The 56,475-nt window shown below is 70.1% G+C and carries 59 protein-coding genes and 2 pseudogenes (1 of these 61 only partly in view); 17 read left to right on the plus strand and 44 right to left on the minus strand.

The window, feature by feature from the left end; translation table 11 throughout:
• Positions 1-382 precede the first annotated feature (382 nt).
• The gene (locus AB0L33_RS28810) at positions 383-1,234 is read left to right on the plus strand and encodes a DUF5655 domain-containing protein (RefSeq protein WP_365686091.1); all 852 of its coding nucleotides are present in this window, start codon (positions 383-385) and stop codon (positions 1,232-1,234) included.
• Positions 1,235-1,403: 169 nt separating this feature from the next.
• Here the strand turns inward: AB0L33_RS28810 and AB0L33_RS28815 are convergent, their stop codons facing one another.
• The 8 genes from AB0L33_RS28815 to AB0L33_RS28850 all read right to left on the minus strand — a co-directional run bounded on the left by AB0L33_RS28815 (position 1,404) and on the right by AB0L33_RS28850 (position 11,220).
• The gene (locus AB0L33_RS28815; protein ID WP_365686093.1) at positions 1,404-2,459 is read right to left on the minus strand and encodes a hypothetical protein; all 1,056 of its coding nucleotides are present in this window, start codon (positions 2,457-2,459) and stop codon (positions 1,404-1,406) included.
• 275 nt (positions 2,460-2,734) lie between these two features.
• Positions 2,735-3,250, minus strand: a complete 516-nt coding sequence (locus tag AB0L33_RS28820) for an NUDIX domain-containing protein (RefSeq protein WP_365686094.1) — start codon at positions 3,248-3,250, stop codon at positions 2,735-2,737.
• The gene (locus tag AB0L33_RS28825) at positions 3,247-4,092 is read right to left on the minus strand and encodes a sugar phosphate nucleotidyltransferase (protein WP_365686095.1); all 846 of its coding nucleotides are present in this window, start codon (positions 4,090-4,092) and stop codon (positions 3,247-3,249) included. Before AB0L33_RS28825 ends, AB0L33_RS28820 begins: the two co-directional genes overlap by 4 nt.
• A gap of 190 nt (positions 4,093-4,282) precedes the next feature.
• Positions 4,283-6,412 carry a hypothetical protein gene (locus AB0L33_RS28830; protein ID WP_365686097.1) on the minus strand — a complete coding sequence of 710 codons (2,130 nt, stop codon included), beginning with the start codon at positions 6,410-6,412 and terminating at the stop codon, positions 4,283-4,285.
• Complete coding sequence (locus tag AB0L33_RS28835) at positions 6,409-8,007, minus strand: hypothetical protein (RefSeq protein WP_365686099.1); 1,599 nt, start codon at positions 8,005-8,007, stop codon at positions 6,409-6,411. Before AB0L33_RS28835 ends, AB0L33_RS28830 begins: the two co-directional genes overlap by 4 nt.
• Positions 8,004-9,053 (minus strand): Ldh family oxidoreductase, encoded by a 1,050-nt coding sequence (locus AB0L33_RS28840; protein ID WP_365686101.1) that lies wholly within the window; start codon positions 9,051-9,053, stop codon positions 8,004-8,006. The genes AB0L33_RS28835 and AB0L33_RS28840 overlap by 4 nt, the downstream gene beginning before the upstream one ends.
• Entirely contained in the window at positions 9,044-10,609 is a 1,566-nt protein-coding gene (locus AB0L33_RS28845; RefSeq protein WP_365686102.1) for a glycoside hydrolase family 3 N-terminal domain-containing protein, read from the minus strand. Before AB0L33_RS28845 ends, AB0L33_RS28840 begins: the two co-directional genes overlap by 10 nt.
• 41 nt (positions 10,610-10,650) lie before the next feature.
• The gene (locus AB0L33_RS28850; RefSeq protein ID WP_365686104.1) at positions 10,651-11,220 is read right to left on the minus strand and encodes a hypothetical protein; all 570 of its coding nucleotides are present in this window, start codon (positions 11,218-11,220) and stop codon (positions 10,651-10,653) included.
• A 476-nt stretch (positions 11,221-11,696) separates the two neighbouring features.
• Between AB0L33_RS28850 and AB0L33_RS28855 the strand changes: the two genes are divergently transcribed.
• Positions 11,697-13,019 (plus strand): helix-turn-helix transcriptional regulator, encoded by a 1,323-nt coding sequence (locus AB0L33_RS28855; protein WP_365686106.1) that lies wholly within the window; start codon positions 11,697-11,699, stop codon positions 13,017-13,019.
• Here AB0L33_RS28855 and AB0L33_RS28860 read toward each other — a convergent pair.
• The 36 genes from AB0L33_RS28860 to AB0L33_RS29035 all read right to left on the minus strand — a co-directional run bounded on the left by AB0L33_RS28860 (position 13,016) and on the right by AB0L33_RS29035 (position 44,242).
• On the minus strand, positions 13,016-14,380 hold the full coding sequence (locus AB0L33_RS28860; RefSeq protein WP_365686108.1) for a DUF317 domain-containing protein: 1,365 nt from the start codon (positions 14,378-14,380) through the stop codon (positions 13,016-13,018). The genes AB0L33_RS28855 and AB0L33_RS28860 overlap by 4 nt on opposite strands.
• Positions 14,381-14,442: 62 nt before the next feature.
• Positions 14,443-15,546: a DnaB-like helicase N-terminal domain-containing protein gene (locus AB0L33_RS28865; protein WP_365686110.1), complete on the minus strand. Its 1,104-nt coding sequence runs from the start codon at positions 15,544-15,546 to the stop codon at positions 14,443-14,445.
• On the minus strand, positions 15,546-16,754 hold the full coding sequence (locus AB0L33_RS28870) for a DNA cytosine methyltransferase (RefSeq protein WP_365686112.1): 1,209 nt from the start codon (positions 16,752-16,754) through the stop codon (positions 15,546-15,548). The genes AB0L33_RS28865 and AB0L33_RS28870 overlap by 1 nt, the downstream gene beginning before the upstream one ends.
• A 16-nt stretch (positions 16,755-16,770) precedes the next feature.
• Positions 16,771-17,331, minus strand: a complete 561-nt coding sequence (locus AB0L33_RS28875) for a hypothetical protein (RefSeq protein ID WP_365686113.1) — start codon at positions 17,329-17,331, stop codon at positions 16,771-16,773.
• 71 nt (positions 17,332-17,402) lie between these two features.
• Positions 17,403-18,416 (minus strand): hypothetical protein, encoded by a 1,014-nt coding sequence (locus tag AB0L33_RS28880; RefSeq protein ID WP_365686115.1) that lies wholly within the window; start codon positions 18,414-18,416, stop codon positions 17,403-17,405.
• A 13-nt stretch (positions 18,417-18,429) separates the two neighbouring features.
• Positions 18,430-19,185 (minus strand): hypothetical protein, encoded by a 756-nt coding sequence (locus AB0L33_RS28885; protein WP_365686116.1) that lies wholly within the window; start codon positions 19,183-19,185, stop codon positions 18,430-18,432.
• Positions 19,182-19,619, minus strand: coding sequence for a hypothetical protein (locus tag AB0L33_RS28890; protein ID WP_365686118.1), 438 nt, complete (start codon positions 19,617-19,619; stop codon positions 19,182-19,184). Before AB0L33_RS28890 ends, AB0L33_RS28885 begins: the two co-directional genes overlap by 4 nt.
• A gap of 4 nt (positions 19,620-19,623) precedes the next feature.
• Positions 19,624-20,157 carry an XF1762 family protein gene (locus AB0L33_RS28895; protein ID WP_365686285.1) on the minus strand — a complete coding sequence of 178 codons (534 nt, stop codon included), beginning with the start codon at positions 20,155-20,157 and terminating at the stop codon, positions 19,624-19,626.
• Positions 20,154-21,941, minus strand: coding sequence for a TraM recognition domain-containing protein (locus AB0L33_RS28900; protein ID WP_365686119.1), 1,788 nt, complete (start codon positions 21,939-21,941; stop codon positions 20,154-20,156). The genes AB0L33_RS28895 and AB0L33_RS28900 overlap by 4 nt, the downstream gene beginning before the upstream one ends.
• A 33-nt stretch (positions 21,942-21,974) precedes the next feature.
• On the minus strand, positions 21,975-22,739 hold the full coding sequence (locus tag AB0L33_RS28905; RefSeq protein ID WP_365686120.1) for a DUF317 domain-containing protein: 765 nt from the start codon (positions 22,737-22,739) through the stop codon (positions 21,975-21,977).
• The gene (locus AB0L33_RS28910) at positions 22,736-23,314 is read right to left on the minus strand and encodes a hypothetical protein (protein ID WP_365686121.1); all 579 of its coding nucleotides are present in this window, start codon (positions 23,312-23,314) and stop codon (positions 22,736-22,738) included. The genes AB0L33_RS28905 and AB0L33_RS28910 overlap by 4 nt, the downstream gene beginning before the upstream one ends.
• Positions 23,315-23,497: 183 nt before the next feature.
• On the minus strand, positions 23,498-24,292 hold the full coding sequence (locus tag AB0L33_RS28915; protein WP_365686287.1) for a DUF317 domain-containing protein: 795 nt from the start codon (positions 24,290-24,292) through the stop codon (positions 23,498-23,500).
• Between the two features lie 5 nt (positions 24,293-24,297).
• A complete protein-coding gene (locus AB0L33_RS28920; RefSeq protein ID WP_365686123.1) occupies positions 24,298-24,681 on the minus strand; it encodes a hypothetical protein in 384 nt (127 codons plus the stop codon).
• Between the two features lie 207 nt (positions 24,682-24,888).
• On the minus strand, positions 24,889-25,653 hold the full coding sequence (locus AB0L33_RS28925) for a hypothetical protein (protein ID WP_365686125.1): 765 nt from the start codon (positions 25,651-25,653) through the stop codon (positions 24,889-24,891).
• A 23-nt stretch (positions 25,654-25,676) separates the two neighbouring features.
• Complete coding sequence (locus AB0L33_RS28930) at positions 25,677-26,351, minus strand: hypothetical protein (RefSeq protein WP_365686127.1); 675 nt, start codon at positions 26,349-26,351, stop codon at positions 25,677-25,679.
• Positions 26,352-26,383: 32 nt separating this feature from the next.
• Entirely contained in the window at positions 26,384-27,211 is an 828-nt protein-coding gene (locus AB0L33_RS28935; RefSeq protein ID WP_365686128.1) for a relaxase/mobilization nuclease, read from the minus strand.
• Positions 27,208-27,633 (minus strand): hypothetical protein, encoded by a 426-nt coding sequence (locus tag AB0L33_RS28940; RefSeq protein ID WP_365686129.1) that lies wholly within the window; start codon positions 27,631-27,633, stop codon positions 27,208-27,210. Before AB0L33_RS28940 ends, AB0L33_RS28935 begins: the two co-directional genes overlap by 4 nt.
• Positions 27,634-27,726: 93 nt before the next feature.
• Entirely contained in the window at positions 27,727-28,200 is a 474-nt protein-coding gene (locus tag AB0L33_RS28945) for a hypothetical protein (RefSeq protein ID WP_365686131.1), read from the minus strand.
• 57 nt (positions 28,201-28,257) lie between these two features.
• Positions 28,258-30,057 (minus strand): hypothetical protein, encoded by a 1,800-nt coding sequence (locus AB0L33_RS28950; protein WP_365686132.1) that lies wholly within the window; start codon positions 30,055-30,057, stop codon positions 28,258-28,260.
• Positions 30,054-31,196, minus strand: a complete 1,143-nt coding sequence (locus tag AB0L33_RS28955) for an AAA family ATPase (RefSeq protein WP_365686289.1) — start codon at positions 31,194-31,196, stop codon at positions 30,054-30,056. Before AB0L33_RS28955 ends, AB0L33_RS28950 begins: the two co-directional genes overlap by 4 nt.
• A gap of 168 nt (positions 31,197-31,364) precedes the next feature.
• Complete coding sequence (locus AB0L33_RS28960; RefSeq protein ID WP_365686290.1) at positions 31,365-31,577, minus strand: hypothetical protein; 213 nt, start codon at positions 31,575-31,577, stop codon at positions 31,365-31,367.
• 43 nt (positions 31,578-31,620) lie between these two features.
• A complete protein-coding gene (locus tag AB0L33_RS28965) occupies positions 31,621-32,814 on the minus strand; it encodes a hypothetical protein (protein WP_365686134.1) in 1,194 nt (397 codons plus the stop codon).
• Positions 32,811-33,122: a hypothetical protein gene (locus AB0L33_RS28970; RefSeq protein ID WP_365686135.1), complete on the minus strand. Its 312-nt coding sequence runs from the start codon at positions 33,120-33,122 to the stop codon at positions 32,811-32,813. The genes AB0L33_RS28965 and AB0L33_RS28970 overlap by 4 nt, the downstream gene beginning before the upstream one ends.
• Positions 33,123-33,178: 56 nt before the next feature.
• Positions 33,179-33,706, minus strand: coding sequence for a hypothetical protein (locus AB0L33_RS28975; RefSeq protein WP_365686137.1), 528 nt, complete (start codon positions 33,704-33,706; stop codon positions 33,179-33,181).
• A 33-nt stretch (positions 33,707-33,739) separates the two neighbouring features.
• Positions 33,740-34,441, minus strand: coding sequence for a hypothetical protein (locus AB0L33_RS28980; RefSeq protein ID WP_365686139.1), 702 nt, complete (start codon positions 34,439-34,441; stop codon positions 33,740-33,742).
• A gap of 186 nt (positions 34,442-34,627) precedes the next feature.
• Positions 34,628-35,404 (minus strand): hypothetical protein, encoded by a 777-nt coding sequence (locus AB0L33_RS28985; protein ID WP_365686140.1) that lies wholly within the window; start codon positions 35,402-35,404, stop codon positions 34,628-34,630.
• Positions 35,405-35,455: 51 nt separating this feature from the next.
• Positions 35,456-35,647 carry a hypothetical protein gene (locus AB0L33_RS28990; RefSeq protein WP_365686142.1) on the minus strand — a complete coding sequence of 64 codons (192 nt, stop codon included), beginning with the start codon at positions 35,645-35,647 and terminating at the stop codon, positions 35,456-35,458.
• A 32-nt stretch (positions 35,648-35,679) separates the two neighbouring features.
• Positions 35,680-35,958, minus strand: coding sequence for a hypothetical protein (locus AB0L33_RS28995; protein ID WP_365686144.1), 279 nt, complete (start codon positions 35,956-35,958; stop codon positions 35,680-35,682).
• Positions 35,952-37,127 carry a ParB N-terminal domain-containing protein gene (locus AB0L33_RS29000; RefSeq protein ID WP_365686292.1) on the minus strand — a complete coding sequence of 392 codons (1,176 nt, stop codon included), beginning with the start codon at positions 37,125-37,127 and terminating at the stop codon, positions 35,952-35,954. The genes AB0L33_RS28995 and AB0L33_RS29000 overlap by 7 nt, the downstream gene beginning before the upstream one ends.
• Positions 37,087-38,601 (minus strand): ATP-binding protein, encoded by a 1,515-nt coding sequence (locus tag AB0L33_RS29005; protein ID WP_365686145.1) that lies wholly within the window; start codon positions 38,599-38,601, stop codon positions 37,087-37,089. Before AB0L33_RS29005 ends, AB0L33_RS29000 begins: the two co-directional genes overlap by 41 nt.
• A 28-nt stretch (positions 38,602-38,629) precedes the next feature.
• Entirely contained in the window at positions 38,630-39,088 is a 459-nt protein-coding gene (locus AB0L33_RS29010; RefSeq protein ID WP_365686146.1) for a DUF6238 family protein, read from the minus strand.
• Positions 39,089-39,113: 25 nt separating this feature from the next.
• The gene (locus tag AB0L33_RS29015) at positions 39,114-40,607 is read right to left on the minus strand and encodes an SCO6880 family protein (RefSeq protein ID WP_365686148.1); all 1,494 of its coding nucleotides are present in this window, start codon (positions 40,605-40,607) and stop codon (positions 39,114-39,116) included.
• Between the two features lie 77 nt (positions 40,608-40,684).
• A complete protein-coding gene (locus AB0L33_RS29020; RefSeq protein WP_365686150.1) occupies positions 40,685-42,055 on the minus strand; it encodes an ATP-binding protein in 1,371 nt (456 codons plus the stop codon).
• 32 nt (positions 42,056-42,087) lie between these two features.
• A complete protein-coding gene (locus AB0L33_RS29025; RefSeq protein ID WP_365686152.1) occupies positions 42,088-42,768 on the minus strand; it encodes a hypothetical protein in 681 nt (226 codons plus the stop codon).
• Positions 42,768-43,076 carry a DUF6112 family protein gene (locus AB0L33_RS29030; RefSeq protein ID WP_365686153.1) on the minus strand — a complete coding sequence of 103 codons (309 nt, stop codon included), beginning with the start codon at positions 43,074-43,076 and terminating at the stop codon, positions 42,768-42,770. Before AB0L33_RS29030 ends, AB0L33_RS29025 begins: the two co-directional genes overlap by 1 nt.
• A gap of 47 nt (positions 43,077-43,123) precedes the next feature.
• The gene (locus AB0L33_RS29035; RefSeq protein WP_365686154.1) at positions 43,124-44,242 is read right to left on the minus strand and encodes an NlpC/P60 family protein; all 1,119 of its coding nucleotides are present in this window, start codon (positions 44,240-44,242) and stop codon (positions 43,124-43,126) included.
• Between the two features lie 506 nt (positions 44,243-44,748).
• Between AB0L33_RS29035 and AB0L33_RS29040 the strand changes: the two genes are divergently transcribed.
• The 15 genes and pseudogenes from AB0L33_RS29040 to AB0L33_RS29110 all read left to right on the plus strand — a co-directional run.
• Positions 44,749-45,504 carry a site-specific DNA-methyltransferase gene (locus AB0L33_RS29040; RefSeq protein ID WP_365686156.1) on the plus strand — a complete coding sequence of 252 codons (756 nt, stop codon included), beginning with the start codon at positions 44,749-44,751 and terminating at the stop codon, positions 45,502-45,504.
• Positions 45,505-45,743: 239 nt separating this feature from the next.
• Complete coding sequence (locus AB0L33_RS29045; RefSeq protein WP_365686294.1) at positions 45,744-46,289, plus strand: DUF4913 domain-containing protein; 546 nt, start codon at positions 45,744-45,746, stop codon at positions 46,287-46,289.
• The gene (locus AB0L33_RS29050; protein WP_365686157.1) at positions 46,286-46,771 is read left to right on the plus strand and encodes a hypothetical protein; all 486 of its coding nucleotides are present in this window, start codon (positions 46,286-46,288) and stop codon (positions 46,769-46,771) included. Before AB0L33_RS29045 ends, AB0L33_RS29050 begins: the two co-directional genes overlap by 4 nt.
• Before the next feature lie 279 nt (positions 46,772-47,050).
• Positions 47,051-47,710 carry a hypothetical protein gene (locus AB0L33_RS29055; RefSeq protein ID WP_365686158.1) on the plus strand — a complete coding sequence of 220 codons (660 nt, stop codon included), beginning with the start codon at positions 47,051-47,053 and terminating at the stop codon, positions 47,708-47,710.
• 403 nt (positions 47,711-48,113) lie between these two features.
• Positions 48,114-48,596 (plus strand): hypothetical protein, encoded by a 483-nt coding sequence (locus AB0L33_RS29060; protein ID WP_365686159.1) that lies wholly within the window; start codon positions 48,114-48,116, stop codon positions 48,594-48,596.
• Positions 48,593-49,036, plus strand: a complete 444-nt coding sequence (locus tag AB0L33_RS29065; RefSeq protein WP_365686161.1) for a hypothetical protein — start codon at positions 48,593-48,595, stop codon at positions 49,034-49,036. Before AB0L33_RS29060 ends, AB0L33_RS29065 begins: the two co-directional genes overlap by 4 nt.
• Positions 49,037-49,046: 10 nt before the next feature.
• The gene (locus AB0L33_RS29070) at positions 49,047-49,457 is read left to right on the plus strand and encodes a hypothetical protein (protein ID WP_365686162.1); all 411 of its coding nucleotides are present in this window, start codon (positions 49,047-49,049) and stop codon (positions 49,455-49,457) included.
• Between the two features lie 42 nt (positions 49,458-49,499).
• Positions 49,500-50,318: a winged helix-turn-helix transcriptional regulator gene (locus AB0L33_RS29075; protein WP_365686163.1), complete on the plus strand. Its 819-nt coding sequence runs from the start codon at positions 49,500-49,502 to the stop codon at positions 50,316-50,318.
• Positions 50,315-50,833, plus strand: a complete 519-nt coding sequence (locus tag AB0L33_RS29080) for a regulator (protein WP_365686164.1) — start codon at positions 50,315-50,317, stop codon at positions 50,831-50,833. The genes AB0L33_RS29075 and AB0L33_RS29080 overlap by 4 nt, the downstream gene beginning before the upstream one ends.
• Entirely contained in the window at positions 50,830-52,062 is a 1,233-nt protein-coding gene (locus AB0L33_RS29085; RefSeq protein WP_365686165.1) for an MFS transporter, read from the plus strand. The genes AB0L33_RS29080 and AB0L33_RS29085 overlap by 4 nt, the downstream gene beginning before the upstream one ends.
• A gap of 323 nt (positions 52,063-52,385) precedes the next feature.
• Positions 52,386-53,594 carry an ATP-grasp domain-containing protein gene (locus tag AB0L33_RS29090; protein WP_365686167.1) on the plus strand — a complete coding sequence of 403 codons (1,209 nt, stop codon included), beginning with the start codon at positions 52,386-52,388 and terminating at the stop codon, positions 53,592-53,594.
• A pseudogene (locus AB0L33_RS29095) lies at positions 53,591-54,462 on the plus strand (DUF317 domain-containing protein). Before AB0L33_RS29090 ends, AB0L33_RS29095 begins: the two are co-directional and overlap by 4 nt.
• A gap of 29 nt (positions 54,463-54,491) precedes the next feature.
• Entirely contained in the window at positions 54,492-54,977 is a 486-nt protein-coding gene (locus tag AB0L33_RS29100) for a hypothetical protein (RefSeq protein WP_365686169.1), read from the plus strand.
• Positions 54,978-55,156: 179 nt separating this feature from the next.
• Positions 55,157-55,834, plus strand: coding sequence for a DUF317 domain-containing protein (locus tag AB0L33_RS29105; protein ID WP_365686171.1), 678 nt, complete (start codon positions 55,157-55,159; stop codon positions 55,832-55,834).
• Positions 55,835-55,867: 33 nt separating this feature from the next.
• Positions 55,868-56,475 (plus strand): annotated as a pseudogene (locus AB0L33_RS29110) (SpaA isopeptide-forming pilin-related protein) (it continues 417 nt past the right edge of the window).

Below are 56,475 nucleotides of genomic sequence, written 5' to 3' on the forward strand. Positions count from 1 at the left end.
TCGCCGCCAGAACGGCCTCGATCCCCTCCGGTCTCCCCATACCAGACCAACGAGCCCCACAGCCGGAAGCCACGACTTGTTTCCCGGCAAGCCCTTAGAAGGCACCTGCTCTATCCACTGAGCTACGGGGGCTGACCTGCGAAAACGCAGTCTTCCGGGCGCTCGTCCCACGATCCTGTGGGACGTATGTGGGATCTGGCGACCCCTGGGAACCGTGAGACGTGGCTGCCTCTCGGTGACCCGGGCGTAGCTTCTCACATCATCTTCACACCCTCGAAGTCCATCGGGGAAACAATCTGGCATCGGCTCGACGTTATGGATCTCCTGGTTGAGGGGGAGGTCGGGCCTGAAGCTGTTCCGTACGGACACGACAAATAGCGGCATGACCGAGGTCATGCCGCGTCTTGCTGAGATCGAGGCCGATGTGCAGGGTCTCGTCGAGGCGCACATGGAGACATTGCTGGGAGTGCGCTTCCTGGCGCGCGAGTACAGCACCGGACCGCTGCACGGGGGCCGGATCGACTCGCTCGGGCTGGACGAGAACGGCTCGCCGGTCATCGTGGAGTACAAGCGAGGCGTCGACGCCGGCGTAATCCATCAAGGATTGTTCTACCTGGCGTGGCTGATGGACCACCGGGCGGACTTCGAGCACCTGGTCCGCGACCGGTACGGAGTGACGGCCGCGTCCCAGGTCCTGTGGAGCGACCCGCGCCTCATCTGTATCGCCGGTGATTTCACGCGCTACGACGTGCACGCCGTGCGTGAGCACCGGCGGTCGATCGACCTGGTCCGCTATCGGCTCTTTGGCAGCGACATGCTCGGGCTTGAGGCTGTGGCTTCGGTGAGCGGCGGCGTGCGCGTTGCCCGGCGGGCTCGCCGGCGGGCGGTCGCTCAGGCAGCGGCCGACGACCAGGGGGCGTCGATGGTGGAGCTGGCGGGTGCGGTGGACGAGGCGCTGCTCGGGCTCGGGGACAGTGTGAAGTGTGTCGAGCGCAAGACGTACCGGGCGTACCAGCGGCTGCGGAACTTTGCTTGCATGTGCCCGCCGCAGCGCAGCAAGGTGCTCGTCTATTTGAAGGTCGATCCGAAGGAAGTCGACCTGGTTCCGGGCTTCACCCGGGACGTATCCGGGCTCGGTCACCACGGGACGGGCGATCTGGAGGTGCAGCTGCGTACCCCACGGGACGTGGAGCGGGCACAGGAGCTGTTTCGGGCGAGCTACGCAGCAGCGTGATCGCCTGCGGGCTTCTCGGTCATGCCGCTTCGTGTGCTGTTCTGTGCTGGTGGGACGAAGCCTTTCGACGTGCGGGTGGGGCGTGGCGGTGGACTATCTATCATGCGTGGGATCGCCGGTTTGGCTGACCGGCGATCCCACGCTATGTTGCGCGGCCGGCTTCCGGCCGCTACCGACTCGAATTAGGCTGCCTCACCCGCTGTGGGGTCCCAGGCCCGCACAGCCCAGCGAGGACGCTGGGGGACAATTCACTCGTGAATCCCTCCTGGGGCATGCGCTGAAGAATGGATTGCCATAGATTCGGTGCGAGGCGGGAGGGAGGCCCTTCTACGGTGGCTCGGACTTCCAGCACGGCTGTCTTGCTGGCGTCTCCGAGGGTGAACTGCTGATCGCCGCCGTAGTTCTCGTCGGTGTCGCCGCGAAATCGCTTCAGGGAGAGTGGCAGGCCGCACACGCGGTCAATCAAGGCCGCGATGACGTTATGCGGTCCTGGCCCCTGCTGGCGTGCGTGCGTAGAGCGCAGGACCAGCCTCTCTACGTCAAATGCGGCGCCTCGATACCCGTCAACTAGGAAGGTGTTGGAGACAGTGTGCAGGAGAGCAGTGCGACGGAGCAGGCCGCTGCCCAGCCAGGCGCCTTGTCGCTTCACCTGGACGTAACGGTCGCTGCCGTCTTCCCATTGAGCATGATGCTCCCGTTCCGCCACGGTCCAAGACCTGCGCGAGGAACGCCAGCACAGGTGCATGCTATCTGGGTCGATCCATTTGGTGAGCATGCTTGTCTCGGCGCTGCGCCAGAGTCTGGCTGGTAGCCCCATCAGTCGCAATCGAGCTGGCTCTCCCAGTACCTGAAGTTCGATCGCTGTCCGGTCGCGCCGGGTGATGCGCAGGCCGGGCACGCCATGGATCTCGTTGTCCGAGCCGTACGACGGGAGAAGATTGAAGAGGATCTCGGCTGCTCGTTCTTCGCTCTCCACTGCGAGGCCGATGCTATAGGGCTCGGGGTGGACCGACTTGATACCCAATGGGAAACGCGTGTATACATTCCGGAACTCTAGGAGGGCAAGCAATACCTGCGCTTCCAGGTTGCGTTGCGCAGGCGAGGCTGCCTCTGGAATCACTGACTCGCCGCGCTTGAGTGCATCAACTGCCCGGCGGGCCTGCTGTGCGCTTTCGCCCGTGTAGCGGCGTCGGAGCGAGTACAGGCCGTGAGGATGTGCGCTCATGGTTCTCCAACACGTCTCGGCCCAGGACGTACGAAGTGAGATCCGGTGAGGTGCACGGTAGTTCAGTGGATGACCGGTTCACCCGAGCGTGGAGGGCCGAATCGTCTCCGGGGAGCGGCGGTCAGACCGCAGTCGCATCCTAGGGCACGGGGTGGTGTTCGCTGCAGAAGGCGGGTGCGCTTCACTCATTTGGCGGTGGGGCAAGTGCGGGGGAAGTTGCGCGAATCGTTCGGCTCAGTCGGTTGTTCTCCGTCCTGCGGATGCCACCCGCTTGGTCAGCGCCAGGTGTACGTCTGGTCGGTGATCGGGGGAAGCAGTACGTCGCTGGGCGGGCCGGCGGGTGCGGTCAGCTCACTGAGCGCAGTGCCGATGGCGGGGTAGAGGTGGTGGCGCGCGGCCTGTGCGAGGGGGACCCAGACCACGCTGGTGACGTCTTCGGCGTCTTGCTCGGTTGTGGGGAGGGCGGCCCGGACGTGGCGGGGGAGGGTCAGAAGATGGATGAGGTGGAGCCGGCGGAACGTGCCGGTTCTGCCGGGGCGTGTCGTGATCTGGTCCTGCGCCCAGCGCAAGCGGGGGCGGTCGGGGAGGGCGGTGACATCGAGATCGAGCTCTTCCTTGAGTTCGCGGGCGAGCGCGACAGGTACTTCTTCGTCCGGGTGGAGGAGTCCGCCCGGCAGTGAGTACTGGTCTCCATCGGGGCGGGCCCGGCGGATCAGGCAGATCTCGTTGCTTTCGATGATGGCGGCGCACGTGCGGATCGCCACGGCCGGAACGGCGCCCGTCGTGGTCATGAGTCCGTCCGTGACTGGAGGGCGACGGCGTTGTTGGCGGCCAGCCAGCCCGATGGGTTGCCGCAGTCAAAGTACTGGCCGGTCACGGGGTGGATGAGCACGTTGTGGTCGCGGGCGAAGGCGGTGATGGCGTCGGTGGCCTGGTACTCGCCGTTCGCGGCCGGGGTGAGCTTCTCGAAGTAGGCGGTGGCCTCGGCGGGAAGCAGGGTGCGGCTGATGTTGATGTAGGCCGTCGGCGCGCCGTAGGCGGTGGGCTTTTCCAGCAGGTCGTCCATTACCTGCCGGCCGTCCTTCGTGTTTCGGGGTTTCAGGATTCCGTACCGGTGGGCGTCGCTGCCGGGGACGGTGGCGGCGGCGACGGCACCCGCGGTGCCGGCGGCGTCGCGGGCGGCGGCGAGGTCGGCGAGGTCGGATCCGCCGTCGGTCCGCAGGAGCAGGTCGTCGCCGGCGATGAGGAAGAAGTCCTGGTCGCCGATGAAGTCGGCGGCCAGGATGGCGGGCAGGGCCGTTCCGTACCGGTCGCCATCGCGGGGCTGTTCGATGAAGTGGAAGTCCGCCTGGTCGTGGAGGTGTGCGATCGGTTCGTACTTCTTCTGCCAGCCGCGGGCGGCGAAGTAGTCCCGCATGCCGTGGTCTTCGGTGAAGTAGTGGCGGACCTGCCGTCCGCCCTCGCCCTGCGAGGTGACGATCGCGATCTCGCGGACGCCCGCTGCCAGGCAGTCGGCGACCGCATAGGCGAGGACGGGTTGGTCGAGTACCGGCAGCATGCACTTGTTGACCGATTTGGCGATGGGGAAGAAGCGGGTTCCCATGCCGGCTACGGCGATGACGGCGCGACTCACGCGGACCCTTCGGGTGGGTGCGGGCTCTGCCTGTGGTCCTCCGGCAGGGCCCGGCGGGGCGGGATAGGCGCGACAGTCTACGCATACCGTGCGCGGATTCTGTGGACCCGCAGCCCACGGCGGTGACACTCAACCAGCCTAGCCGCCATCGCAGTTGAGCGAGGCGGCTGGGCGGGGTGCGTTCTCTGGATCAGGCGGCGGGGGGTGTGATCGAAACAGGGAGTGGCTTGGGGGCCGCGGCGGCGCTCAGCGAGCCGGCCTCGCGGATCCGGTCCCAGATCGGGGTGGCCCGGTTGCTGGGGTCGAGGCCGTGGCGTATGGCCTGCTGGTGGACTGCGGCGAGCATGGTGTCGTAGTCGCGGGGCGTGCCGACCTGGCCGTCCACGTAGCGGTGCAGGGCGGCGATGCCGACCTCGGTGATGTGGTTGCCGGTGTGCTGGAGGGCGCCGAGCAGGTCGGTGTCGAAGGACAGCCGGTGATCGGTGACCTGGGGCAGAGCGGCGGCGAGTGCGGTGCGGGTGAATGCCTTGAACCCGGCCTGGGGGTCGGTGACCTTCAGATTGAGGAGTTCGTTGGCCGCCTGGGTGTAGAGCAGGGTGGCGGGCGTGGGGCCGGCAGGCGGGTAGTAGCCGTGCGCGTCGGGCCTGCGGCGCGACCCGATGACTGCCCCGGCACGGGCGTGGGTGAGCGCTTCGAGGTGCAGGCCGAGTTGGTCGAGGGGGTAGGTGAGGTCGAGGTCGGTGTAGGCGAGGGTGTTGTGGCCGGCGGCATGCAGCTGGTTGAGGCCCCACAGCACCGCTCCGCCCTTGCTGCTGCTCTCTTCCGCTCGGTGCGCGATGGTGATGCTGATCCGGGGGTGGGAGCCGGTCAGGTCCTGGGCGGCCTGTGCGGAAGCGCCGTCGGGGGCCTCGTCGATGAGCAGCAGGTGCGCGCGGGCGTCGGGGCGGGCTTCGAGGAGCCAGGCGAGCTGTGCGGTCTTTGCGGCCAGGGCGTCGAGTCCGTCGGGGTTGTCGGGTGAGGCGGGCGCGAGCCGTCCGGCTTCGGAGCACATGGGGATGACGATGCCGGCATCGGGTGTCTGGGCGAGGGCGAGGAGCGCGGCTTTCGAGCGGGCTGCCTTGAGCGCGGCGATCAGGCCGTGGATGTGCAGGGCTCCGGGGATCTTGTCCCGGCTGTTCTTGGCGTGGGCTCGGACGAAGGTGATGAGCAGGGCGTCGTCGAAGTGCGGCAGCGGGCTGTGACCGAGGTGGCCGGTGAGGTGGTCCGCGATGGTGTGCAGCAGGGCGCGTCCTGCCGGGTCGGAGGCCCAGCACCGCTCGGGGGCGGGAGCGGGACCTTCGGCGTAGTGGGTGCGGACGTGCTCGGCGAGAAGGTCGTACCCGGCAATCAGTGCCCGTTGGCTGGGGTCCCAGGTGGAGCCGTCTGCGGTGGTGGCGGCCTTCTGCCAGGCCGGGGACCAGACCTTGGGGTGCCGACTCGCGGCGCGAGCGGCGGCTCGAAGCTGCTGCCAGCGGGCCTGGACGGCGGGCCAGGGGCAGTCGGGCACCACGTCGGCGGCGAGCGCGTCCGGGGCAAGGAGGGCTGTGGCCAGGGCGCGTCCGGCGTTCTGCGGGGTGTCGGCGGCCTCGGCGAGCGCGTCGAACCAGAGGGTGGCGGCCAGGGTGAGGCCGCCGGTGTGCTGGGCGAGAGCGGCGATCGTTTCCTCGCGGCGGGCGGTGAGTTCGGCGCCGATCCGGTTGCGCCGTGTGCGTTCTCTCGCGCGGGCGGCGGCCTGGTCGAGGTCACTCTCCGGGATCTGTGCCGCGCTGCGCGCCTGGATGAGGGCGCCCAGGGCCGCGTCGGCGGGTCCGGTCAGGACGGGGGCGGCGAGCAGGGGCGCGAGGAGGTCGTTCAGCGCCTGGGGGTTCACGGTGGCAGCCGCCTCGGCGAAGCGGGGGCTGGCCAGGAACGGGTGGTCGATCGTTTCGGGGCGGTGGGCGAGCTGGGCCATCGTGCGGGCGAAGGTGTGGCACCCAGCGGCCGGGTCGGGGAAGAGCAGGTTCTTGAGCCGGGTCGTGGCCGGCTTGGACTCGGGGCGGTGGGCGACCAGCAGGGCGAGTGCCGCGGGGGTCAGGTCGGACCGGGCTTCCAGGGCGGCGGTGATCTGGTCGGCCACCTCGGGTGCGCGCACGTGGAGAAGGGAGCGGATGGTGGCCGGGTCGGGTAATGCCTGGTGGGCCAGCCTGACGGCGAGTTCGGCGTCAGCACGGTACGTACGGGCGGTGAGTAGCGGGGACTGGGCCAGCGGCAGGTAGGTGCGCGGTGCGGGGAGGGTGGTCATGCGGAGATCCTTCCGGCGACGAGGTCGGCGGCCTGGCGGGCCGTGTGGACGGGGTGGAGGAGGCTCTGGCGCAGGAACGTGCGCTCGAACGGGCTGAGGTCGGCGTGGACGACGACGGTGGAGGGGGTGATGTCGACCGGCGTTCCTTCCCGGTCGATGCGGGCCAGGAGCTGGCGGACGGTCTCCTCGTCAGGGGCCTGGCTGGCCGCGCACACGTCGTGCTGGGCGGTGGGGCAGCGCAGGCGGCAGTTGGTCTGGGGCAGGTCGTAATGGCCGTTGTAGTCGGGGATGTGGCTACCGCGCTCGACCGACCGCCCGCAGGAGGAGCGCTTGAGGACGGCCGGTCGTTCGTTGGCGGGGACATCGGCGTACACCTCGTCGAACGCGGTCATGATGCGTTTCTCGGTGGCGCCGGTCAGTAACTTCTTTCCCGGGGTGAACGACCCGCTGGGCAGCGGCAGACCGTAGGACATGAAGGAGTGGACGTGGTCGTCACCGAACTTGAGACCCCCGAGGACTATCGTGCGGGCACCCGCCTCTTTGAAGGTTTCCCAGACGTGGCGCAGGTGGGCGTCGGTGGTGTTGATGCCCTCGGCGATCGGCCGGTAGTAGGCGAGAGTGTTGATCCGGTCCGACGCCAGGATGCGGCGCAGGAAGTCCAGACGCCGTTTGCGGTTGGGCGGTTCGATCGCCTCGGGCATCGCGGCATAGCAGACGTTGACGTCGAGGTCGACGTTGACGAGGGACTCCAGGCATGCGATCTGCTCGTCGGACAGCGTGTACTTGGTGATGCAGGAGACGCGGTTGGTCAGTCCCAGGCGGTCCAGGAGCTGCAGGGCGGCCCACGTTCTGGGCCACAGCTTGGGCAGGAACGCCTCGCTGGTGGACATGTGCAGACCGATCGGGGTGACGTGCGGGGTGAACCAGGGGTGGGCGAGCAACCGCTCGACAGCCTGGTCCGCGGTCAGGAACCCGGTGGGTTCCCACGACCCGAGGTAGCCATCGACGGTGTCGCCCTCGCGCCGGTAGCAATAGGCGCACATCAGCGGGCAGCCGATCCCGAAGTCGACCGAGACCCCGCCCTTCATCTGCGACACCATGTAACTGGTGTTCAACCCGTCGGGGCCGGCCATCGCCTGGGTGGCGGCGATCTCCTGGGCGGTGGCGACCGGCTTGAAGCCGTCGGGCAGCGTGGTCTTCAGCGCGAGCGGCGCGTCGGGGGTGCCGACGATGCCGGGGTAGGCGAAGGTGCAGCGGAGCACGAAGTGCAGCACGTCGGCCTGGTCCGGACGGAGTCGGTGGCGGGCCGCAAGCGGGCGCACGGTCCGGGAGGGCAGTTCCTGCAACGGGATGCGTCGGCCGGTCACTTCGTGGAGCAGCCGCTGGTCGACGACGTCGGCCAGGGCGAGTTCCAGCACCCCGTCGCACAGGCGGCGAGCGGTGGTGACCACCGGGTACGGGTCCGTAAGGTCCAGGGCACTCTGCAGAACCTGGGCGGCGTCCGCGCGCAGTCCCCGGTCGTGAAGGACTCGGGGGCCGGCGGCGAGGAGCCGGGCCATGGCCGCGGTGGTGGGCGGTGTGGCGTGCGTGGTCACAGCAGTACCTCCGTGGAGTTGTCGGTGCGGTCGTTGTGGCGGGTGGTCCAGGCGGGCGGCGGGGGCACGTGCGGGTCGCCGGCGGCGATCAGCGCGGCCAGATCCGGTTCGGCCAGGCGGATGCCCCGGGTGGCGGCGTGGTCGTGATGGGCCCAGGCACGTTGGCCGGGCAGCCGGGCGCCGTGCTCACCGAGGGCACGGGCGACTTCGGCGACGGCAGCGGTGAGCTGACCACCGGTTCCGAGACGGGCAGGTGCGATGGCCAGACACAGCAGACCCCGGCCTTCGTCCCCGCAGGGCAGTGCGGGGCTTCCGGTCAGCGCGCCGACCAGCAGCTCCAGCACGATGACCAGCGCCTGGGCCCGTTCGCCGGACGGCAGCAGAACGGCGGCCCGGGCCGGGTCGCGGGTCGGCTGCCCACCTTGGTCGAGCGCGCAGCCTTCGGGCAGCTGACGGCCGGTGCGGGCATGCTCGTGCAGGCGGCCCCAGGACATGGACCCGGCCGCCATATCCAGCAGCACCGGCCGCTGCGGATCGGGACCAGGAACGGCCACAGCCAGCGCCGAGTTGCCCAGCAGCCCTGTCCCCGGCCCGCCCAGGACGGCCACGCTGGGCCCGGACGTCTGGGCGGCCAGCACCCCGACCAGCCCCCGCCGGCCCAACTGCGCGGCTCCCACACCGAGCGCCCCGGCATGGCCGGCGTTGCGCACGAGGACGAGCGCGACGCCCTGGCGGCGCGCCCCGGTGGCCGCGAACGAGACCGCGTGCTTTATGGCCAGCGCACCCGGTGCCCGGTCCGCGTCCAGGACCAGGCAGCCGGCCCCCGCCGGTCGGCGCGTCATCTTCGGCCGGGCTGTCAGATGGCCGGAGCGCAGCTTGGCCACATACCCGGGAGCGAGCCTGCTGCCGTGACCGACAACACCCCGGAGGTCGGCCTCAACCTGCGCGCCGGCCACTGTTCGCGCTCCGCGCCTGGTCATTCCCGCCGCCAAGTACAGGCGGATCAGGTAGTCGGTGAGTTCTTCGGGGCGCACAGCTATCGCCATGTCGCACCTCCTACGGGAACATCGGCAGGGCCGGGAGCCCTGCCGCCCAGCAGGAGGTCCGCCACCGATTCGGCGCTGGAGCGGTGCGGGCTGAACGCCGCTACCAGGACATCGGCAGGCGAGCCGACCAAGTCGTCCGGATCACCGAGAGCGACCTGGACGACCACACGCCCGGCACCGACCCACCGGGCTGTCTCGGCTGCTGCACCGCTGCCCGTGTCGTACCCGTAGACCACGACCGTGCCGGTTCCCGGCGGCACGGCAGAACCCGGGCTGAGAGACGTTACGGGCCGGTGCTGGGTGAGGGAGTCGGGCAGGTGATCCGGGGCCCGGCGGGCACTGTCGGCACGGCGCTCCCCGGTGTCCGGTACGCGTATCGCAAGCACCGGTTTGGTGGAGGGGAGCGGGAGGGCATGGCGACCGCGCACCACGGCCACCGACCGGCCCGCGATGCGCCGGGCCGCGTGCCCGGCCGCCGCGTTCGCCCCCTCCCACGACGGAAGGACGGCGTCGGCTCCAAGACCGTAGGCGTGGTGCAGCGCCCGCACCCGGGCCGCGGCCTCTTCGATCCGGTCCTGACTCACCCGGTGCTCACGCACCGCCTCCCACAGAGCCTGGGTGACGAGCGCGCGACGCCGCACGTCGGCCGCTCGTTGGGCGAAGTCCTGGTGGCCGCGGGAGATCTCGCTGTCCAGCATCACGAGGTCCACGCCGGCGGCAACGGCTGCCACCGCCGCTTCGCTGAGTCCGCCGAACGGCTGGTGCACCGCGGGGAGCGAGAGGTTCTCGCTGACGATCACGCCGGTGAAGCCGAGCTCGTCCCGCAGCAGTCCAAGGACGCGTGGCGAGGCGAGCGCGGGCCGGTCGTCAAGGGCCCGCACGGTGTGGCTGCCGGCCATCACGCTCGCCACCCCGGCCTCCACCGCAGCCCGGAAAGGCAGCAGCGCTCCGTGGGGGAGCCGTTCGGTGACGGGGGCGCCGTGGTGGGGGTCCACCGCGATTCCGCCCAGTCCCGGAAAGTGCTTGGCCGTCGCCGCGACTTTGCCGCCCTGCAGGCCCCGGACGTAGGCCGCCGCCATGGCGGCCACGGCTTCCGGGTCCGAGCCGAAGGATCGCGTTCCGACCGCGGGCACGGACGGCCACGTCGCAAGATCGCACACCGGCGCCAGATTCCAGGTCAGTCCCGCAGCCCGCAGCTGGCCCGCGATTACCGACCCGGCCAGCTCGGCGTCCTCCGGGCTCCGGCCCGCACCGAGAGCGAGGTTGGCGGGAAGCTGGGCCACCTGCGGCCAGTCGAGTGCGTTGAGCCGGCCCCCCTCCTGGTTCACGCTCACCAACAACGGATACGGACAGGACTGTTGCGCTGTGCGCAGAGCTTGGCGGAGCGCGTCCGGGCTGGTGATCGTGTCCTTGCCGATCCGCCCGGACGTCGCACCGGCCACGCGCTCCAGCCGGACCTCGGTGACGTCGGGGGCCAGAGGGTACCGGCCGGGACGGACGATCAGATCGATGCACGCCTTCAGGTCCGGTGATACTCGGGTGGTGTATCCGGGCATGGCGGTCCTCCTCGCTCACGCGCTCGTTTGCCGGATGGGACTCAGGACGCCGGCGTCGCAGGCCCGACGAGTTCGAAGCCGTCGCCGCTGGGCCGTTGCGTCTCCTCCGACAGCAGTCCCGCAACCGAGAGGACCTGCCGGGCCATCTCCTGGGGGGAGTACTGCTCCGTGTCGAAGACCAGCACCGTGCGGTGCCGGCGGCCGAGGTGGTGCAGAAGCGCCGAGTTGAAACGGCCCGCGAAGCCTTCCTCGACGCTGTTGCGGTCACCGACGTCCACGCGCTGACGCCGCCGCATCCGGGCGCGCCGCGCCTCGGGGGATGCGTGTACGTATACGGCGACGTCGAAGGCGGCGAAATAGCGCGCGGCCCACAGCGCCAGGGCGGCCGACAGGAAGGGGCCGCCGGCCAGTCCGACGGCCATGGTGCGATCCACGTAGCCTTCCTGGACCAGGACGGCGTCGCCGCACCGCGGCGGGTCGACGCGGACCAGCAGGGCGTCCAGGGCGAACCCCCCGACGAGATAGGCGGTGGTGATACCGCTCGACTCGTACTGGTGGGCCAGCGGCAGCCGCTTCAAAAGCCTCTCCAGCGGGTGGTGCTCGGCGAGCATCCCTCGGTGGCGTACAGCTGCCGTCCCTTGCGCGGCGCACATGGCAAGCAGAGCGTCGACCAGAGTCGTCTTACCCGACAGGTCCAGTCCGTCGATCAGGATGCGCGGCCGGCCAGACGACCGGCCGGCTCCACCCACGAGCCGGGGGACAGACCGGTTGCGTCGAGCGGTGTCCCCCGGCGGGGGAGCGGAGGGTCTGGGCATGGGCGTCCCTTCACGATCTCGCGCTCCGGCATGAGAGCGCAGGGGGAGATGCGTCCGGATCGAGCCGTCACCCGGGAGCGCGCGAGCCACCGGCCGATGGCCGGGGCTGTCGTTTCCTGGAGGACTTCTTCCGGCTTCGAGCGGAACCTGCTCGATCCGCGTCGAGTACAGCCCAACCGCCGTCAACGCAAAAGAAGTTGCCTGTAGATGCGGGGTAGATTCGCCGTCGCTGACGGTAGAGTCGCTGTCACGGTCGATGATGGAATCGAGGCGTGGACAACCCGATCCGGCACCCGCTTGCCTACGCCAGGAAAGTCAACGATCTGTCCCAGAACGAGCTGGCCCATCTCCTGGACCGGGCCGCCCGGAAGCGCGGGCTGCGCTCTGGTGCCGACAAGACGACCATCAGCCGGTATGAGCGTTGGCTTCAGCGGCCGAACCGCGAGACCCAGCTCCTCATGGCCGATGCCGAAGTGTTCGACGTGCCCGTGGCCGACGTGGACCGGTACGGCTGGCCGGACTGGTTACCCGGCTCGGAGATCCCTCTGCCGCTGGGGTCGGGATACGCCGTTCAAGTCCTTCGCGACGCACAGAAAGCCGCCATGGATCGCCGCACCTTCATGACCTACAGCGCAGCCGCTCTGGCCGGCCTCGGGGCCCAATGGGTCTCGATCGACCCGGACCACCTGGCCTCCGCACTCAGCGGAAGAACGACGGCCGATCACGAACTCATCGACTGGCTGGAGGACAGCAGCCGGAAACTGACCGGCCTCCCCACCGAACAGCGACAGCACACCATCAAGATGATGGACGCCCACCTGGAAACCGTTACCGACCTGATCGAAGGCGGACGCCACACCGGGACGGCTACGACACGGCTGCACAGCCTTGCCGCGTCCCTGTCCACCACATGCGGCTGGTACCGGTTCGACCAAGGGAGGCACTACGCGGCGGGAAAGCTGTGGACGGCCGCCTTGCACTCCTCCCACGCCGCAGGCGACCGCGACTTCGGAGCCGGCGTCCTATCCGATTTCGCCTACCAGTCCAACTGGCTCGGACAACCGAACGTCTCCGTGGACCAGCTCGGACACGCGATCACCGGCACGAAACACCCGACCGCCCGGTCGCTGCTGTTCCTCCGCCGGGCCAGGGCCTACGCCGCGCTCGGGGAACGCTCCCTCTGCTACCGCGATCTCTCCGCAGCCGAAACAGCCCTGTCGGCGCAGCCCGTCGATGTCGCACCGAACTGGTGCTCATGGATGAGCGCCGCCGACCTCGCGGTCGACTCCGGTCAATGCCTGCTCGACCTCGGCCAGCTCGACGACGCCTCGGCGAAGATGCGCGAGGGCCTCAGCCTGCTGCCCAAAGCCCGGGACAAAACACGCGGCATCTTCCTGACGTACCAGGCCAGAGGGCTCTTGCAGTCCCGCCACGTCGAGCACGCCCTCGCCGTCACGCAAGAAGCCCTCGAACTGGCGCACCGCATCGGCGCCGAACGCTGCGTGGCACAGGTTCGCGAACTCGCGCCGGCCTTCAAGCCCTACCGGAAGGTCACGGGGGTCGATGACTTCATCGAAAGGCTCCGCGCAGCCTAACGGGAAGGGCCCGGCGGCGCCTTGATCGCGGTCGGAGCTGCCGGAAGAGTGACACTGGGCTGAGTCCGGTTCGCCGCACGCATAGTTGTGGGAACGTCGATCTCGCGTTCGGCTTCCGGGGCGAGGCATTCGACGAGTTCCGTAAGTACCTGTGCGGGGGTGTATGCCGAGGCGTGTACGACCCAGGTGGCGTGCTGGGGGTTGGGCCCGGCCCAGATGAGCCAGGTGGGGTTGAGGTAGGGGTTCTGGGCGGCGAAGGTGTCGAGCTGTACGCCGCCGTGGGGGCTGGCCCAGCGGATGCAGCGACCGTCGATGGTGTTCTCCCATCCGGCCTGCGTGAGGGGCTCGACGGCCTGAGCGACGGTCTTCGCTGTGATGGGGCTGCCGAGCGCGAGGTTGTGGTCGCCGCTGGAGAGGCTGTCCAGGAGCGTTCGGACCACTGGCTCGGGTGTGGTGTCGGGGAAGGCAAGGTGCCACATGCGGTCGGAGACAGGTGACTCGTACCCGGCGACGGTCCACGAGTGCTCGCCGGGCAGCGGCTCGTGGACGCGCTCGATGCGCAAGGTCTGGGACTCGTGGACCGCGTAGGTGCTTTCGTCGCGTGGCCGCCACTTGTGCCAGGTGTCGTGCGCATCGAGGAAGTCGTCGAGCAGAGCGTCGTGGTTGCCGGGATCGGCCGCGTAGACGGGGACGGCCTCCGGCTCCGGGAGAGGCGGCGTCGTCTTGTCCGGTTCGGGGAGCGCCAGGTTGCTGCGGGCCTGTGCCGCCTCCCGTTCGATGTACGTCAGGGGTGCCGGGCCGGGGTGCATCCGGTGGGCGTGGGTCTCTTCGAAGGCGCGCATGGCCTGGGCCGGGGAGGCGAAGTGCGCGGTCACCCTGCGGAGGTGGTTCTCGCCCCGGAGATGGACGGATCTGCGTTTGCGGGTTGTGCGGTAGGTGCCGACCGCGGCCATGTCGTGGCCGTCGTGGGCGTGGGCGTGGATGACGAGTTCCCCGTGAAGGATGTCGTCGTGGATCTTCTGCGCTCGGTCGGAGCGCGCGCGAATCTCGCCGGAGGTGAGGCCGCGATCCAGGTGGTGGGCCCATGTCCTCTCCTGGTCCATGGCTGCGCTGAGCCGTGGGGTGATCTCAACGGTGATGCCTTCGGCGGTCAGTCGCTTGGCGGCCTGCTTGGCCCAGTAGGGCTCCTCGTGGTCGATGCGGGCCAGGACAAGGAGGGTGTCGGTGATGGCGGTCCAGCCGGCGGCCTGCAGCGCCGCGCGGGCGATATGGGCCTGTGAGCCGTTCAGCTCGGCGGTGACGGCGAGGCGGTGCGTGGGGTGGGTGGCGAGGATGACGAAGGCGTCGATGGAGTCAGGCACGGTGGGGCGGCTTCTCTTCTCCCGGTGACCCGACCTGCATGGTCGGTGGTCCGGGGCGGGGGTTATCGGGTGGCGCGTGCGGGGCGCACAGCCGTGGTCGGAGGGCCTGCACGCGCGGCGGTTGCCGGGCGAGGCCGTGGCGGCGGTGCGGTGCCGGTGGCGTGCTGCCAGCGGGTTCGTACGGCGCCGAGGTCGGCGAGCGTTCGGCGGGCGCCGACCACGAGCTGGAACGGTGTGGTGGCCGGAGCCGTGGCGTATTGCTCGATGCGCTGGGCGGTGCGTTCGGCGGTGGTCAGCAGGGAGCGCTCCAGGACGCGTTCGGCCCAGTAGTCCGCGGCCCCGGACGTTTCGCTCAGCAGCTCCAGGACGTCGCGGGGAGGAGTCCGGTCATCCAGTACCCCGCGCTGCTGGGCTTCCCAGAGGACGGTGACGGGATCGACAGGGTCGTGGCGGCGGGCGAGGAGGGAGAGCGTTTGCCAGAGGCCGGCGTGCAGCGGCAGGACGAAGTCGTCGGGGAGTAGCCACCGCAGGGCGGCGATGGTGTCGGGGCGGGCGGTGGCCGTCGCGAGCAGCAGCCGCTCCTCCTCGGCCGCCTCGGCATCGAGCGGGAGGGGGGCCGGGTCTAGGGCCGGGGGAGGTCGTACGCCCGCGCGTGGGGGGAAGCGGATGGCTATGTCGTCCACGACCGCGGCCAGGGCGTCGACCTCGGCGAGCGTGGTCTGCACGCGATGCGGGAGAGAGGTGTCGCGGACGGTGCGAAGGAGGTGTCCGGCGGCCGACTTCAGGCGGCGGCCGGAGTGGTCCGCTTCGATCATGCGTGCGTACGCCAGTGCGTGGCTGGGCCAGGAGCAGTGCTGGATGAGGGTGTGGAGGTAGGTGGGTGTCAGCCCGCGTGCGTGTTCGCGTGCGGCGGCGAGGACCGTGGTGTGCCAGGTGGTGTCCTTCGCGTGCGTGGCGGGGTCGGGTGCCGGCAGGGCGTTGATCGCGGCCCACAGGGCGGCGTGAGCGGCGGTGGAGAAGGAGTCGGGGGCGATGCCGGTCACGTCGCCCAGTCGGTGCGGTTCGCGCAGGAGGGCTCCGAGGAGGGCCTGCTCGGCGTGGAACACCGGGGACGGCGGCACGACGGCGGCGAGATCGGCAGGGTGGGGCTCTGGGGTCTGGGGCATCAGGCGGCGAGGGTGAAGTCGTTGGGGTCGAGCGGGACACCGAGGTGGGGGGCCAGGAGGTGGCCCGCGAGAAGCGGGGGGACGGCGTTGCCGATCTGGGAGAACCGCGCGCTCTGGTTCCCGGACCAGGGGTAGTTCGCGGGGAAGGTTTGCAAGATGCCGGCCTCCTGGGCGGTGATCCGGATCGGCTTTGGTGCCGCCCGCGGTCCCGGCTCGTCGAGTGTCGGGGAGGGTTGCGCGACCCAGGTGCACTCGTTGCTCCGGTGCCCGAAGAACAGCGTGCCCGCCGGCTCGGACAGCGAACGGACAGTGGCGTGCACCTGGTTGTTGCTGCGCAGCGACCAGTCCCAGCGGCCGGTGCCGTCGGCGAGCCGACCACCATCTGGGTGGGAGCGGGGGGTGGTGTCCGGCTGTGGGAGCCAGGCGCCGTGGTCCCGGGCGGTGGACAGTGCCTTGCGGGAGCCGGACGGGAAGGGTTCCGGCCCGCCCCCGCTTCCGCCACCGGCGCACACGGTGGGAACGGGCCGGGCGGTGGCGCCCCAGCCGAGGGCTTCGGCCATGCTGACCCAACGGGCACGACCGGGCCCGAACAGGCTCTCCGATTCCTCGTGCTGGGCATGCGTGGGCGAGGGCGGCAACGCCGTACGGGTTCGGGAGGCGAGGAGGATCGCCCGCCGCCGGGTCTGCGGCACTCCGAAATCGGCCGCGTTGAGGATTCCGCACCAGGCGGAGAACCCCCACCCGCGCAGGATGCTCGTGTACTGCCTCCACAAGGGCAACACGTCCGGCACCTCCTCCATGACCACCCACTCCGGGTCCCCGACGGTGTTCAGGGCGTGCAGGTAGCGCATCGGTTCGGCCGCGAGCAGGGACCTCGGGTCGCAGCAGTTGGCGAGGAGACGGTCGCGGGTGTCCCTGCCGGCGGCGAGGTCGGTGACCGCTTGGTGGACGAGGCGTTGGTCCAGCAGGCCGAGGCGTTTGCCGGCCCGGCTCCACGCCTGGCAGGGCGGCGACGCGATCAGCCCACGTGTACGGCCGAGAAAGGGCCAGGTCGGGTAGAGGGCCACGTCGGTCCGGATCGTCACCTGGCCGGCCAATGACCTTGTTTTACACGCCCATTGGTCCCACTCCAGACCAATATCCTTAGCGCCCAGGGTTGTCAGTGCATGACTCCAGCCGCCAGGGCCGGCGAATAGGTCAATTATCAAGGTGCTAGCCAGTTGGTCACCGCCCCTTCGTCGTTCGGGAAGCAGTCACGGAGGGTGCCGGGGAGGTGGTGGAGGTGAGAGGTGGGCGATCCTGGCGGGGTTTGGATGCTGCGAGGAGGGGGTTGTCGACGGAGGGGGCCAAACTCATCGCCTTACGCTGAAGATCGCCTTCCAGTGTTTTCAGAAGCGCGTCTACTACCTCGAACCCCGAGAAGACGTATTCGCTTGCGTCCTTCAGTGGCACCTCAAGATCAGCGCTACTGTCACTACCTTTTCTGCTCAACGCATGCTTTACCTGAATGTCTTTCGCCCGGAAGTGGTAGTTCAGGACCGTCGCGTTCACCCTGCCAAGCTCGGTCATGCATTCGCCTAGCGAATCGAGCACATGGCAAGAGGTGAAAAGCGAGATTTTCTCGCCGGGGGATGCGAAATTGGAGAAGTTCTTTAGCTTCCGGTTGGCTGCAGCAGTGATATCGGACAAGTCGTCGAGGATTTCGCAGACAGTGCTCACACTGGGAATCGACGGAGGGCGCAAGGCGCGCAGGCGGAAGCGCACGCGTGCGATCTTGCTGGCCATGTCGTGGAGGCTGAGGGCCTCGCTCATATCGGTCAGGGGTGCTCCAAGGGATCGTCTGTTGTGGTCTGCGGTTACGCGGTGAGGTCGAACCCGTCCTGTGACGGCTCGGCTTCGCCGCGGCAGGCCCAGGGTGAGCAGCCGTCGACGACGCCGTGCTCCAGCAGTTCCTCCTCGTCGGTGAGCTGCGGCTGCAGGGCGGCCCGTTCGGCGGCGGTGACGTGGTCGATCGGAGCCTCGTCAAGCGGTACGCGCGAGCGGTGCAAGAATGCCTGGCCCAGCAACGGGTTCCCCACCTCGTTGGCGCGTGCGTTGCCGTTCCGGATAGCGGCGTCGAATTCCACGACGTCCGCCCATTCCGTGGGAGAGGTGTCACGGATATGACGCCACTGGGAATTTCCGTGGAAAGGGCAGCCGAGGCAGCTTGATTTCGGGGTATCGGCCAGGCCGAGCGACGTCAGATACTGGATGCAGTCGTTCCTGCTCCAGTCAAGGTCCAGAAGCGGATGCCGGTTGCGCATGTACTTGACGTCGGCGTCCTTGGCGCGATGAAACTCATCGGTGGAGATTCCTACCCACTGCTCGACATAGATTCCCTTGGGTATGCGTGCCGGGTAGGGGTAGCCGAGTAGTTCGCGAACCTTCTGCTTGATCGGCTTAATCTTATATTCACCGGTGCACTGCCTTCGCATCATTCCTGGACGCCCGTCCTGGTTGAGAATGTGGAGAGGCATCGAGGCGAACCGGTGATGCGGATTCAGTGCATCGTCACGTATGTTCCCGGCGGAAACGCGGAACACGGGAATTCCGGCAGGCTCGGCGATTTCCCGCTCCAGACGGTCCAGGTGTGCGTACACCGTCTGCGGTTCCCACCCGGTGTCGGCGAAGATCGCGTAGTCGACCTTCGGCAGGATACCTTCGGCTGACAGGGCGAGGAGAGTGCTGGACTGGACGCCGGCGCCGAGGGAAAGTGCGCGGAACTGGGGCTGATCGGAGATTTTCTGTCCTTGGGGAAAAGGGTGGTCGTTGTGCCGTGTGAATTCGGCTCCGGGTAGGAGGAGTTCCTCTGGCGGGGTGGAGTCGTTCATGGTGCTGCCGAGGTCAGCGTGTCCGGGTGGGGGTGGATACGGTGGCCGGGGCGGGCGCTGCCACCGCGTCCGGTCGGGTGACCGGGGAGTTGCCGAGGGCGGAGGCCAGGGCGGTGGTGCCGGCCGCGGTGAGACGGATCCGGTCTTCCAGTCCCCCTGGTGCGTAGACGGAGGGTGTCGAGCTCGCGGCGCGTTCGATCAGGCCGTTGCTCTCCAGCTTCCGTAGGGCGCTGATCCGCAGGGGCGTGGTGTGGCAGTGGACGTACTGCCGGCCCAGGGCGGTGCTGACCGCGATGTGTCCGCAGGCGATTTCCCGCAGGGCGCTGCGATGGGTGGCGACCAGTTCCGAGACCGGGGGGATGGGGATGCCCCTGGATCGGCGGCGGATCTCACGGGCAACGGTGTCGGCGATGTCCACGGCGTCCGCCGGGGCGAGCGCGGTCAACCTGCGGGCCTCCTGCGGGCTCTGTTCGGTGGAGGCGTTGCTCAGGAAGGCCAGGTGGCGGAGGCGGAGCAGTGCGTGCGAGAGGTCGGGGCCCTCGTAGAGCCGCTCGGCGAGGACCGCATGGAGGGCGGCGCCCGTCCCTGCGGTCAGCGCGCGGGCGGATTCGGCGTGGGCGTCGGGCTCGGCGTGCTTGCCGGGGATCAGGTAGCGGTCCATGGCGTCGTTGTGCTGCACGTACTGGTCGGCGAGCCGGAGCAGCCTGTCGACCACCGGTGTCGGGGAGGCGGTCACATCGAAGAGAAGCCCGTCGGACGGCGCGGTCATGACCGACCCTTGGGCGCCGGAGCATGCGGCTTCGTACCGGTCGCGACCGGGGCGGCCGGGGCGGCCGGCGGCGGGGGCGTCAGCGCGGTGCGTGCGTCAGCCAGGGCCTTTCGCGCACCGTCGAGGTGGACGTGCACCACGCCGCGGTGCTCGGTTGCGAGCCAGTGCTTCCGCCGGATTTTCTGCCTGGCGGTGTGGAGATACAGAAGCGGTTCGAGGGTCTGGGTGTAGTGGGCGATGGCCTTGCCGAGGTGAGCGGTGCTGACGGCGAGGGCCTCGGCCGGCGGAAGGTCGTCGCCGTTCGGGACGAGCTGGTACTCGACATCGATGGCCGTGCGCGCGGCGAGCTGACACAGCAGCTCGATGTGGCGTGTGACGTGATGCAGTCCGGTGAGGTCCGGGGTGATGCGGTGATGGCGGATGTCGGCGAGCACTGCGTCAAGGGCGGCGCCGGGGGAGGTTATCTCCTGCAGGTCGTGCGGGTAGAGCGGGCTCAGGGGTTCTCCGGTGGGGTGGTTCAGCGGCTTCCCAGAGGAAGCGGGCAGTGTGGTCGGTGCCGTGAGCGGGGCGAGGGCGGGAGGGGGTGTGCCATCCGGTCCGGGCGGGGCGCTCGGCGATCAGGCGCCAGCCCGCGCCGTGCAGGGACGCGCCGCTCTCGCCTGCCTGGGTGAAAGTAATCAGACGCGTGTATCCGAGCGCCTTGGCCGCCCGCCACGCGGCCCCGAGGAGCAACGAGTTCGCGTTGCGGGTGCCGTCGGTGGCGATGCGGGTGACTTCGAGGGTGGCGCCGTTGTCGTAGTGGCGGGCCACGGGCCGTCCGACGATGGCCACGGCGTGCAGGATGCCGGCCTCGTCGGCGGCGCCGATGGCGAAGACCTGGCCCGCAGGCGGTGGATGGTGCCGGTGCCAGGCGCGGACGAAGTCCTTCGCGTCACGGGCGCGGACCGGTACGAGATGCAGTCGGGGGTCTATGCGGCCTTCTTGAAGTCGGCCTGGGCCGGGGCGTGCTTGGCGATGGCCCGTGCGGTGATCGCCTTCGACGCCCGGGCGGACGCCGCGGCGAGCTCTTCCGCTCCGGGCTCCTGGTACCAGGGACGCAGCTCGAGCATGGCGGCGCGCAGGCCGGTCGCGAACAGGAGGGCTGTTCCCTTGGGCAGTGCGCGGATGGCGTCGGGGGGCAGGATGCGCTCCTGGCGCATGCTCACCGAGGTGGACTGCCCGGACTCGGAGTGAGAGGTGGAGGTGGTCTCCACGTCGTGATCACCGATGAGGCGGCTCAGCTTGTCCGCGAAGTCCGGGTCGTCGATCCCGCTGCCGATGACCTTGACGGTCGAGGCCGACCACATGGCGTCCATCCCCGCGTCCCCCCACACCTTCTGCCCCTGTCTGTAGGACTGGAGGATGGTGATGGGGATGATCCCGCGACTGCCCAAGTGCGAGTACAGGTCCGGGAGATCGGAAATTTTGCACACGTTTGCGGCTTCGTCGAGGATCGCGAGCATGGGTGGATCGAGGCGTCCCCCCGCCCGCTCTGCCTGGGTGGTGGCGGCGCGCATCACCGAGTCCGCGCACGCGGCGATCAGGGCGCTTGCTCCGCCACCGCCGTCCTTGCTGAGTAGGAACAGGGTGTCGGTGGAGGTGACGAAGTCGGCGGGCTTGAACTCGCGGACGTCTTGCTGGGGTGTCACCCACGCGGCGATCTCGGTGTTCAGCAGGGCGGAGGCGTACTGCCTGGCGGTTTCGTAGATCCCGTCGCGTGTCTCCGGGGGGCCTTCGACGGTGCCCTTGAGCTGAGCGGCGACGTCGGTGAAGTTGTGGTCGCGCAGGATGTCGAGGGGGGTGCGGTCGGCGGGGAAGGCGAGCCACTGCATGATGTCGGTGATCGGCCGGTCGTCGAGCGCCGCGGCCAGGATCAACTGGCCGAGGATGTTGCTGCCGGCCTTCGACCAGAAGTCGCCCTGCTGGGAGGCGTCCACCGAGGCGGCGAGGAAGTGCCCGGCCAGCCGGTTCGCACCCTCCAGAGTGGTGGCGCCCGAAAGCGGGTTCCACCACATCGTCCGGTCGGCGTGGGCGATCTGCTGCGGGTCCATCGTCCACACCCGCCCCTCAGCGGCGCGGGCCTCCTGCGTGGCGGTAAAGGCGTCGCCGGCCGCCTTGTTGGAGGTCAGCAGGACCGGGCCGGGCGCGGCGAGGACCGAGGGGATGGCGAGACTGGTTGTCTTCCCGGACCGCGGCGCCATGATGGCCACGGCGACGTCCTCGAAGCCCATCCGCACCTCGTGGCGGGTGCCCTGAAGGGTGCCGAGCAGGACGCCGGTGTCCTTCGCGTCGAGGGTCTTACTGGTCTTGAGGCTGGGGCGCAGGGCGCGCGCCTTTTCGGTGATCTGCTTGGCCAGCAAGGGCTCGATGTCCCGGGGCTTGGCCATGTCGGTGATCTTCTTCCGGCCTCCGGCGCGGGACTTGTGCCGCGCCCACAGGAGGCCCGCGCCGGCTCCGAGAGCCAGGAGCAGTGCGACGGGGACGATACGGGCGCCGATGAGCAGGGACGTTTCTCCTGCGTCGGGCCAGACCTGCTCGGGGTGCAGCAGGGCGTCGGTCGGGCGGTAGGGGGCTCGGCGGCTGCCGGTGAGGACCGCGGCGGTGTTGCCGGCCAGCCAGGCCAGGTTGGCGAGGGGAACGACGACAGCGAGGGCGCCGGCCATCAGACGCAGGACGAGGTCGTACCCGTCGGTGCCGGTAGAGGAGGAAGGGGGCAAGGGCAGCTTCTGTACGGGAGGGGATGAAGGCGGTCAGCGGCGGCGAGGGCTCCTGCGCGGTGCCGGCGGCGAGGGGTGCGGATTCGCTGACGGTGCGGGGCCTCGGGCCGCGAGGGCATCGACGCGTTCTTCCAGAGCCGTGGCGACGTAGGCGACGGGCACGTCGAGAAGGCGCCGGTTCACGAGGGCAGGGTTGAGGGTCGGCAGTCTTTCCACGCCGTCCGTACGCCAGAGGGGCTTCACATCGGCGAGCGCCGTGGTGAACGCCGTGACCAGGTGCACGGGGGCGTGCTCGTCGAACCGGGCCTCCCAGACCGGCCGGTCGCCCACGGTCACGGCGACGAGCCATGATCCGCTGGCGTTGATTCGCTCCACCCGTACGGTGTCGTCCAGGGAGATGTACGCCTGACGGCCGTCCACCGGGATCCAGCCCGCCTCGGCGAGCGGATCGTACGGATTGGACCCGATGCTCGTGGGCGCAGGGTCGGTGAGCGCGTCGGTGACCGCGGCGATCAGCTCGACCGGAGTGTGGCCGCCGAAGCTGGCGTACCAGGCGGGCTGGTCGCGCCCGGCCGCGTGGAGAAGCTTCCACCACTGGCCGCCCGGGTCTGGCTCCAGCCGTAGGAAGGCCGTTTGGTCGGGGCTGGAGAGCAGCACCCGGGGCATCAGCGGGTCGTTGCCGTGGCTCCAGCCGCACGCGCGATGCAGAGGGACGGTGATCCAGGCGGGGTCTCCGCTGCCCGCGAGGTGACGCGGGGCGACGTACGTGACTTCGACGGTCTCGGCTGCGGTGTTCATGTGCGTGCCCGGCTTCGAGGAGTGGGTGCGAGGGCCGGGCGGGGTGCCAGTGGTGAAGGGGCCTTTCGGGCAGCGGCGTTGACTTCGAGGATCACCTTGCCGTGGGTGGTCCATTCGTCGAGGGCGTGCCACTCCTCGGCGTGGTGCTCGGCGAGCGCGTCCTCGTACGCGGGGGTGCCGGGCGTCGCGGAGGGGAGGGAGTCCTGTGTTTCCAGCCATTGCTGTTCCAGCTCGTCGAGCTGGTCCAGGGCTTTGGTCAGAAGGCCGAGCTGGTAGACCCAGCGGGTCTGTACCTGGCCTTCTGGCAGCAGGGTCAGCTGTGTCTCGGCGGTGCCGAGGAGGTGGCGGGCCTCGTCGCGGAGAGGTTCGAACGCGGTGTGGGTTTCGGCGTCACGCTGGCTGGCGCGCAGGCCGTAGGCGTGGCTGTCGTGGGGCCAGCCGTCCAGGTCGGTGTTCTCGTCGGAGTAGACGTTCCATGAGTCGAGGGCCCTCTGGGCGTCCTTCAGGTAGGCGTCGAGGCGGCCGAGGAGTTCACGGTGTCTGCGGTGATCGAAGGTGATGGGGGATCTGTCCAATCGGTTCAGCGGTGAGTGGCCCGGCGGCTGGGCGCGGGGCTTGTTACGGGGATGGCTTGCTTCCGGCGGGCCGACCGTGTGCGGGCACAGGTGGTTCGGAGACGCGAGGCGTGGGCGTCGACGGCCTGCTCCGGAGGAACCTGGCTGCGTACGTGTACGGCGTTGTGGTGGCCGGTGCCCGGATCAGCGTCGGGTGCGGGCGCTGCCGGCGTGGGCGTAGGGCGGTGTGGAGGTGGAAGGCCTGGCTGAACGGTGGGAGTTACGGGACCAGGTGGCGGCGCGGGCGGTGTTGATGCGGGCTTGCTGCCAGGCGCCGAGCTGAGACGGTGTGACACTGACCGACCAGGTGCGGATCTTCGAGCTGTGCGGGACGCGTCCCCGTGGTCGCATCACCGGTTCCGGGGAGGCGAGTTGTGTGGCGAAGGCTTGGACTACGTGCAGGGGAGTGGTCGGCGTGAAGGCGCCTCGCCAGCTGTTGCCCCGGGTGTCGTTGGCTCCGGTCCACCACATCGCTGTCCCGTCGGTCTCCTGGCGGTACTGCAGCCATGCGGTGCCGTCCGGGCTGGTCGCCGAGTAGCTGTTGCCCTCGAACCGCGCGTTCCAGCCGCTTTCTGCCAGCGGCGCCCAGACGTTCGGGGCGTGGGCGGAGCGAGGAAGGGTGAGGGCGTCGGTGAGGCCGGCGACGATCTCCACGGGGGTCTGCCGGCCCAGGTGCGCCGACCACTCCTCGTTGGCCCCGGTTGCTTTGCCGTGGATCGTCCATCCGCCGGGCTGACCGTGGGGGTCGTAGGCGACGCGCAGGGTGCGGTCCGGGCTTTCCATGCGCACCGGGCCGCGCTTGGTGGACCTGTCGCGCCATCCTGACGCGCGCAGGTATTCGGATACGTGCCGGATGTCGCCTCCCCCGGCGACGGTTCGGGGCTGGACGAGGTAGTGCTGCTCGGGCTGCTCGGGGCTCCAGCCCTGCCCCTGCTTCATCCGGTTCACCGGTGCCTCCGGACGACGAGCGGTGCGGGGGTCGGGGGTGTCGCCGCGCCGGTTGCGGGCTGCGTGCCCAGACGGCGGAGGGAGGTGCGGTGTTCGTCGAGGTTTTCGCCGATGGCGTCGAGGTCGTTGGTCGCCCGGCCCAGAGCCAGCCACCCTTCGGCTGGTAGCACACCGCGCTCGGCCTGGCCCTTGGCGAACGTGCTGCTCACGGAGAGGAGTCCGGTGACGCCGTCGAGCAGTCCGTCGTCCGGGTCGAGGACGCGTGCGATGACCTGCGTCGCTTGGTGTGGAGGGAGCTGGGCGAGGTGGTCAGCGAGCAGGTGGAGCTGCCGGGTGATCTCGTTGGCCAGCCCTATCGGGTAGGGGGCGGGGTGAGACATGCTCCTCCGGGTCGGTGGACGGGTGGGGGCGGCGGCACTGCGTCTTCGCGAGGGCGGCCTCGGGGCGGGCGCCGGCCAGAAGGGACGTGCCGTCGGGGCCGGTCAGGACGCAGGTGCGCACGTAGTGGCGGAACAGGGCTGTCGCCAGCCGGGGACTGCGTAGGGCGCTGATCGGCGGAGTTATTCGGGATAGAAGGGGCTGCTGCTTCATCGGCCGCGGACCGACGGGGTGCGGGCGCCCGCCGGAGCCGGCGGGGCGGACGCCGGGATGGTGGTCGGCGTGGTCCGGCCCGAGGCGTGCTGCAGACCGGTCCCGATACCGATCGCCTCCAGTTGGGGGCCGATATTGCGCAGGGCGCGTGCCTGGGCCTGGGTGTCGTCGCCGTTGAGCCGGTAAATGCCGTCCTGCGGGTCCTGGACGAAGCCGTGGGCGAGCAGGATCGCACCGGCACGGTGGTCGACAGGTGCGGTGGCGACGCTGCCGTCCGTCTGCCAGGTCAGAACGATCCGGTCCGGCTGGGAGGGCTGGGTACCTCCGAGGGCGTTGTTGCGGACCTGGGCGAGCGCGGTGTCATAGCGGGTGAGTAGATCGCCGGCAACCTGTTCCGCGCTCAGGAACGGGTCGTCGAGCAGGGCGATTCCGTTGGGCTCGGGGACGGCACGGTACGCCTCGTCGGGCAGGGCGCGCGGGGCGACGGCGGCGATGAGGAACCCGTCTCGTTCGTCGTGCCGGTCCAGAACGACGAGTTGGGCGCCGTCCGGACGGCTCAGGAGGGCCGCCTGCTGGAGCGGGTGCTCGGCGAGGGAGGCGGCGACCAGGTCCAGGTCCCAGATCCGGTCGGAGAGGTCGGCGAGATCGTCCTTCGCCTCCGCAGGAAGGTGGGAGCTGGTCCAGGGGCCGCCGGGTAGTTCCCCGGCGAGGACGTCGGCGTAGGAGGCGAGGCGATCGGAGATGTCGTGGTGCTCGTGCATGGTGTCCTTGGGCGGGATGAGGGTCAGCGGCGCAGACCGACGGCCACCGGGGGCGGCGGGGGCGGGAGCGTGCGCGGCGGGGGCGGGCATGCGCACACAGCGGAGCGTTCGTGTTCGTTGGCCGGGACCGCCTGGGCGCAGGTGCTGCGGCCGGGGTGCGGGGCGTGCCGGTCGGCGAGCTGGTTGCGGGTGTCGGAGAGGTCGGTGTGGATGCTGCGGAGGACCTCGTCGGCGAGGTAGCGCAGCCGCCGGGCGATGTGCGGGTCGGCTGGTTCTCCGAGCCCGTCGTAGAAGTCGGCGGTAGCGATGAGGACTTCCTCGACGGCGGTGAGGATGCCGTCGTGGGGAGCGGTCAGCTCGGTCAGGGCATCGGCCGCCTCGTCCGTGGTGGTGGCCTCACCGAGGAGGTCGGCAAGGTGAGAGACGGAGGAGCCGGGCGGCAGGTAACTGGCCGGCCGGTGGTCGGTTTCGAAGTCGGCGTCGCAGACCACGTGGTGCCCCTGCGCCCGGAGACGGGCGACAGCTTCGGTGGCCAGACGGTCCTCGTCCTGGGCGGCCAGACCGGTGGGAACTCGGTGGTAGCTCTCGTGAACGCGAACGACGGGGACGAAGCCGACTCGTTGGAGGATGCTGTGCGCTTGCGCGTCGCCGTCGCGGGCGAGGAGTTCCTCGGAGTCCGGGTCGCGGCGGATCTTCACGCAGCGGTCGATACGGGGCAGGGACGTTTCTCCTACGGTGATCGGTGGGCTGCGCGTCGGGCAGCGGGTGGTTCGACGACTGCTGTGGGCTTGGCCAGCCGAGTCGCGGTGCGGCCCAGGTCTTCCTGGATGGCGTAGACGCGGCGGGCGAGCAGCAGCAGGCTGTGGGCGGTGGCGGTGTCGGCTGCACCGGCCTGGTGAGCGGTTTGGCGCGCGGTGTGCTCGATGAGCCCGCGGACCGCGGCCAGGGGACCGGTGTGCTCGTCGGCGAGCTGTGCGAGGACGCTCGCGAGCAGTGCCGTCGAGGTGGGGGCCGGCCGCGCAGCGCGGGAGGGGGTCAGGCCGAGGTCCTGCTCGATGAGGCGTGCCTCGGCTTCCAGGCGTTCCACGACGTCGTCGGGAAGGGAGTGCCAGGCACCGTCGAGGGTGATGAGGTTCGCGATCAGATCGAGGCGCCCGGGGAGAGCCTGGAAGGCAACCCACCGGCAGCTCAGGCTCTCCTTGCCGGGCAGCTCGATGGTCGCGGTTCGTGCGAGACGGTGAGCGATCTCGGACCACCAGTGTCTGGTCAGCGCTCGGTCGTCCGGGTGAAGATCGACTTCGAGGTGGAGGATTGCGTGCCGGTCACCGTTCGGGCTCGCAGCGAACGGATGCTCCAGGTACGGGTCCTGGAGGTGCTCGGCCCACTGCCTGGCCGTCCAGGTCCACTGCTCCCCGTCCAGGGTGTAGCGGTCCAGCCCCGGCCAGGCGGCAACGACCGTGTGCGACGCCAGGTCTTCGGGGGAGGAGACGGAGTGTCCGAGTGCCTCAGCGATCTGGCTGTGCGGTATGTGCACCGGTTCGTGCAGGTGGGGGATCACCGGCCGCCTCGCATGTCGGCGACATGAACCATCTGGCCCAGGGCGGTGGTGGTGTACCAGCCGCAGTCGATCAGTTCCTCCCGGCCGGCGAACTTCGCCAGGAGAGCGTCCTCCATGGCCCGGAGGTGGATCAGGCAGTCAGGGCAGTGACGCGTGAGGTGCACGAGGTAGCGGGGGTGGGCGGTGACGTAGGACTGTGCTCCTCCGGTCGCATCCCGCACCCGCCACCCGTTCTCGTCGGTCGGGGTGTGCCAGGACGGGGCGACCACACGCATCGAGTCGCCCCACAACTCACTGCCGGCCACCCCCTTGAGGACGACGACGGTGTCACCGGCCTGGAAATGCTGGTGCGTGATGTTCCGCTCGGGGGTGTGCGGGTCGGGCGTCGGCGCGAACGCCAAGGTGCGAGGAGGCTGGGACATGAGGTCCTTCCGCAGGTGGCGGGGTGGGAGCATCAATAGTCCGGAGGAACGCCGGTTTGGCTAACCGGCGATTCCCGGCTATGTTCCCCGCGATCAGCGAAACGGGTTCTCCGTCGAACGGTCGGCTTCACCGGCCGCGTCGAGGAGTTCGACCACGTCCTGGCCATCGGCGTCGCGCTGGTCGATCCACCAGCCGGCACGGCTGACGCCCCGGGCCTTCTCCTCCAGCTCCGCCCAGTCCGCCTCGTCCCAAACGCCTTCGACCACGAGCGCGGTGTGGGCGGCGGTCATCAGCTGGTGGCGGGAGCGCTCGCCCCAGGCCAGGATCCTCTCCGGGCCTTCGAGCGGCGGCATGTCGAACTGCTTCGCCCACTCTGTGGCCTTCTCCTGCTCGGCGGCCCGTTTGGCCGCGAGCCACTGCTCCTTCGAGCCGGTGTCGGCCTCGCGCGCCGCCTTCCAGCAGTCGGTGCAGTCCTTCGCCGCGAGCCAGCGTGCGAAGCCGGCCCGCCTGTCGGCCGGGCGGCCGGAAAGGTCATGGACGACCTGGTGGGAGCAGGTGTGCTTCACGGTCCACTGCGTACGGATTGCGATGGTTATTCCTACTTTCTGTCTTCTGGTGGTGTTTCAGCGTGTCCTGCGAATGGCGTTTGTGGCCGCCGTGGCGATGGCGGCGGGAGCGCTGGAGGGCTGGTCCAGGTGCAGCAAGGTGGTCCCCGGCAGGTGCCGGGACTCCTCGGTGAGCGTGAGTTGGAGTACGGCGCAACCGGCGGTTGTGAGCTGCTGGATGCGGGTGACGGCCTGGGCCGTTTCGTCGCTGCCGTACCGGGCGTCGGTGACGATGACGAGGAGTCGGCCGGCGCCGGGGCGGCTGAGTTCCAGGCCGTGGTCGAGGGCGTCGATGGCGTCGCCGAGATTGTGGCGGCCACCGGTGGCCTTGAAGTTCGTGACGCGCTCCGGTGCTCGGTGGGTGGGTCGGGCCAGTGCGGTCAGGTGCTTGTCGTAGGCGATGGTGGCGGTGAGGGAATCGGGGTCGGTCAGGGCGGCTGCGCGTGCCACGATCCAGGCGGCGGACGCGACGGGCGCGCAGGCGGCACGCATCGAGGCGGAGACGTCGACGGCGATACCTACACGCAGCGGCGGGGTGGGGGCAGCCCGGCGGCGGGTGTGGGTGAACGGCTCCGCGGTGGGGACCGATCCGGCCGCGAGCTGGGCGTCGCGGGCGAGGGCTGCGCGCATGGTGAGGCGGCCGGGCGGGGTGGGGCTGGTGGTCCGCTCCTCGATCCGCTCGCGGTAGGCGGCGGCACGCAGGGCGCGGCTCAGGCGGGCGGCGGCGCTCTTCTCGGCGGCGGTGGGTCTGCGGGTGCGGGTGACCGGGGTGCTGTAGGGCGCCGGTGTGCCGTCGGGGTTGACGGTGGTGCCACGCGGGTTGAAGACCGACTTGGCGGTGGCGGCAGCTCTGCGTCGCAGGCCGGCCCGCTGAGCGCGCTCCCGAGCCTGCGCCTTGGACTTCGCGGCTACGGCGTTGGTCGCTGCCTCGTGTGCTGCGAGGTCGGCGGCGTCGGTGGCTGCCGTGCTGTCCATGACGACCCGCACGGCGCCGGACAGCAGATCGGCGAGACCCGCTGGCACGGGCAGGGTGGGGGCCGCGGCGTCCAGGGCGTCGACCCATTGTTGACCGTGCGTGAGCATGGTCGGGCCGTCGTGGTCGGCGCACTGGTGGGCTGCGGTCCAGATGCGGGTGAGGGTGGCCAGCAGGTCTGCGCCCAGCACCTTTTCGCATAGATCGGCGACGGCCTGCGTCTCGCCGGCGTCCAGGATGCCGACGTCACGGCGGCCGAGGATCAGGGCCGCGATGCCAGCGGCCTGTTCGATGCCCTGGAGGGTGGGGTGGGTGATGTCGGGCATGACCAGGGTCCGGGCACTGGTGCGCAGGTAGGTGCGGTCCGTGGGCCGCGTGATCAGGTGTGCGCCTTCGACGCGGCTCTCCTCCAGCAGGAGCGCGGCCTCGACGACACGGGGGTCGGCTCCGGCAGGCTGCGTCCAGACGGAGTGGGCCGCGTGCGCGGCCTCGTGGACGAACACTCCCCAGGCGGCGGGATACCGCTCCTCGTCGCCCACGATTCGCGGATGGATCTCGTGAGGCTTCAGCGGGGCGAACAGCCGGGCGTCGAATTCGACCTCGCCCAGGGTGGGGAAGAATGCGGCCGGTGCGCCGCTGCGCGTGCCGGGGCGGCAGGTGACGAGGAGGTCCTGGCGGCCGGAGAGGGCGACCAGCCGGTCACCGAGCTCGGCTCCCACACGCAGCCACGCGGCGGGGGAGGTGCGGGGTTGCGCGGGTGGGGCGCCGTCGTCGTCCCAGCGTGCGAGGTCGGCGTCGTCGTCCTGGGTGGTTGCCGGGGGCTGGACGTGGTGGTGGGCGCTCATCGCGAGCGGCCCCGAAGCGCGGAGCTGGTGCTGCCCGAGGGCTGCCGGGCGGCGGAGGCGGGGAGCTGCTTGCCGAGGGTGAGGGGCGCGATCTTCTTGACACCGACAGCCTTGATGACGGCATCGGCGACGATGTCGCGATCCTCCACAGGAGCGATGCCGACCAAGTTCGCCAGCGCGGCGCTGGTGCCTAGGACGGCCTCGGTCTTCTGGTAGCTGAGCAGTTCTCGCAGTTGGGGGGCCCAGCCCAGTTCGCCGAGTTCGACCTGGTGGGCGAGGTGTCGGGCGACCCGGACCACCCGGGCGTCGATCCTCAGTGCCAGGGCGAGGTCGTAGTCCGTGCCGATCTGGATCTGCACGCTGAACCGACTCGACAGCGCCTCCGTCAGAACGGCACCGTGGACGCCCGGGTTGTGGCCCGCCACCACGTAGAAGCCCGGCTCGGCCTTGATGGTCTCGCCCTTGTGGGCCTTGACCTGGATCTGCCGGCGCCCGTCCATCGCCGGATACAGCGCCGCCAGCACCTTCGGCGAGACGAGGGTCGCGTCATCGATCAGCAGGGCGCGGCCTTCGGTCATTGCGGTGACCAGCGGACCGTACTGGAAGACGTAGGCGCCGGAATCGGCCTGTGTGTACTCGCCGATCAGGTCTCCGACCGTGGTGTCGCCGTCACCGGCGACGGTGAGCAGGTCCGGGAAAGCAGCCTCCACCAGACTCGTCTTGCCGGTGCCCGGAGGGCCGTAGAGCAGCACCGGCACGTCGGCGTCGCGCAAGCGATTCAGGGCCTCGACGTCGGGTAGATCGGCCAGCTCCCGGGGGTGGTAGACCTGGCCCCCCGGGCGGCGGATCGGGCCGGTCTGCTTCGGCGTGGCTGCGGTGGGCATGGTCGTGCGGGCCGTGGCCGCCCGGGCGCGGGGAGCGTGGGTGCCCGGTCGGCTGATCACAGCGGTTCGCGCGGCTGCGGCAGTTTGCGCGTTCGCGCGGAACTCCGGTTGCCCGGCGCCGCTTTGGTCGGCCTCACCGCGTCGCACCAGGGTGAGGGCGGCATTGCGGACGGCGCCGTGGGAGTGGCCCAGCTGCCTGGCCATGTCGCCGATGGTGAGCGCATCCGCTGGCCGGTTGGCCAGCAGCCGGGCCACTTTGACCCGTAGTTCACCGCCCTTCGTGCGCGTGGGGCTGGTAGGCGGTCCGGGTATGGTCAAAACGCGTGTCCTTCAACAGCTCTGAGTGCGGGCGGAGTTGGCGATGCAAGGTTCACGGACTGTGCTGGCATTGGCGACCGCGACAACCGGGGCGTGCGGTGGCGCTCATCGGCCGACCGAGGGCTCGGCCCAGGGGCACGCGACGGCCGATGACGAGCAGCTCCCTGGCTTCGGAGCGGCCCCCTCTGTACCAAGTTCCGTCGCTCGGCAGACGCAGCCCGGCGTCTCTTCGAAGCCGGACTGGAGCAGGATTCGCCGGGCTGCCGCGTTGTAGCGGGTGGTGGTGATCTCGCCGGTGATGCTGTGCCGGATCGGGATGAACGGCTCTGCTGGTGCTTCTTCGGGCACGGTGGATTTCCTGTCAGTGGTGGCGGGAGGGCCTGCCGGCGAGGGGCGGCGGAACGGGTGGTGAGGTGGCCACGGAGGGGCGCGGTCGTGCGCGCGGAGCGGGGGTGCGATGCGGGGGGAGGACGGCGACCGTCGCCCCGAGGTCCTCGGCTGCGTCCTGGACTTCGCGGGTGAGAAACTCGATCTGGCGGCCCAGCGTGGAGAGCCGGGCGGCGGTCTGCCGGCCTTGAGCGGTCTCCAGAGCACTGGCGAACTGCGCGCTCGTCTCCAGGAGTTCCTGTAGCCGGATCATGGGGCCGGCAGCGTAGCCGCGCTGGACGGCGCCGAGAAGAGCGTTCGATGCGTCACCGGCGGTCCGGCCTTCGACGACATCGCGGATGAGGTCCTGCAGGGACATCTCTGGCGCCGGTGCGGGGCGGTTGTGCCGGGAGTGGTCCGGGCGCAGGACGCCGGGCGGGACGGGAGCGGGCAGGTCCTTGCCCGCCTCGTACTCATGGGTGTAGTGCCCGATGACCTGCCAGCCGGGTACGCCCGGGTCGCCACGCAGGGCGACCACTGTGGAATCTTCGCCTTCGACCAGGTAGGCGAGGGTGATCGGCTGCCCGTCGGCCGCGTACCACGACTCGGTCAGCTCCAGCTCACCGCGCCGCTGCGCGGCCACGGCCATGTCGGTCCACTTCTGTCGTTCCTCGTCGGTGAGCGGACTTGTCTGATGCCGGCCGCCGTCGCGCTGGTCGGCCAGGTTGCTGGCGATGTAGCCGTGGTCCGCCCAGACGGTGAGGTGGGGCCACAAGGCCGCGTGCTGAGCGCGCTCGTCCCCGGAGCCGGGGTCGACGGGTCGGTCGAGGACCCGGCGGATCTCAGCGGTGGAGGCGGCCAGGCCGTCCAGTACGGCTCGCCACCCCGCCAGGTGCCGGGCCGGGGGCAGCTCGTCGAGCACGAGGCGGGCGACGTCGAGGAGGGCCTCGGCGTGCGGGGCGAGATGGGTGCGGTACGCCTCCACCGCGGCCTTGTCGCGGTGGGCCCGCGCGGCTTCCGCGGCGCCGGGGTGGACGGTACGGCCGTGGCGATCACACGTGTTGTCGAGCGCGACGTCGGCCGCGAAGCCGATCACCGACATGCGGATGCAGAAGTTGCCTGCGGCGTTGGAGAGTTCCGCGGCGCTCGGCCTGGGTGTGCCAGGGGGCGGAGTGCTGGTCACTGTCATCGGGCCCGCCCGTCGCCCGATGCCGTCAAGTGCACGGTCGGTGCGTAGGACGGCCTCGGCGGGATCGGCCGGGCCGCCGGCGCGGAAGTCGTCGGTGCAGTGACGTCACGCTGAGTTGTTGTAGCGGCGGCAGCCTGGGCGAGACGGCTGCGGCGCTCCGTGAGTCCATTCGGCCGGACGGGGCGCGGTGCGGTGGCGGAGAGGGCTGGATCGAGGCGGAAGTCGGCCTGCACGGTAAAGCCATGGAAGGAGGCGACGAAGCCGTGCGCCTCGTGGACGCCGAACGCGAAGTGGGTGTCGGGATGCAAAGGTGCGGGAACCTCCTGAAGGGGGTGCGGAACAGCGGGGGAAGCCCGGTCGCGGCCTAACGTCCGGGTGTGTGGCCGGTTGCCTTGGGAGGCGCCGGAGGCGTGATCGAGTGCGATGTCGGAGCCGTTCGCGGATGAGGCGTGTCGTATTTCTCGCGCAGACTGCGGATGTCGGCCTGATCCGCGAGGGCCAGGGCGTCCAGGCAGCGGCTGGCAGCGGCCATCAGCATCTTGGGTGGGGAGTCCGGGGCGGCAGTCCGGTGTCGGCCTTCCCATCGTGCGATGTCGACGAGGAGATGGCTCATCTCGCGGACGACGGGGAAGACGGCGTCCAGGAGGTGCTGGGTGACGGCGCTCACCTCGGCGGGCGTCCTGGCCGCGGCGAGTGCTGCGACGTACGGGCCGGGGTCCAGCCTCGGCGAAGGAGCGCTGGGCAGCGGGTGCCGGGCGAGGAAGTCCTCGGAGTCCCTGCGGGCCCAGCGCCGTAGGTCGTCGCGTGTGGCGGAGCCGGTGTACGCGGCGGCGATCTGTTCGGACGTCCTGCCGACGTTGTCGTACAGCTCGAAGTCGGGGTGAGGGGGCAAGGAACCTCGGGTCGGTGGTGGTGTGTGCTGGGGTCAGCGGGTCCGGGGACGCGCAGGTCTTTCCGGCGGTGTGGCCGGGGTGATTCTTCCGGCGAGGGAGGGCGCGTGACGCGGGGGCGGTGATGTTCTGGCCGCCCAGCCGGGATCGTGGGGAGGGTGCGTGCTGCCGAGGAGCGAGGGCCGATCGTCGAGTTCGTCGAGCCACCGGAGAAGCGTCCGGAGGTTCTTGTCGGGTCCGTAGGCGAGGTAGGTTCCATCGACGCTGTCGCAGCCGAACCACTCAGCAACCCGCAGACGGACAAGGGAGTTGACGCGCCCCATGTGGATGCTCTTGCCCCGGGCTCGAGCCTCGCGGGCGAGCCGTTCGGCGACCGGGCCGAGCTTCCACTGCGTGGTTCCCGCCAAAAACAAGGTGTCGAAATCGTCCCAGGGCATCAGCCCGGGTTGATCGCAACCGTCCTGCGCCGCGTAGGCCGCCGGGACGCCTAGTTCGCGGATGCGGGCCAGCCACGGCTGCGACTCGGTGAGAGTGGCGACGGCATCGAACGGTGCGTCGGGGGCGAGCGCCCACAAGCATCGATCGGGCCCGTAGCGGCCTATGGTGCGAGACAACCAGGCGAACCACCGCTCGGCGCCGGGCCAGTAGCGGCCCTTGCCGTCGCTGCCGAATCTGCTGTTGTCGCACGCATACAGCGCGCCTGGCGGGATGCGGCTGCCCTGGGCCGGGGTGGTCATACAGCCCAGGCGCCCGATGCTCATCGCCGCCCGTATGTCAGGCCCTGAAGGAGTGCCGAGGTATCGCAGTATGCACCTCCCCCGGGAAAGCCGTGCGGTGACGCCGACGGGGAGGGGCGGGTGGGCTCCAAGGGGTGCTGAGCCGGCTGGGTTGGCGAGTGCGCGAGCGGTGGGGCTCATGGCCCTTCACCGACGGTGGACCGCCCCGGAGGCATTGGCGGGTGCGGGGGTAGCCGGCCGTGCGGGTGGGGCGGGTGCGGTAGGAGCGTCTGGCGGGGTGTAGCGGACGTCGACGCCGATGCCTTTGGCCGCGAGCTTCTGAGCGACGGACTGAATCCGCAGCGCGCGCTCCCTGTCTCCGTACGCGGCGGGCAGGAGGAACGCGCCTTGGTGTGGGTGGTACTGGAATCCGTGGGCGTACATAGTTCCCCGGGCGTCCGGCGGGATGCTCTCGTACGGTGCCCCGATGACGCCGTCGGCATAGCGGGCAAGGGTGATGACCCGGTCGGTGCGGGCCGGGGCGGCACGCTGGGGAGGATCGGGCTCTTCCTTCATCTTCTGGAGCACCTCCAGCCGAGCCTGCTTGTACCGCGGGAGGAGCCGACGGGTGACCGCGGCGGTTGCGCGCACGGGGTCGGTGGGCACAGCGATGCCGGAGGGCTCCTCGACGCCGAAGAAGTGGTGGCGCTTGATCCCGGACCAGTCCGGTGCAAGCGGGGCGACGACGACCTCGTGGGGGAATCGTGGCCGATCGGTGACGTACAGTTCCTGATCTTCGGGGCCACGAAGGACGGCCCCGTGTCCGACGTACGTGCTGGCGAGGTCCGAGACATGTCCGTTGTCCCAGAGCCGGGTGGTCGTGGGGAACTGGTCCTCGTAGCGGGTGTAGTGCTCGTAGGTGCTGGTCCAGTCGCCGGGCAGGCGGGCGGCCAGCGCCGAGGCGAAGGTTTCGAGGGTGGGCACAGGAGGGGCTTCCGGTCTGCGGGAATGGTTCATGCGGGCCACGGTCGGGCGTCACCGCGTCTGTCGTGTGGTTCGTGACGCGAGTGGTGGGGCGGGGACGGTGCGCTGGGGTTGAGTGGTGGCGGTGGCCCGCTGGTATGCGGCCAGCGTCGCCTTGAGGCTGGTGACGGCGTCGGCGCGGCGGGCGGCCAGGATGTCGATCAGGGTCCCCGAGGTCTGCAGGATGCCGAGTGAGTTCGGCACGACCTTTCCGGCTGCGGCACAAGTGGTGCGAGCTACAGGTGGTCGAGGTCGTTGGTGTCGGGGAACCCGTTGATCTCGTCGTCGAGGGTCTCCTGCCGGTAGTGGAAGACGGCTTCTTCGAGGGAGGCGAGCCGCTGAATTCCGGGATGCTCGCGGAAGGCGTCGGTGCGGTCGGCGACGTACTGCTGGTTCTCGGCCTCGGAGGTGAGGATGTGTACGGCGTTGCGGGAGCAGATCCGTCCCCACTGTGTGATGTCGGTGGGGGTGGCGTCCTTCATCCACACCCAGATGCCGTTTCCGAGCTTCAGCACGGAATCGGGGTGATACAGGCCGCCGGACGTGCGGCGGCGGCGAGGGCTGTGGCGGGCTCCCATGTCCCGGACGAGCCCCTGGCAGCCCTTCGTGAGTGCCAGGGGGAGGAGGTCCTTGTTGCCGGCCAGTTCCTTGGCAAGCTCCCGCTGCAGTTCCTCGGTGTGGATGCGTCCGCGGTCGGTGGTGATGCGTCGGGCGACTTCCAGGACGAGCGTGCGCAGCGCATTGTTGGCGATCTGGGTCCCGGCAGGTCACGCTCCGCCCATACGGAGGCGGCTTCCGCCAAGGCGCTGGATGCGTGCTCGATAGTTTCTCGCGTCACCGCCCGACCGGGTGGCGACAGGTCGGGATCGTAGAGGGTAAAGGTGCGGGTTCCACGGATTTGGGCGAGCGAGGGGAGGATCTCGCACAACAGGTGTGTGGCGACACGGCGCTGGCGTATCTCCTCCTCCTGCCGTGCCTTGTGCTCTGCCCAGGCACCCTGCAGAGTCAGTTCCCCGTCCGCCACGCGGGTGGCGAGGGCGGGGTCCGTCATGCGAAGCTTGGCCAGCTGTGCTTCCGCCGACTCCGTCTGCGCCTTCTTCTGTCGGGCGACTTCGTAGGCGCGGTCCAGTCCGACGGTGCCGCTGATCACGGAGTCGACAAGGTCGGGCGCGTACTGCCAGACGACATTCGCTCTTCCGATGACAGCGCGCGCGACTCCGAGCTGCTCCTCGATGTCTCGGACCGTGTGTCCCGACTCGGGACGCGCTTCCTGTCCCGAGTCGGGACGAGCCGTCTGTCCCGAGTCGGGACAGGCGTAACCGAGGCTCGCGCGGGCTTTGACTGTGATCATCGCGCACATCCCCTTGGAGAAGCTGCGGCGCTTGAGGTTCACAGACAGGCTGTAGATATCGATCCCGGCGCCGTCGTAGGTGACGAATACCGGTTCGATGTTGAGGCGTTCACAGGCCGTCAGGCGACCGCGACCGTCGAGGATGCGGCCCGAGCTGTCCAGAACGATGGGCTGGAGAAGGCCGTTCTCCTGGATGTCGTGCATGAGCACGGCCAGGTCGTCTTCTTCCAGCGGTGGGATGAGGGAGTTGGTGGGGTGGGATTCGATGATGGGTCTCCGTGGGGTCGGTGTTTCAGTGCATGCGGGCATCGGTGTCGAAGAGCGCCAGCTCATAAGCGTGCAGGTGGTGTTGCACAACGAAGGATCGTCCGGCGACTTTCCACAGGCCCCGGCCGCGGTTGAGGTGCGCGATGGCGTCCATCTCCACGGAGGTCAGGCCGAGGAGGGAGGCCGCGGCGTGGAGCTGGTCGGTCTCCTGGCGGTAGATGATGCGGGTGCTGCAGTCGGCGAGGAGTCCTTCGGCCAGGGCTCGGCCCTGTGATCCGGCGTCGCCGGCGGTGAGCAGGTCGCTGAGCCGGTGGATGACCATCAAGTTCGCGATGCCGAGGCCCCGGGAGAGTTTCCATTGGGCCTGCATGCGGCGCAGCAGGCCGATGTGCCTCATCAGGCGCCATGCCTCGTCGTACACGATCCAGCGTCGGCCGCCGCCCGGGTCGGAGAGCGCGGACTCCATCCATGCGCTCGCGCAGGTCATCGCGAGGACGAGTGCGGTGTCGTCGCCGGAGCCGCCGAGCCGGGACAGGTCGATGCTGAGCATCGGCACGCGCGGGTCGAAGCGCACGGTGGAGGGGGCGTCGAACATGCCCGCCAGGTCGCCGCTGACCAGCCTGCGCATGGCGTGGGCGAGGTCGCGGGCGGCGTCGCCGAGCCGGCCCGCCATCGTCCCGGCCGCCTCGTCGAGCGCGGCCGGGTTGTTGAGGGTGGCGGCGACGTCTCCGAGGAGCGGGGTGCGGCACGTCTCGGCGGCGCTGGTGACGACTGCTTCGAGGGCGATGTCCAGGGCGGTGTGCTCCATGGGCATGAGGTCCCGGCCCAGGACGGTTCGGGCCAGGGAGCCGAGGAGGAGGAGCCTGCGTTTGCGGATCTCCCCAACCCAGTCGGCCTCGGAGACGTTCTCCGGGCGCGGGGCGGCGTCCAGGGGGTTCAGCCTTCCGGGCAGCCCGGGACCGAGGGCGACGGATCGGCCTCCGAGGGCGTTCGCCACGGGCGTCCACTCGCCCTTGGGGTCGCACGGTACGTAGACGCGGTATCCGAAGGCGACCGACCGCAGCGCGAACGACTTGGCGAGTGCGCTCTTGCCCTGGCCGATCACACCTGCGAGCAACAGGTTCGGATTGGTGAAGCCCTCGACCTTGCCGTACAGCTCGAACGGGTCGTAGACGAACGACGCTTCGGCGTGCACGTCGCGGCCGATGTAGATGCCGGCCGTGCCGAGGCCGCCCTCGGCGAGGAAGGGGTAGGCGCCGGCTGCGACCGCGGTGGTCATGCGGTGGGCGGGGAGCCGGAGCCGGTTGCCGCGCCCGGATGCCGGCCCGGGGCGACCGCTTGGCGGGTAGAGCGCGGCGGGCATCTGGTGCTCGGCCAACGTGCTCTCCGCCGGGCGTGCGCTGATTTCCGAACGCACCTTGGCGGTGGCCTCGGCGAGCTGTCGACGAGCGGCTCTACGGCCGGCGCGGTCGATGCCGTGGGGGGTGAAGAGGGGGCTGGCAGATGCGCGACGAGCACGTCGGGCGGGCCGGTGGCTCATCGGGGGCCCTCGATTCTGCGGGTGGTGCTCATCGCACGCAGGCCGTGGTGTGCGGGCGGAAGTCGGTAGGGGTGGTCTTGCGGCGGACGACGTGCCCGGCAGCGAGGTGGCGCTGGCAGATCGTGAGCACGGGTGGGCCCTCGGGCAGTCGTTCGGGCCGGCACTCACTCGCCTCGGTCCCCTCCGTGTTGGCGGGTAGCAGGTGGAACGCGGCGTGGACCTCGCTGGTGGCCTGCCAGAGACGGGTGTGCGCGGCGGCGAGGTGGCGGCCGGCGGCGGGGTGTGGCGGACGGGTGGCCTCGCCGAGCTGGTCCAGGAGGGGCAGCAGGGCGGTGAGGTGGGCGTGGAGCACGTCGAGGTGCTGGCGGGTCGCCGGTGGGGGCGGGGTGCTGGCCGACGGGGCGAGGGCTCGGGCGTGGTGGCGTACTCCGGCGCTCGCCGCGCGGAGGTAGGGGTGCGCATCGTCGTGCGCGGGCGGGTGGGGCAAGGGGGCCTTTCGGGTGGGGCCGGGCTCAGGCGAGGCCGTACTTCTTCTGCGCGTCGGTCCGCGCGAGGGGAAGGGCGGAGAGAGTGAAGGCGTTGGGCTGCTGGTAGTTGAGCCGTCGCAGGTCGACTCCGGCGGAGACAGCCGCGGTCTCGATCTGGGCGCAGGCGGCATCCAGAAGCGCGTCCGTCTCGGCGGTGACGGTGACCAGACCGGTCATGGCGACATCAGCGTGGCCCGCGATCAGCTGCCGTTCCCGCGCTTTGACGTCGGCGTACTCGACGGAGTCCTCCTCGGAGTCCACCTGTCCCCGGCGGGTGCGTTCGGTGGCGTCGGCGATGATCGCGGCCTTGCGCCGCTGGACGTCGCGCAGCGCGGACTCGATTCCCTGCGGCACGTATATAAGGGAGAGGCTGCGGCGCACGCCGGCCGTGAACATCAGGCCATGCAAGAACCCGGCGTTCGTCTCGGTGCGCGGCCAGTTCTCCACCCAGTACGTCGTATGCCTCGCGCTGTCGGTGGCGAGACGGTCGTACTCCTCGACCTGGACAACGGGCCCGGCCGCGCTGGGGTGGGCTTCGGCGCGGCCGGTCTCGGACCACTGCTGGAGAGAGGCGAGTGCCTTCGGGTCGTAAGCCGTGCGGACGACGGCGGCGATCTCCCGCGCGCTCAGCCAGCCGGTGACTTGAAGACCGGCGGTCCGGGCCGCCTGCGCGATGCTGGCAGTCGTCTGCGCCATGACGGTGATGGCGCCGGGCAGTCCTCCTCCGGCCTGGCTGATCAGCCGTCGGGCGGCCCGGAGGTCGAGGGAGATGGCGAGGTAGGTCTCGTGCGGAGCGGCAGCGGGTCCGGCCGATGCGACCAGTTCGGAGTAGATCTGCCCGGCGACCGGAGTCTGGGACTGCCCGTGCTGGGTCCAGTGGCGTGCGAGGGTGTCGCCGGAGTCGGGGACGGTGCGCTCCAGCACCTGCACCGTGGCGACGTGTCCGGTGCGGGCGATACCGGCCAGCGCCCGCCCCCAGCCGCTCACGTGCGCGTTCTGGGTCGCCGGGTCGAGAAGTACGAAGGCGCGCGCGCTGACGCGGGCGATGGCGGTCAGGGTCTGCTGATGCGGGTCGTGTACGGCGGCGGCACCGTTGGCGGAGTCGCCGGGCGTGACTACCTTCAGGGAGGCGGCTGTGCCGGGCAGGTGCAGGAGGCCGTCCTGCCGCGGCCGGGTGACGGGTCGGGCCAGCCAGAGGGTCTGGCCCGTACGGCGGCGGTGTGCGTAGCGGGCGACGATCGGCGCCCAGTCGATTAGGGAGCGGCCGTGGCGGCGGATCGCGACGAGTGCTGCTGCGGTGGCCCATAGCGGGGTCAGGGCGACAGCGCCGAGCAGGCCGGTGGTGACGACCGTCATCAGAAGCAGGGCCACCATCGAGGCCGCGAGTGCGAGTTGGGGCAGGGAGAGGCCGAGGAGGACGCCGCGGCGCGAACGGTGCGGGAACTTCACCGTGACCGGGGCGACGGAATGATCAGTCAAGGGGGTCCTGGTGGCGCGGTTGGAGCCTGGGGCGGGGGCACGGTGCGCGCCTCCCGCCCCAGGTGTCGGGCGGCGGATCAGAGGCCGGTCGGAGGCGGTGGCGGTTGGCCCGGCCCACTGAACGTGGCGTTCGGCGAGCCCGTCGGAGGTGTGCCCTGCGGAGGCGGGGTTGTGGTCGGCGGGGTGCCCTGCCACCCGCTGTCCTGGCCGGGCGCGGCATGCGCTCCGGGTCCGGTCGATCCCGGGCTGCCGCCCAACTGTCCGCTGGTGTCGTCGGACACGCTTGTCGGCGCGGGCTGGACGGCCTTCTCCAGGCCGGTCTTCACGGGGGCGATGCCGGGCGAGAGGTTCGTCCCGTCGTTCTGCGGACCCTTGTTCTCCTGGTCGTCTCCGCCGGTCGGATGGGCGGCAATGTGTCCAGGGAATCCACCCACGCCATCCGGGCCTTGCGGGGCGGCACCGGCGGCGGCTGTGGCACCGCCGCTTCCGGCGGCGCTGATAGCCGCGGCGCCCTTCCGGACTGCCTTCTCGGCGTGTGCCCGCGCGATCTGGGCGCCGGCGCCACCGGCACGGTGGATGGATTCGCCGTCGGTGCCCTCCGATGCCCAGTGCACGAACTTGAAGACGGCGTAGGGACAGAGCAAGACCAAGATCATGATCACGATGCCGGCCATGAAATCCGCGAGCGCGGCAATCCCGTCCGTGGCTTCGGTCTTGCCGAGGGCGGCGATACCGAGGACGAAGATCACGGTCATCAACAGCTTCGAGACGACGAGGGTGGCAGTGGCTTCGATCCAGCCCTTGCGCCAGCGCCGGGCGGCTTCCCAGCCGCCGCCGGCGGAGGCGAAAACGGCCAGGGTGACCATGACGAGAATGCCGATTTTTCGGACCATCATGACGCACCAGTACAGGAACGCGCCGACGGCGGCGCCGAGCCCGACGGCCACCGGTACGAGCCACCCCATCTGAGCCAGGGCCCCTAGCGCGCTGACCTTGATCATGCGGCGAATGGCCGACTCAAGGTCGGTGTGGGCGGCTTTAAGGAGGCCGTCGCTGAGGGCGTCGACCACTTCGACGGCCACGGTGGTCAGCGCGATGGCGGCGAAGGCGAAGAGGATGCCGGAGACGGTGCCGGTGAATGCTTGTGTCAGTGCTTGTCCGTCGCGCCGGATCGCGGCCCGGACCAGCTGTGCGCAGAAAGTGGCGACCGTGACGGTCAGGCCCAGCGGCAGCAGCATCTCGTAGTTGTCGACGAACCAATCGGCGGTGAGGTCGACCTTCGTGGTGGTGGTGACCGCCTCGGCCGCCAGGTCGGCAGCGGTGGCTGCCAGCTCAGCGGTGGACTTCGCCAGCCAGTTCCCCAAGGACTCGGCCGGGTTGGAGGCGAAGTCGGCAGCGTCGCCGACGGCGCACAGTGTCCCGGTCAAGGGCAGATCGCAGAAACCCACGGGGTGGTGCTCCTTTCGGTGTCAGATGCGGGTCACTGCGTGACGTTCGGGGCGACGGCGGCCAAGGTGCAGTCGTGGGAGGGGCGGCACTGCACCGCAAGGGTCACGGCGCGGTCCTCGGCTCCGCCGCCGCCCTTCCACGTGATGCGCTGTTCGCCGTTGACGGTGACGGCGTAGATGTACGCCTCGGTGATGGCTGACGGGTTCTCGGCGAGCGCCTGTTTGAACGCGCCGGGATAGTGGCCTTCGGGGGTGTTCGCCGTGGCGTGCTGGTCCTGGTCGGCCATCCGCAACCACAGCACCGGATCGGGGACTTGGCCGGCGACCGAGGACCAGTCCTGGTAGGCGGACTCCTTCGTCATCCATGCCCGCATGAAGGCGAGTTGCTGGTCGCGGCTGGTGGTGCGGGTGTCGTAGGACCACAGCATCCGGGCCGCCGCCTTGGCATAGGTGACTGGGTCGGAGATCTGCGGGGGAGCAGGAACCGGCCCGGTGGTGGAGGAAGGCTTCGGCACGGTCGTGGTGGAGGACGGGCTGTCCGCCGGGGCGGGCGCGACGGTCTCCGGAGGTTGGTGGCCGGTGTCGCTTCGGGTCAGCAGGGCGATGATCACGGCGGCGGCCAGGAGCACGGCGGCAACCGCGGCGACGACCGCGATGCGACGAGTTGCCGACCAGGTGGCCCCGTACGAGGAGAGGGAGGGTAGTCGCGGCATCAGTGGACCTGCGATCCCAGGGTCGAGAAGAAGGCCACGACCCCGTTCGCTGCGCCCAGTCCGAGGGCTGCGCCGGCGGCGACGACCGCGCCCTTCTTCCCGTTGGCCTCGGCCTGGTGCCCGCCGGTGTGGTGGCCCCAGGCCCACACGCCGAGCGAGATGGCGAGCGCCCCGACGACGGCGATGATCGCGAACAGGTTGATGGAGCTGACGACGGTCGTGAGCACGCTCAGGCCGGGCAGGCCGCCGTCCTGGGGCGTGATGCCCGGATCGAATGCGAGGGGGGCGCTGTGGTGGGTGACGGACATGGGTGTTGGCGGGCTCCTTACGTGCGAGGACCAGGCGAGGATCGGTGTTATGCGACGCGGCGGGCGGCGAGGATGGTCCAGTCCTTGACGGGGGTGATCCGAACCGGCTTGGAGGTGCGCGGTGCCTCGATGACGAGGCCCTCGCCGAGGTAAATTCCGACGTGTTCGGGCCGGGTGGGGATGCCGCGGCTGAAGACGAGGTCCCCGGGCTCCAGATGGGAGAGCGAGATCGCTTTGCCCTCACGGACCTGGGTGTACGTGGTGCGGGTCAACGTGATCCCGGCCTGCGCGTACGCCTGCTGGACCAGGCTGGAGCAGTCGCAGCGGCCCATGGGGTCCGGGCCGTGCGCGGCGGTGCACGAACCACCCCACTGGTAGAGCGTCCCGAGCTGGCGCATCGCCCACTTGATGGCCGTCCGGGCTTTCGGATCGGTGTTGGCGGGGATGGAGTAGCCCTTGGGGACGCTTCCTTCGGGGATGCGGCCGAAGCTGGACCCGTCCGGGGTGCCCGCGCAGCCGGTCACACCCGTCGACGCCTTCCCGGCCTGGCCTTTGTCGGTGCCGTGGCCGGGGAACGTCCGGGCGATGGCGGTCTGCAGCGCGGTGGCCAGGGGCTCCCACTGCGCGTACGCGTCCGGCAGCCCGGACTTCTGCACGGCCTGGGCGGCCTGGGGAATCGTCATCTGCTGCCAGCCGGGCACCTTGAGCAGGTGCGTGAAGAACGCCTTGCTCGCGTGGACCGGGTCGTGGATCTGCTCGGCGGTGCCCCACCCCTGGGACGGGCGCTGCTGGAACAGGCCGAGCGAGTCGCGGTCGCCGTAGGTGAGGTTGCGCAGCCGACTCTCCTGCATCGCGGTGGCGAGCGCGATGATCTGTCCCTTCGTGGGAACGTCGAGCGAGAGGCCGACGGACACGATCGTCCGCGCGGCGGGGATCTGCTCGGCCGGCAGATCCAGGCCCTCGACGTGCACGTCGTCGCTGGACGCGCCGTCCAGGAGCCGGCTGACCTGGTCGGCGATCTTGTCGGTGTCGACGGCGGGCACACAGGGGATGAGCGTGGCGGTGGTCTGCGCGGCCTCGGATGAGGAGACCAGCGCCATGGCGACGCCGGCGATCAGGAGCGGAGAGAGGAAGACGACGCCGATGCCGACAGCGAGCCACTTCAACGCGGGGGTGCCGCTCGCCGGTCACCGGTCCTGGGCATGGGTGGATGTCGCGATGTCATGACGGTGTCCTTCGAGATGCATGTCCGGCGAGCCGCGTGCGCGAGGGTGTCGGAAGGGCGCGGCGGCCGGAGTGAGCGGTCGGGGCGACGGTGCAGCGAGTTGCCGCTCGCCTCGCGTGGCCGGGACAGGAAGCTAGATGTGCCGATATACGGAAATCCTGCGAGAGGCGCGGCGGGTGCATCCGGCGCTGGTGCGCACCGGGCAGTTCAAAAACAGTAGGCCCAGATCGGCGGTTGCCCAAAAAGGCAGGCGTGAGGTACCGGAATCCGATACCTCACGCCTGCCTTTTTGGGCGTCGGCGGATTCGCCTCTACAGTTTTTGGACTCCCCTCGCCCACCTCGGTCCGCGGCCCTGGGCTTCTGCATGCCCACTTTCGGCCCGCGAGGACTCCTGCGAGGCGGCTAGTTCAACCCGGTTTTTCCCGCACCCGAATAGGGGTTCATCTTTGCCGTTTTCCCTGCACCAAGGCGACGCCCTCAGCGTTCTCGCCGGCCTTCCGGACGGCTGCGTCGATTCCGTCATCACCGATCCGCCGTACAACTCAGGTGGCCGGACCGCCAAGGAACGCACCAGCCGCTCCGCCAAGCAGAAGTACACCTCCGCCAACTCCAAGAACACTCTCCCCGACTTCACCGGCGAGAACATGGATCAGCGCAGCTACACCCGCTGGCTGACACAGATCATGACCGAAGCCCACCGCCTCACGAAGACCGGCGGGACCGCCCTGCTGTTCACCGACTGGCGTCAACTGCCCTCCACAACCGACGCTCTCCAGGCAGCCGGTTGGCTGTGGCTGGGCATCCTGACCTGGCACAAGCCGCAGGCCCGGCCACAGAAGGGCAAGTTCCGCCAGGACTGCGAGTACATCGTCTGGGGCGCCAAGGGCAAGATCAACGCCGCCACGAACCCCGTCTACTTGCCCGGCCTCTACAGCGCCTCGCAGCCGTCGGGCTCGAAGCGTAGGCATATCACCGCGAAGCCCGTGTCCGTCATGCGTGAACTCGTCAAGATCTCTCCGCCGGGCGGCACGGTACTGGACTTCTGTGCCGGCTCGGGCTCCACGGGTGTCGCCGCCCTGCTGGAGGGCCGGGACTTCATCGGCGTGGAGAAGACCGAGGACTACGCCGCGATCGCGGCCGACCGGCTCACCGAAACGGTCCGCGAGACCCTGACCCAGGATGACGTGATCCTCACCGCCTGAGTCGCGAGCGCCGCTCGCGCAGATGCCAGCAGTCGCCTCGATGGCCCAGCGAAACCGGTCATAGGGCTCTGCCTCCGCGCCGCCGTGTGTCGCCGCCTTGTCCCTTCCCCCTTCTGCGTCTCATAGGAGGCCGCACTCTCATGACCGAATCTGTAAATCCGCCTGATGGTGGGGAGTTGGAGCCGATTCGTATTCCCGATCCGCAGCTGGAGGGAATCGAGGCGAGCGTCCGACGGCTCATGGAGCAGTCGGCGCAGCAGGCCCAGCAGCTCGACCACCTCTCCTCCGCCCCGGAACCGCCCGGTTCGCCGTTCGCCGCGTTCGGCATGCCGGTCGGCCGGCCGCCGAGCGCGCCGCCGGAGCCCCGTCCGATCCTGGAACTCGATGGCGAGGAACTGGAAGACGAACTCGACGCGCTCAGCGACTGGGTCGATGACTACTTCCTTCCGGTCTACGGGGCAGAGGTCACAACCGCCGCGCCGTGGTGCCTGGAGTGGCAGGACCATGACGATGTCGTGGCCTGGCTCCACGCCCTGTGGCTCGCCTACCAGCAGCACCGGGACCCCGAAGCAGGGCTTAGTGGCCTGTTCGTGTGGCACCGGGACTTCCTCACCCATGCTGTCGCGGCGATCCGCGCACCCGGCGGGCCGTTGTCGGCCTGCATGACCTCTCCCGACCGGCCTGCCCATCGTCTCCTGCCGGGCCCGCCGCCGTCCGTCCGCACGGAGGCGGCGTCCAAGCGGGCAGCCGACGAGCCTGCCGAGCCGGATGAGCCGACGTCATGAGCGGGGGAGTGAAGCAGCCCGCGTTCGGCCTGAGCTTCGACCCCCGCGCCCTGACCGACCTCCTCCAGGCCCCGGGCGACATCCGCGATCTCACCCTCGCCTACCTGCAGGAGGTGGTGACCGCGCAGCGGTTCGGCCAGCGCCTCGACGGGGACCTGGAGGGGTACCGGAAGCTGTTCGTGGACTCGCGCAAGGAGTGGCGCGTCGTCTACGCCGTCCGCCCTGCGCCGACGAACTCCGTGCACCACAAGGACATCCACGTCATCGCGATCCGGCCGCGTGCGGGCAACGACATCTACGACGAAGTGGGCCGGCGTCTGGGGATGCCCCGCCGTCCGCTGAGCGCCCGGACCCACGCGGCACGCTCCCGCTCCCCGCAACTGACCACCCGCGGACCCGTGCCCCGGCCCGGGCCACCGCCCACCCCGCTGCAGGCACTGCGCCGTCCCGCACCGGCCTCCACGCCCCACCACAGCCGCTGAACGCACGGAGCAACGTCCACGCCACTCAGCCCGCGCCCAACTCACCTCGGCGAGCGGCTTCGCCGCTCGACCACCGTGACAAAGCCGCCACGGGCCACGACGTCGACAACCTGGGGTCCTTCCGTGGCCGAGATGCTCTCGGCGAGCCGCATGCCCACCTGGCCTACCAGCACCGGGAGCTGGCCAACACGCAGGCGGGCGTCGTCGTAAACCTCCGTCGCTGGCACCCGCATCCCACACCGAGAGGCTCTTGTTGTCCCCCACCGAACCGGAACCGGTTTGACCGCCGACGAGGCGGCTTACCGCGCCTTCACCGACACGCTTGGGGACGAGCTCGTCCCCCTCGCTCAACATCATGCCGACGCGGAGACCTTCTACGTCCTCTTCGACCGGACCGCCACCTGGGGCCCCCCAGGCACGCCGCAGATCCTCGCCGTTCACTTGAAACGGGACAAGGGGCCGTACACCGTCGACAGCGCAGCCTTGCCACTGGCAGTGATGGCCCAGTCCTGGCTCATCCACCGCGGCTGCCCACCCGATGCCATCGGCTTGGACCCGGAGCTGTGCGCCCTACCGGCGGACGAGACCACTCGATGGCTGGAGCGACGCCTTGTGGGCGAGGGCGATCACTTCGCCATTGTCTCCTCGTACACCCACGACGACTCGGACGACGCGTTCACCGTGGTGGCGCTGCGCGCCATGGATGAGCGAGCCCTCAGCCCGTTCCGAGTCGTCGTTGAGGAGTTCGACACCGATGCGTGGACGTACACCTTGCGCGAGGGTGGCTTCGACACAGCGGACGAGGCTCTGCAGTGGTGCGCCGGCCGGCTTGAGGGCGAGGCCGGTCCGCTGCCGCCGGTTCGCCCCGCAGCCGCTGCCAGCCGCCCGGCGGGTGTGGCGCAGGCTGCTTTTCCCCGGCCGCCCGGTCGTACGCGCTGAGCGTCAAGTACGACGCGGCGGCGCAACATAGCCGACGATCGCCGGTTAGCCAAACCGGCGATTCTCCGGACTCTTAAACAGCCGCCGGAACAACTCCCCGGCACGTTTCCGCTCAATGCCTATGCCTTCACGGAGGTCTTTTCCGCATGCGCTCGACCCGAATCGTCGTATCTGCGGTGATGCTCGGTGCTCTCGCTCTGCCGGCGCTGTCCGCTACCACCGCCAGGGCGGTACCCACCGCCTCCTCCGCATCCCCGGCATCCAGCTGGCACGACCTGCCGCCGCTGCCGTACTGACCGAAATCCGGATCCGGCGGATTTCCGTAGCGGCTGAGCTGCCCAGGTACGGCCGCCCCCTTCACCTTCCGCCAGGCATCGGCCCTTCCAGAATAGGAGTTCCTCTTTTGTCCGACGGTATATCCGACGGTGCCGAGGATGTCGTGGGCGTACTCACCGAACGCATCGAAGGCCACTTCGGCATGGGTATGGACGAGTTGAGGGCCGCGGTCGGCGAGGAGCCGACCGCGAACCCGGATGCCACCGATGTCGTTAAGTGGCATGGCCTGCTCGTCCAGGCCCAGTCGGTGCTGGATCGCTCGGAGGACGATCTCCTCGCCGCGCTGGAGTCGCAGCCCAGCGAGGTCGACGATCCGACGATGGGTCTCGCCCACCGTGTGAACGAGGCGGTCACCGTCCGCGACGGTCGCGCCATGGTCGTGCGATGGCTCCTCGACCCGGATGCTCCGGGCAAGCAGGGCCTCGCCGCCGAGCGTCTTACCCGCCTTCGTTCCCGGACCGGTCCAGCAGTGCAGACCAGCCCTCCCCGCCGGCCCGCCGAAGCATCCCCACCGGCGTCGGCCCGGCAGGTAGGGAGGCTCACCCGATGAGCCGCACCAAGTCCAGCAGCATGGACGGCGAATTGCAGAAAGTTTTCGGGAAGCCGGTTTCCGCGCTGCACGAGGCGGCTGTCGCCAACGACGTGTCACCCGCCCTCGTCCGGGCCCTGGAGCTGCGCGCCTTCCTGGTGCTCACCGAGGAGCAGGTCGCCCGCGTCCGCGACCGCGTGTACGCGGACATGGATCCGAACCGCGACATGGGCGAACTGTCGGCGGACAAACTCCGCTTCGACGCGCAGTGGCTGGAGGCGGCGCTCGATGCCCGCGACGGCTACCGCGCGGCCCTCGGCGAGCTCCTGCGCACCATGCCTCCACCCGGTCAGCGACCCCGGCCCGTGCGGACCACGCAGCTCCCGGCCACCACAGCCCTCCCCGCCGTGGCCGCCCCGACGTCCTCGCGTGCCGGGGCGGCCCGGGCCTCCCGACCGTGAAAGTCCGCGATTGCCCCTACTCACGTCCACCGAGGTAGCCGGACGGATCGAGGAACTGTACGGCGCGCCGCTCGCCGAACTCGCCGCTCACGCTCAGGAGAATCCGCCCGGCATGCTCGCCGCGCTGCTCGGCATGCACGACGTCCTCGCTCAAGCCGAGCGAGGCATCGCGTTCCACCGCGACCACCTTGCCCGGCTCCTCCACGACCCCGAGCGGCAGATCTGGCAGGGCGACGTCTCCCACCTTCTCGACGGATCACGCCGGCTCGCCGAAGCGGTCGCCGTCCGTGACGTCCAGGCGACCTCGGTCGCCGCCGTTCTGCAGAGCCTGGCACCCGTTCCGGCCGCACCTCCTCCTACGGCTCCCGCAGTCCCCGCGGCTCCGCCTCTTCCGGTGCAGAGCACAGCACCCAGCCGCTGATCCGCAGGCGATTTCCCCCTTACGCACCCAGGAGTTCCTCCCTTGGCCACCACCGCTCTGCCCCCTGATACAGACACCGACCTCGCCCGGGTCACCGAGGCCCTCGCCATGATCACCCCGCGATGGAACGTGCGGATCATGCTCGCGCTCTCCGGCCCGCCCATGCGGTACAGCGAGCTGGCGGCCAAAGTGTCCTGGCTGCAGGACGGCCAGCTGCACCCGAAGCTCAAGTCCCTGTGCGAGGCGGGCCTCGTCGAGCGCACCGAGCACAGTGGCCGGCACGTCACCTACGGCCCCACCGAGCGCGGAGCCGACGTGCTGCCGGTCCTGCCGCTGATCGTCACCTGGGCCGAGGAGCACTTGGAACAGCCGGACCAGCCGCTGTCCGCCATCGACCAGATCGAGGACAGCCTCACCCTGCTCACCCGGCGACACGCCGCCGCCATCCTGTGGGTACTCAAGTCGCGTGGGGACGTCAGCGGTCGGGCGCTGGCCCGGATCGTGATGCCCAGCAGCGACTGGACCAACATCTACCCGCCGCTGCGGCAGCTCGTCGCCGACGGCCTGGTCGACACCGGGGGCAACGGACAGCCCTACCGCCTGTCCGCGGCGGGCGACGGTCTCGGCCCGGTTCTGGGCGCCCTGTCCGCCTGGTCCGCCGGGCAGCCCCTCGACCAGGCGGCCCACCACCCCATCTGGGGGCACCCGCAGACGAAGACCGCGCCGAGGCCGTGGGCCAGCAGCCAGCCCCGGCCCGTTCCGGCCGCGCTCCCGCAGACCCGGACGGGCGAGTCTCCCGTGTGGCACAACCGCGACCTCTTCTCCCACGCCACCACCGCGATGGGAGGTCCGCGCCGATGACCACCACCGCCCACACTCCCGCCGCAGTACGCCAGGCCGTCGATCTGCTGGCCTCGCGCTCCTTGATCCGCCTGGTCAGCGAGATCGACGACCACGGAGCGATACCGCCCCGACGGCTGGCCAGCACCCTGACCGACCTCTCCACGCACCACCTGCGGCGCGCCGCCGAAGTGGCCCGCGCACACGGTCTCATCCGGATCGCCCCCGGCTCCGGCCTCGAACTCACCGACTCCGGCACCGCGTTGGCTGATCTGTACGACGCGTTCGCCCGCTGGGACCGGCACCACTACCCCGCACCGGTCTGCGCGTTCACCGAACGCGTCCGACGGGTATTCGACGTCGCCGTCCCATCGCTGATGTCCGTCTGTTCCGATGACCTGTCGGGGCGGTACGCCGAGCGGCTGCCCAGCGCCGAGGTCGAGGCGGAGCTTGGTCGTCCCCGCGCGCTCCTGGTCCAGTGGCTGGCCGACAACCCCCAGGCCACCGAGGTGCCCGAGCCCGGGATGGCCGCGTGAGCACAGTCATCTCACCCCGGCACGCCGGCTACACCGCCGGGCTGGCGCGCGGCATCTACCTGCCGCGCACGGCGGACGCCCTCGCGCACGCCATGTCCACCTACGGCATCCCGCTGCTCGTCCTGGCGACCACCCAGTCCGCCGCACTGACGGGCACCGCGTTCGCCCTGGAGTGGATCCCGCGGCTGGCGGCCTTCGGGTGGGCGGGAACGGTCGTCGACCAGCGCGGCGCAGCCACCGTCTTCCACCTCGCCTCGCTGGGACGCGCACTGGTCCTCGCCGTCGGTGCGGTACTGCTCCACCTCCACCCGACCGGACACGCCGCGGGGCTGACCCTGATGGTCCTCGCGGTGACGACCGGCATGCTCACCGAAGTCAGCTACATCGCCGCTGAGACGGCGGGAGCCGACGCCGGCCGCCGAGCAGGTGCACGAGCCCACCGAGTCCAAGCCGTTCTGCTCGGCATCGACCAGACCGCGACGCTGGCCGGTCCGGCACTCGCCGGCGTACTCCTGCTCGCCGGACCGCCCGTGATGCTCGCGGTCGTCACCGTGCTCTCGCTGCTCGCCGCGCTGCTCGCCCTGCGCACCCCGCCCTCGCACGTCGCCACAGGGACGCCGAAGGGGAAGCCCGGTGCCGGACTGGTCACCGGGTGGCGCACCATCCGTTCGCTGCCCGCGCTCGGCTGGCTCGTGACCGGCCTGAGCTTGTCCAATTTGGCCACCGGCTTCCTTCAGGCGGCCGGACCGGTGATCGTCGTCCAGCACTACGAACAGTCCACCACCGCCGTCGGCCTGGTCTGGTCCGCCGCCGCAGCCGCCACCCTCCTGGCCGTCACCCTCTGCAGGTTCCTCCTCGACCGCCTCGGCCTATGGCCAGTCGGCGCCACCTGCGCCGCCCTGGCCTCCCTCGGCTGCCTCGCCGCCGCCAGGGCTCCCGACTACCGCTCCTACCTGGTCCTGGTCGCAATCCTCATGGCAGCGGAGGGAGGCATGGCGGTCGTCCTGCGCACCCTGCGCTCCCGCCTGATCCCACCGGAGAAGTTCGGCAGCACCCTGTCGGCGACCATCCTCATCCTCCTGCTGCCCTTCCCGGTCGCCGGGGTGCTCACCGCGCTCACCCCGCCCGACGCACTGGGCCACGTCATCACCGCGTGCGCCGTATTGCAGGCCCTCGGCCTGACACTCGCCTTCGCCCGGCTTCGCACCGACCCCGCCCTTCGCACCTGAACCGGTACGCCCTTGTTCGTGGAGAACCTCGTGCCCACCGCCGTCGGGCGCGGTATCACCGCGCCGCCCGCCACCTTCCCGCCGGCGCGACCCGGATCAGCCTCAAGCATCTCTTCGAGGGCCTGCGCCGTCAGCTTCCGCACGGCGTCGCCGGGTTGAACACGCACGCCAGCTGATCACCCAGCACCCCCACTGGGCGTCCGCGTTCGAGCTGCGCCGACGCCGTGCCGCCTGACCCGACACCGCCCGCTCTCCTCCCCTTTTCCCTTGATGCCCACCGATACGGAGCACCCTTCTTGTCCGCTCGCCCTCTCGTACTCGTCGTGTCTCCCGGAGACGAGACTTACCGCGGCTACTGCCTGGAGCAGGTGGCCGCCGCGTACGACGTCGTCCTGCTCACCGGCACGGAGCCGTCGTGGGAAGCGCAGTTCGTCACCGATCACGCCGTCGTCGACTTGGCCGACGTCACTGCGCTCGTCGCTGCCGGCCGCGCCCTCGCGGCCCGCCACAACCTGGCCGGGGTGGTGACCTGGGACGAGTGGATCCTCGTCCCCACCGCGCACCTCGCCGACGCGATCGGCCTGCCCTTCGCCAGCGTGGGGGTCATACAGGGCTGCCGCAACAAGGCCATCGCGAGGGGACGCTTCGCCCGCGCCGGGGTACCGTCGGCCGCCTACATGAGCGCCCGCACCCTGCTGGAGGCCGGGCTGGCGACGATGACGATCGGTTACCCCGCGGTCCTCAAGCCGTCCGCGTTCGCCGGCAGTATCGGTGTGGCCCGCGTCGACCGGCCCGAAGACCTCCCCGCCGCCTTCGCCTTTGCCTCGGCCGGGGCCGACCGCAGCCGCGAGGACCCCGGCGGCGTCCTGGTCGAGGAGTACCTCGACGGCCCCGAGGTCTCCGTCGAATGCGTGACCCAGCACGGGGTGACCACGGCCGTCGCCGTGACCCGCAAGCACCTGGGACCGGCCCCTCATTTCGAAGAGACCGGGCACACCATCGACAGCGCCGACCCTCTCCTCGCCGAGGTCGCCCCTGTCGCGGCAGCCGCCGTCAAGTCCCTGGGCCTCACGGACGGGATACAGCACGTCGAGATACGGATCGTCGACGGAAGTCCGCGGCTCATTGAGGTCAACGCGCGTATCGGCGGCGACATGATCGGACACCTCGTGCGCCTCGCCACCGGCATCGACCTCCCCAGGGCCGCCGCCGACATCGCCTGCGGCCAGACACCCGACCTCACCCCGACCCGTCACGCAGCCGCCGGCATCCGCATGCTCTACCCGGACACCTCCGGCACGCTCACCGAACGGCACATCAACACGCCCTTCGCCGCCCACACCCCCTGGCTGCACCAGGTCCAGTGGCTCCACGAGGTCGGTGACCCGATCCGCCTACCGGCCCAGGGCGGGGACCTGTTCACCGCCCGCGCCGGCTTCTTCACCGTCACCGGCCGCACCACCGCCGAGGTCACCGAACGCCTCGACACCGCCGCCGACGAGATCACCGTCACCACGAGGTCAGACCGATGACGGCTCAACCCGACCCACAGCACGAGATCGACGGCGACGTCTACGTCTCCCCGCGCTACCTCGCCTCCACCACCGGCACCGGCGACCCCGCCCTCGCCCCGCTCCTCGACCTCGGATGGAGCATCGAACACGACGACCTCGGCAACGGCTACATCAACGCGCCCGACCGCCGGGTCCGCGTCGGATATCTGCCCGAAGGAGAAGACGACGGGCTCTGGCGCATCAACGCCTACCGCGACCCGTTCGGCCCTCCGGTCTGGGGAGCCTGCTTCAACGACGGCACACCCACCGAATTCGTGACCGCGCTCACCACCGCCGTCGCGACCACGTACGAACAGGGGTGGGCGCTTGCCTCGCCCGGCCGGTCGCCGGCCTCGACGAGCAAGACCCCTTCCGCACGGTCAAGCCGCTCCTGGACCACGGCTGGACGTTCGACCAACCGCGTCAGGGCGTCTTCGCGGTCCAGGCCCCGGACGGGCACGCCGCTCTGGAGTACACAGCTGGCCCCCTTGATCGGGACGCCGAGCTCACGACGCGGGACGCCCGGTGGCAGCTGTGGGCAGGCGAGTCGATAGACCGACCCGCCTGGTACGCCACGTTCAGCACCGATACCCCCGTCGCCGTGCTCACCGCGGTCACCGAGTGCGTCGCCGATCCGGCACCGCTGCCCCGCTGGCGCGAGGCGACCTTCAGCTACATCGAGGGAATGGCTCGGCTCACCCCGATCCTTCCGCCCGCACCGCCAGCCCCCACACCGCTCGACGTACGGCGGGCCGTCGCAGCACGCCGGCCCGCGGCGCTTCCCGCAGCCAGCGTCCCGCGCTGGAGCACCACCAGCCGACCTGCTCTGCCCGGCCCACGCCGGTAGGACCGGTCCGAGCCCATCCGGAGACCTACTTGCCCCTCCAAGCCGATGCCTTCTACGCCCAGTTGTGCCTCCCTTTCCATAACTGCGCCACCGTGGGCAACACCTATTTCGCCGCCCCTCACCCCAGCGCACCCTTGCGGCTGCGGATCGACTTCGCCGAGACCATCCACGCCGACACCTACGGGGGGCTGCGTGTGGCGGTTGTCCACCCGGACCGCGGTGAGATCGACGCGGTGGTGCTGAGCTTCCTGGACCACGGGACTTTTCACCGCCGCGACGAGGCCACCGACAGACGTCCGGGGACCAAGGGCTACGCCACCTTCGACAAGTACCACCTCCCCGGACGCCCGCCGTGGGAAGGGGCCGTCACCACGGTGCTGCGTGATGCCATCGAGCGGTACGTCGCCGTCTGGTTCCCCGGCGCCTGGGCAGTACGCCGGCAGGGGCCCTCGGTCGAGAACACCGCCCGCATGGCGCCCGAAGCACCGGCCACGAACGCCGCACGCAGCCGGTAAGCCCGCTTCCCAATTGCCCTGCACCGCCGCCTCCGTCAGGAGCCCTCCATGCTGCCCGACCCGCCCCTTGACCCCTTTAACTTCGGTCCCGACCAGAAGGTGAAGGTCCTGCCTCGCCACCTCGCCGGGCCGGGGGAGAGGGACCTCCGTGAGATCTGGCCGTTCCCCTTCGACGGCGGATGGAACCTTCACCGGCCGACGAAGGGATGACGTTCTCCAGCAGTCCATGCGCCCGGGTGTGGACCAGGCTCGTCCTCGAACCCGACACGAGAGGTCAGGGAACGTGGACCATCGGCGCGAGTCGCACTCCCTTCGGCCGCTCGTCATGGGAGATCACCTTCGACGTCACCACCCCCGCCGAAATCCTGCACGATGTCCACGGCGAGCTGCGCGACCTCTACCTCCGTGACCGGCGCAGCGACCGGGACCATCTGTTCAACGACGAGATGGCCCCGCACACGGCGTACGCGCCCTTGTTCGCCCGCGGCTGGAGCCACGAACTGAGCGTGCAGGGCACGCAAACCTTCCGTTCGCCGGAGGGCCTCGGTGCCGTTCGACATCGCTTCGCTTCCGGTACGTTCCGCGGACCAGACGACCCGGCCTGGACGGCCTGGACCGGAGACTGGGGCAAGCCGCAGTGGAGGGCACGCTTCGCGCGCAATACCCCCGCCACGCTCGTCGCGGCCTTCACCACCTCCCTGATCTCCACCGAACCGCTGCACCGCACCGTCAAGGACGTGCCGCTCGACTTCCGGGACCGCCTCTACACGGCGGCAGCGACGGGCCACCAGCCCCCAGCGCGCCCGCCCGCGAACCCCACCGCCGACAGGACCCACCCCCCTCGCCGGGCCCACTGACACCCCACCAACCCTTTAAGGAGTTTCGCCCCCGTGCACGCACGTCTCGTACGACCCGCCGCTGTCGCCATTTCGGTGGCCAGCGCCCTCGCCTGGGCGCCGGCCGCGAGTGCCCAGCCGTCCGAACCGATTTCCAGGGCCTCCGCCGAGACCCCGGCCCCGGACGCGGGCAGCGTCGAGATCACCATGAAGGACACCGCCGGAGACGTCCTGGCCGGCGCGGAGTTCTTGCTGCTCGACGCCGGCGGCCTGGAGGCCGGACGCGGGACGACCGATGCACAGGGGTTGGTGACCTTCGCAGACCTCGCCCCCGGGGTCTACCGGCTCAAGGCGATGTCCTCCGGCAGTCCGCTCCACGACGTCGTCGCCGACCAGGACGTCATCGTCACCCCGGGCGCGACCACGCGGCTGACCGTCGTCGGCCCGTTCAAGGCCGCCAAGGCAAGGTCCACTTGCAGGTCAAGGACGACAAGACCGGCAAGCTCCTGCCCGGCGCGACCGTGAACATCGGCACCGGCACCTCCACGCTGCTCACCCTGACCACCGGCTCCAAGGGCACGGCCTCCGGCGAACTTCCGGTCTCCAGCCGGGCGACGCGGTTCTGGGCCAAGCAGACCACGGCCCCCGCCGGCTACGACCTG

Origin of the sequence: Streptomyces sp. NPDC052299 (assembly GCF_040679335.1) — a bacterium.
GTDB lineage: Bacteria > Actinomycetota > Actinomycetes > Streptomycetales > Streptomycetaceae > Streptomyces.

Coding starts and splice junctions, on each gene's coding strand:
- AB0L33_RS28810 (WP_365686091.1), top strand. CDS start 383: ATGACCGAGGTCATGCCGCGTCTTGCTGAGATCGAGGCCGATGTGCAG.
- AB0L33_RS28815 (WP_365686093.1), bottom strand. CDS start 2,459: ATGAGCGCACATCCTCACGGCCTGTACTCGCTCCGACGCCGCTACACG.
- AB0L33_RS28820 (WP_365686094.1), bottom strand. CDS start 3,250: ATGACCACGACGGGCGCCGTTCCGGCCGTGGCGATCCGCACGTGCGCC.
- AB0L33_RS28830 (WP_365686097.1), bottom strand. CDS start 6,412: ATGACCACCCTCCCCGCACCGCGCACCTACCTGCCGCTGGCCCAGTCC.
- AB0L33_RS28840 (WP_365686101.1), bottom strand. CDS start 9,053: ATGGCGATAGCTGTGCGCCCCGAAGAACTCACCGACTACCTGATCCGC.
- AB0L33_RS28845 (WP_365686102.1), bottom strand. CDS start 10,609: ATGCCCGGATACACCACCCGAGTATCACCGGACCTGAAGGCGTGCATC.
- AB0L33_RS28850 (WP_365686104.1), bottom strand. CDS start 11,220: ATGCTCGCCGAGCACCACCCGCTGGAGAGGCTTTTGAAGCGGCTGCCG.
- AB0L33_RS28865 (WP_365686110.1), bottom strand. CDS start 15,546: ATGCCCCAGACCCCAGAGCCCCACCCTGCCGATCTCGCCGCCGTCGTG.
- AB0L33_RS28875 (WP_365686113.1), bottom strand. CDS start 17,331: ATGGCCAGCAAGATCGCACGCGTGCGCTTCCGCCTGCGCGCCTTGCGC.
- AB0L33_RS28880 (WP_365686115.1), bottom strand. CDS start 18,416: ATGAACGACTCCACCCCGCCAGAGGAACTCCTCCTACCCGGAGCCGAA.
- AB0L33_RS28885 (WP_365686116.1), bottom strand. CDS start 19,185: ATGACCGCGCCGTCCGACGGGCTTCTCTTCGATGTGACCGCCTCCCCG.
- AB0L33_RS28905 (WP_365686120.1), bottom strand. CDS start 22,739: ATGAACACCGCAGCCGAGACCGTCGAAGTCACGTACGTCGCCCCGCGT.
- AB0L33_RS28915 (WP_365686287.1), bottom strand. CDS start 24,292: ATGAAGCAGGGGCAGGGCTGGAGCCCCGAGCAGCCCGAGCAGCACTAC.
- AB0L33_RS28920 (WP_365686123.1), bottom strand. CDS start 24,681: ATGTCTCACCCCGCCCCCTACCCGATAGGGCTGGCCAACGAGATCACC.
- AB0L33_RS28925 (WP_365686125.1), bottom strand. CDS start 25,653: ATGCACGAGCACCACGACATCTCCGATCGCCTCGCCTCCTACGCCGAC.
- AB0L33_RS28940 (WP_365686129.1), bottom strand. CDS start 27,633: ATGTCCCAGCCTCCTCGCACCTTGGCGTTCGCGCCGACGCCCGACCCG.
- AB0L33_RS28950 (WP_365686132.1), bottom strand. CDS start 30,057: ATGAGCGCCCACCACCACGTCCAGCCCCCGGCAACCACCCAGGACGAC.
- AB0L33_RS28965 (WP_365686134.1), bottom strand. CDS start 32,814: ATGACAGTGACCAGCACTCCGCCCCCTGGCACACCCAGGCCGAGCGCC.
- AB0L33_RS28980 (WP_365686139.1), bottom strand. CDS start 34,441: ATGACCACCCCGGCCCAGGGCAGCCGCATCCCGCCAGGCGCGCTGTAT.
- AB0L33_RS29000 (WP_365686292.1), bottom strand. CDS start 37,127: ATGAGCTGGCGCTCTTCGACACCGATGCCCGCATGCACTGAAACACCG.
- AB0L33_RS29005 (WP_365686145.1), bottom strand. CDS start 38,601: ATGAGCCACCGGCCCGCCCGACGTGCTCGTCGCGCATCTGCCAGCCCC.
- AB0L33_RS29025 (WP_365686152.1), bottom strand. CDS start 42,768: ATGCCGCGACTACCCTCCCTCTCCTCGTACGGGGCCACCTGGTCGGCA.
- AB0L33_RS29030 (WP_365686153.1), bottom strand. CDS start 43,076: ATGTCCGTCACCCACCACAGCGCCCCCCTCGCATTCGATCCGGGCATC.
- AB0L33_RS29045 (WP_365686294.1), top strand. CDS start 45,744: ATGGAGCAGTCGGCGCAGCAGGCCCAGCAGCTCGACCACCTCTCCTCC.
- AB0L33_RS29050 (WP_365686157.1), top strand. CDS start 46,286: ATGAGCGGGGGAGTGAAGCAGCCCGCGTTCGGCCTGAGCTTCGACCCC.
- AB0L33_RS29065 (WP_365686161.1), top strand. CDS start 48,593: ATGAGCCGCACCAAGTCCAGCAGCATGGACGGCGAATTGCAGAAAGTT.
- AB0L33_RS29080 (WP_365686164.1), top strand. CDS start 50,315: ATGACCACCACCGCCCACACTCCCGCCGCAGTACGCCAGGCCGTCGAT.
- AB0L33_RS29105 (WP_365686171.1), top strand. CDS start 55,157: ATGGAACCTTCACCGGCCGACGAAGGGATGACGTTCTCCAGCAGTCCA.